This window comes from Ponticoccus sp. (in: a-proteobacteria) (genome assembly GCF_048381735.1).
In genome coordinates this window covers 53,657-107,178 of record NZ_JBLXGL010000007.1, presented here as the reverse complement: position 1 = coordinate 107,178, position 53,522 = coordinate 53,657, and the positions used below count along the sequence as shown (strand labels likewise).

Annotated in this window: 55 protein-coding genes and 1 pseudogene (1 of these 56 cut by a window edge); 22 read left to right on the top strand and 34 right to left on the bottom strand. The window is 68.4% G+C overall.

The window, feature by feature from the left end:
* Positions 1-79 precede the first annotated feature (79 nt).
* Together ACN5KJ_RS13520 and ACN5KJ_RS13515 are read right to left on the bottom strand one after the other, a co-directional pair.
* The gene (locus tag ACN5KJ_RS13520) at positions 80-1,207 is read right to left on the bottom strand and encodes a M48 family metallopeptidase (protein WP_347166574.1); all 1,128 of its coding nucleotides are present in this window, start codon (positions 1,205-1,207) and stop codon (positions 80-82) included.
* A gap of 13 nt (positions 1,208-1,220) precedes the next feature.
* On the bottom strand, positions 1,221-2,441 hold the full coding sequence (locus ACN5KJ_RS13515) for a YjgN family protein (RefSeq protein ID WP_418594586.1): 1,221 nt from the start codon (positions 2,439-2,441) through the stop codon (positions 1,221-1,223).
* Between the two features lie 331 nt (positions 2,442-2,772).
* Between ACN5KJ_RS13515 and ACN5KJ_RS13510 the strand changes: the two genes are divergently transcribed.
* Together ACN5KJ_RS13510 and ACN5KJ_RS13505 are read left to right on the top strand one after the other, a co-directional pair.
* The gene (locus ACN5KJ_RS13510; RefSeq protein ID WP_347166576.1) at positions 2,773-3,531 is read left to right on the top strand and encodes an electron transfer flavoprotein subunit beta/FixA family protein; all 759 of its coding nucleotides are present in this window, start codon (positions 2,773-2,775) and stop codon (positions 3,529-3,531) included.
* Positions 3,531-4,457 (top strand): electron transfer flavoprotein subunit alpha/FixB family protein, encoded by a 927-nt coding sequence (locus ACN5KJ_RS13505; protein WP_418594583.1) that lies wholly within the window; start codon positions 3,531-3,533, stop codon positions 4,455-4,457. The genes ACN5KJ_RS13510 and ACN5KJ_RS13505 overlap by 1 nt, the downstream gene beginning before the upstream one ends.
* 356 nt (positions 4,458-4,813) lie before the next feature.
* Here ACN5KJ_RS13505 and ACN5KJ_RS13500 read toward each other — a convergent pair whose 3' ends face one another.
* Both ACN5KJ_RS13500 and ACN5KJ_RS13495 read right to left on the bottom strand, forming a co-directional pair.
* Positions 4,814-5,656, bottom strand: a complete 843-nt coding sequence (locus ACN5KJ_RS13500) for a DMT family transporter (RefSeq protein ID WP_418594582.1) — start codon at positions 5,654-5,656, stop codon at positions 4,814-4,816.
* Between the two features lie 499 nt (positions 5,657-6,155).
* Positions 6,156-8,579: a DNA topoisomerase IV subunit A gene (locus ACN5KJ_RS13495; protein WP_418594580.1), complete on the bottom strand. Its 2,424-nt coding sequence runs from the start codon at positions 8,577-8,579 to the stop codon at positions 6,156-6,158.
* A gap of 176 nt (positions 8,580-8,755) precedes the next feature.
* Here ACN5KJ_RS13495 and ACN5KJ_RS13490 point away from each other — a divergent pair, with 176 nt between their 5' ends.
* The gene (locus ACN5KJ_RS13490) at positions 8,756-9,433 is read left to right on the top strand and encodes an SH3 domain-containing protein (protein ID WP_418594579.1); all 678 of its coding nucleotides are present in this window, start codon (positions 8,756-8,758) and stop codon (positions 9,431-9,433) included.
* An 18-nt stretch (positions 9,434-9,451) separates the two neighbouring features.
* Here ACN5KJ_RS13490 and ACN5KJ_RS13485 read toward each other — a convergent pair whose 3' ends face one another.
* The 9 genes from ACN5KJ_RS13485 to ACN5KJ_RS13445 all read right to left on the bottom strand — a co-directional run bounded on the left by ACN5KJ_RS13485 (position 9,452) and on the right by ACN5KJ_RS13445 (position 20,117).
* Positions 9,452-10,054 carry an exopolysaccharide biosynthesis protein gene (locus ACN5KJ_RS13485; protein ID WP_418594578.1) on the bottom strand — a complete coding sequence of 201 codons (603 nt, stop codon included), beginning with the start codon at positions 10,052-10,054 and terminating at the stop codon, positions 9,452-9,454.
* Positions 10,051-11,109, bottom strand: coding sequence for a c-type cytochrome (locus ACN5KJ_RS13480; protein WP_418594576.1), 1,059 nt, complete (start codon positions 11,107-11,109; stop codon positions 10,051-10,053). The genes ACN5KJ_RS13485 and ACN5KJ_RS13480 overlap by 4 nt, the downstream gene beginning before the upstream one ends.
* Positions 11,106-11,681: a cytochrome c oxidase assembly protein gene (locus ACN5KJ_RS13475; protein ID WP_418594574.1), complete on the bottom strand. Its 576-nt coding sequence runs from the start codon at positions 11,679-11,681 to the stop codon at positions 11,106-11,108. The genes ACN5KJ_RS13480 and ACN5KJ_RS13475 overlap by 4 nt, the downstream gene beginning before the upstream one ends.
* The gene (locus ACN5KJ_RS13470) at positions 11,678-12,154 is read right to left on the bottom strand and encodes a hypothetical protein (RefSeq protein WP_418594572.1); all 477 of its coding nucleotides are present in this window, start codon (positions 12,152-12,154) and stop codon (positions 11,678-11,680) included. Before ACN5KJ_RS13470 ends, ACN5KJ_RS13475 begins: the two co-directional genes overlap by 4 nt.
* On the bottom strand, positions 12,151-14,712 hold the full coding sequence (ctaD, locus tag ACN5KJ_RS13465; RefSeq protein WP_418594571.1) for a cytochrome c oxidase subunit I: 2,562 nt from the start codon (positions 14,710-14,712) through the stop codon (positions 12,151-12,153). The genes ACN5KJ_RS13470 and ctaD overlap by 4 nt, the downstream gene beginning before the upstream one ends.
* Positions 14,709-15,725 (bottom strand): c-type cytochrome, encoded by a 1,017-nt coding sequence (locus ACN5KJ_RS13460; protein WP_418594570.1) that lies wholly within the window; start codon positions 15,723-15,725, stop codon positions 14,709-14,711. Before ACN5KJ_RS13460 ends, ctaD begins: the two co-directional genes overlap by 4 nt.
* 334 nt (positions 15,726-16,059) lie before the next feature.
* A complete protein-coding gene (locus ACN5KJ_RS13455; protein WP_418594568.1) occupies positions 16,060-18,645 on the bottom strand; it encodes an HWE histidine kinase domain-containing protein in 2,586 nt (861 codons plus the stop codon).
* A complete protein-coding gene (locus ACN5KJ_RS13450) occupies positions 18,642-19,268 on the bottom strand; it encodes a hypothetical protein (protein ID WP_418594566.1) in 627 nt (208 codons plus the stop codon). The genes ACN5KJ_RS13455 and ACN5KJ_RS13450 overlap by 4 nt, the downstream gene beginning before the upstream one ends.
* Before the next feature lie 195 nt (positions 19,269-19,463).
* The gene (locus ACN5KJ_RS13445) at positions 19,464-20,117 is read right to left on the bottom strand and encodes a GntR family transcriptional regulator (RefSeq protein ID WP_418594565.1); all 654 of its coding nucleotides are present in this window, start codon (positions 20,115-20,117) and stop codon (positions 19,464-19,466) included.
* A 130-nt stretch (positions 20,118-20,247) separates the two neighbouring features.
* On the opposite strand from ACN5KJ_RS13445, the gene dctP reads away from it, so the two are divergent.
* The 6 genes and pseudogenes from dctP (at position 20,248) to ACN5KJ_RS13415 (ending at position 27,515) form a co-directional block, all read left to right on the top strand.
* Positions 20,248-21,228, top strand: a complete 981-nt coding sequence (dctP, locus tag ACN5KJ_RS13440) for a TRAP transporter substrate-binding protein DctP (RefSeq protein ID WP_418594563.1) — start codon at positions 20,248-20,250, stop codon at positions 21,226-21,228.
* A 59-nt stretch (positions 21,229-21,287) separates the two neighbouring features.
* Positions 21,288-21,830 (top strand): annotated as a pseudogene (locus ACN5KJ_RS13435) (TRAP transporter small permease); the annotation flags it as partial.
* Positions 21,831-21,946: 116 nt separating this feature from the next.
* Positions 21,947-23,263, top strand: coding sequence for a TRAP transporter large permease (locus ACN5KJ_RS13430; protein WP_418594562.1), 1,317 nt, complete (start codon positions 21,947-21,949; stop codon positions 23,261-23,263).
* On the top strand, positions 23,260-24,516 hold the full coding sequence (locus ACN5KJ_RS13425; protein WP_347166591.1) for a malonyl-CoA decarboxylase: 1,257 nt from the start codon (positions 23,260-23,262) through the stop codon (positions 24,514-24,516). The genes ACN5KJ_RS13430 and ACN5KJ_RS13425 overlap by 4 nt, the downstream gene beginning before the upstream one ends.
* Positions 24,513-26,024 carry a malonate--CoA ligase gene (locus tag ACN5KJ_RS13420; protein WP_418594560.1) on the top strand — a complete coding sequence of 504 codons (1,512 nt, stop codon included), beginning with the start codon at positions 24,513-24,515 and terminating at the stop codon, positions 26,022-26,024. Before ACN5KJ_RS13425 ends, ACN5KJ_RS13420 begins: the two co-directional genes overlap by 4 nt.
* A gap of 57 nt (positions 26,025-26,081) precedes the next feature.
* Complete coding sequence (locus ACN5KJ_RS13415; RefSeq protein ID WP_418594559.1) at positions 26,082-27,515, top strand: alkaline phosphatase D family protein; 1,434 nt, start codon at positions 26,082-26,084, stop codon at positions 27,513-27,515.
* Between the two features lie 296 nt (positions 27,516-27,811).
* Here the strand turns inward: ACN5KJ_RS13415 and ACN5KJ_RS13410 are convergent, their stop codons facing one another.
* The gene (locus tag ACN5KJ_RS13410) at positions 27,812-28,006 is read right to left on the bottom strand and encodes a heavy-metal-associated domain-containing protein (RefSeq protein ID WP_418594557.1); all 195 of its coding nucleotides are present in this window, start codon (positions 28,004-28,006) and stop codon (positions 27,812-27,814) included.
* Positions 28,007-28,151: 145 nt separating this feature from the next.
* Between ACN5KJ_RS13410 and ACN5KJ_RS13405 the strand changes: the two genes are divergently transcribed.
* Both ACN5KJ_RS13405 and cueR read left to right on the top strand, forming a co-directional pair.
* Complete coding sequence (locus ACN5KJ_RS13405; protein WP_418594555.1) at positions 28,152-30,659, top strand: heavy metal translocating P-type ATPase; 2,508 nt, start codon at positions 28,152-28,154, stop codon at positions 30,657-30,659.
* Positions 30,656-31,054: a Cu(I)-responsive transcriptional regulator gene (cueR, locus tag ACN5KJ_RS13400; RefSeq protein ID WP_347166594.1), complete on the top strand. Its 399-nt coding sequence runs from the start codon at positions 30,656-30,658 to the stop codon at positions 31,052-31,054. The genes ACN5KJ_RS13405 and cueR overlap by 4 nt, the downstream gene beginning before the upstream one ends.
* 243 nt (positions 31,055-31,297) lie before the next feature.
* Here cueR and ACN5KJ_RS13395 read toward each other — a convergent pair whose 3' ends face one another.
* Complete coding sequence (locus tag ACN5KJ_RS13395; RefSeq protein ID WP_347166595.1) at positions 31,298-31,975, bottom strand: GntR family transcriptional regulator; 678 nt, start codon at positions 31,973-31,975, stop codon at positions 31,298-31,300.
* A gap of 484 nt (positions 31,976-32,459) precedes the next feature.
* Here ACN5KJ_RS13395 and ACN5KJ_RS13390 point away from each other — a divergent pair, with 484 nt between their 5' ends.
* Positions 32,460-33,818, top strand: a complete 1,359-nt coding sequence (locus ACN5KJ_RS13390) for a sensor histidine kinase (RefSeq protein WP_347166596.1) — start codon at positions 32,460-32,462, stop codon at positions 33,816-33,818.
* An 18-nt stretch (positions 33,819-33,836) separates the two neighbouring features.
* On the opposite strand, the gene rpmE is transcribed toward ACN5KJ_RS13390, so the two are convergent.
* From rpmE to ACN5KJ_RS13370, 4 genes are all read right to left on the bottom strand, one after another.
* Positions 33,837-34,058, bottom strand: a complete 222-nt coding sequence (gene rpmE / locus ACN5KJ_RS13385) for a 50S ribosomal protein L31 (protein ID WP_206563160.1) — start codon at positions 34,056-34,058, stop codon at positions 33,837-33,839.
* 11 nt (positions 34,059-34,069) lie between these two features.
* Positions 34,070-34,459: a 50S ribosomal protein L19 gene (gene rplS, locus ACN5KJ_RS13380; protein ID WP_023851128.1), complete on the bottom strand. Its 390-nt coding sequence runs from the start codon at positions 34,457-34,459 to the stop codon at positions 34,070-34,072.
* Between the two features lie 419 nt (positions 34,460-34,878).
* Positions 34,879-36,279, bottom strand: a complete 1,401-nt coding sequence (locus tag ACN5KJ_RS13375) for an SH3 domain-containing protein (RefSeq protein ID WP_418594553.1) — start codon at positions 36,277-36,279, stop codon at positions 34,879-34,881.
* A 234-nt stretch (positions 36,280-36,513) separates the two neighbouring features.
* On the bottom strand, positions 36,514-36,870 hold the full coding sequence (locus tag ACN5KJ_RS13370; protein ID WP_418594551.1) for a hypothetical protein: 357 nt from the start codon (positions 36,868-36,870) through the stop codon (positions 36,514-36,516).
* Positions 36,871-36,955: 85 nt separating this feature from the next.
* Here ACN5KJ_RS13370 and ACN5KJ_RS13365 point away from each other — a divergent pair, with 85 nt between their 5' ends.
* A complete protein-coding gene (locus ACN5KJ_RS13365; RefSeq protein WP_347166600.1) occupies positions 36,956-37,684 on the top strand; it encodes a Crp/Fnr family transcriptional regulator in 729 nt (242 codons plus the stop codon).
* Between the two features lie 4 nt (positions 37,685-37,688).
* On the opposite strand, the gene ACN5KJ_RS13360 is transcribed toward ACN5KJ_RS13365, so the two are convergent.
* The 12 genes from ACN5KJ_RS13360 to ffh form a co-directional block, all read right to left on the bottom strand.
* Positions 37,689-38,135, bottom strand: a complete 447-nt coding sequence (locus ACN5KJ_RS13360; protein WP_418594550.1) for an N-acetyltransferase family protein — start codon at positions 38,133-38,135, stop codon at positions 37,689-37,691.
* Positions 38,132-38,878 (bottom strand): tRNA (guanosine(37)-N1)-methyltransferase TrmD, encoded by a 747-nt coding sequence (trmD, locus tag ACN5KJ_RS13355; RefSeq protein WP_418594661.1) that lies wholly within the window; start codon positions 38,876-38,878, stop codon positions 38,132-38,134. Before trmD ends, ACN5KJ_RS13360 begins: the two co-directional genes overlap by 4 nt.
* Before the next feature lie 211 nt (positions 38,879-39,089).
* On the bottom strand, positions 39,090-39,602 hold the full coding sequence (gene rimM, locus ACN5KJ_RS13350; protein WP_347166602.1) for a ribosome maturation factor RimM: 513 nt from the start codon (positions 39,600-39,602) through the stop codon (positions 39,090-39,092).
* A gap of 18 nt (positions 39,603-39,620) precedes the next feature.
* Complete coding sequence (locus tag ACN5KJ_RS13345) at positions 39,621-39,767, bottom strand: hypothetical protein (RefSeq protein WP_347166603.1); 147 nt, start codon at positions 39,765-39,767, stop codon at positions 39,621-39,623.
* A 74-nt stretch (positions 39,768-39,841) separates the two neighbouring features.
* Entirely contained in the window at positions 39,842-40,213 is a 372-nt protein-coding gene (gene rpsP / locus ACN5KJ_RS13340; RefSeq protein WP_023851136.1) for a 30S ribosomal protein S16, read from the bottom strand.
* Positions 40,214-40,261: 48 nt separating this feature from the next.
* Positions 40,262-40,558: a chorismate mutase gene (locus tag ACN5KJ_RS13335; protein WP_023851137.1), complete on the bottom strand. Its 297-nt coding sequence runs from the start codon at positions 40,556-40,558 to the stop codon at positions 40,262-40,264.
* A gap of 156 nt (positions 40,559-40,714) precedes the next feature.
* Positions 40,715-41,317, bottom strand: coding sequence for a GNAT family N-acetyltransferase (locus ACN5KJ_RS13330; protein WP_229245561.1), 603 nt, complete (start codon positions 41,315-41,317; stop codon positions 40,715-40,717).
* On the bottom strand, positions 41,317-41,889 hold the full coding sequence (locus tag ACN5KJ_RS13325) for a GNAT family N-acetyltransferase (protein WP_418594547.1): 573 nt from the start codon (positions 41,887-41,889) through the stop codon (positions 41,317-41,319). The genes ACN5KJ_RS13330 and ACN5KJ_RS13325 overlap by 1 nt, the downstream gene beginning before the upstream one ends.
* Entirely contained in the window at positions 41,886-42,395 is a 510-nt protein-coding gene (locus ACN5KJ_RS13320; RefSeq protein ID WP_418594545.1) for a GNAT family N-acetyltransferase, read from the bottom strand. The genes ACN5KJ_RS13325 and ACN5KJ_RS13320 overlap by 4 nt, the downstream gene beginning before the upstream one ends.
* Entirely contained in the window at positions 42,392-42,925 is a 534-nt protein-coding gene (locus ACN5KJ_RS13315; protein WP_418594544.1) for a GNAT family N-acetyltransferase, read from the bottom strand. Before ACN5KJ_RS13315 ends, ACN5KJ_RS13320 begins: the two co-directional genes overlap by 4 nt.
* 115 nt (positions 42,926-43,040) lie before the next feature.
* Positions 43,041-43,574, bottom strand: a complete 534-nt coding sequence (locus ACN5KJ_RS13310) for a GNAT family N-acetyltransferase (RefSeq protein ID WP_418594542.1) — start codon at positions 43,572-43,574, stop codon at positions 43,041-43,043.
* Positions 43,575-43,699: 125 nt separating this feature from the next.
* The gene (gene ffh / locus ACN5KJ_RS13305) at positions 43,700-45,205 is read right to left on the bottom strand and encodes a signal recognition particle protein (RefSeq protein ID WP_418594540.1); all 1,506 of its coding nucleotides are present in this window, start codon (positions 45,203-45,205) and stop codon (positions 43,700-43,702) included.
* A 451-nt stretch (positions 45,206-45,656) separates the two neighbouring features.
* Here ffh and ACN5KJ_RS13300 point away from each other — a divergent pair, with 451 nt between their 5' ends.
* Positions 45,657-46,100, top strand: coding sequence for a hypothetical protein (locus ACN5KJ_RS13300; RefSeq protein ID WP_347166606.1), 444 nt, complete (start codon positions 45,657-45,659; stop codon positions 46,098-46,100).
* 129 nt (positions 46,101-46,229) lie between these two features.
* Here the strand turns inward: ACN5KJ_RS13300 and ACN5KJ_RS13295 are convergent, their stop codons facing one another.
* On the bottom strand, positions 46,230-46,811 hold the full coding sequence (locus tag ACN5KJ_RS13295) for an FMN-dependent NADH-azoreductase (RefSeq protein ID WP_418594538.1): 582 nt from the start codon (positions 46,809-46,811) through the stop codon (positions 46,230-46,232).
* Positions 46,812-46,919: 108 nt separating this feature from the next.
* On the opposite strand from ACN5KJ_RS13295, the gene ACN5KJ_RS13290 reads away from it, so the two are divergent.
* Positions 46,920-47,801 carry a LysR family transcriptional regulator gene (locus ACN5KJ_RS13290; RefSeq protein ID WP_347166607.1) on the top strand — a complete coding sequence of 294 codons (882 nt, stop codon included), beginning with the start codon at positions 46,920-46,922 and terminating at the stop codon, positions 47,799-47,801.
* Complete coding sequence (locus ACN5KJ_RS13285) at positions 47,798-48,688, top strand: DMT family transporter (RefSeq protein ID WP_418594536.1); 891 nt, start codon at positions 47,798-47,800, stop codon at positions 48,686-48,688. The genes ACN5KJ_RS13290 and ACN5KJ_RS13285 overlap by 4 nt, the downstream gene beginning before the upstream one ends.
* 446 nt (positions 48,689-49,134) lie before the next feature.
* On the opposite strand, the gene ACN5KJ_RS13280 is transcribed toward ACN5KJ_RS13285, so the two are convergent.
* Positions 49,135-49,464 (bottom strand): metalloregulator ArsR/SmtB family transcription factor, encoded by a 330-nt coding sequence (locus ACN5KJ_RS13280; RefSeq protein WP_347166609.1) that lies wholly within the window; start codon positions 49,462-49,464, stop codon positions 49,135-49,137.
* 274 nt (positions 49,465-49,738) lie between these two features.
* On the opposite strand from ACN5KJ_RS13280, the gene ACN5KJ_RS13275 reads away from it, so the two are divergent.
* From ACN5KJ_RS13275 to ACN5KJ_RS13255, 5 genes are all read left to right on the top strand, one after another.
* On the top strand, positions 49,739-50,101 hold the full coding sequence (locus ACN5KJ_RS13275) for an AtpZ/AtpI family protein (protein ID WP_418594534.1): 363 nt from the start codon (positions 49,739-49,741) through the stop codon (positions 50,099-50,101).
* Positions 50,102-50,104: 3 nt separating this feature from the next.
* A complete protein-coding gene (locus ACN5KJ_RS13270) occupies positions 50,105-50,917 on the top strand; it encodes a F0F1 ATP synthase subunit A (protein ID WP_347166611.1) in 813 nt (270 codons plus the stop codon).
* A gap of 75 nt (positions 50,918-50,992) precedes the next feature.
* Positions 50,993-51,217: a F0F1 ATP synthase subunit C gene (locus tag ACN5KJ_RS13265; RefSeq protein ID WP_005981269.1), complete on the top strand. Its 225-nt coding sequence runs from the start codon at positions 50,993-50,995 to the stop codon at positions 51,215-51,217.
* A gap of 101 nt (positions 51,218-51,318) precedes the next feature.
* Complete coding sequence (locus tag ACN5KJ_RS13260; protein WP_206563181.1) at positions 51,319-51,882, top strand: F0F1 ATP synthase subunit B'; 564 nt, start codon at positions 51,319-51,321, stop codon at positions 51,880-51,882.
* Between the two features lie 6 nt (positions 51,883-51,888).
* Complete coding sequence (locus tag ACN5KJ_RS13255) at positions 51,889-52,449, top strand: F0F1 ATP synthase subunit B (protein ID WP_206563182.1); 561 nt, start codon at positions 51,889-51,891, stop codon at positions 52,447-52,449.
* A gap of 185 nt (positions 52,450-52,634) precedes the next feature.
* Here ACN5KJ_RS13255 and rpsU read toward each other — a convergent pair whose 3' ends face one another.
* On the bottom strand, positions 52,635-52,841 hold the full coding sequence (gene rpsU, locus ACN5KJ_RS13250) for a 30S ribosomal protein S21 (protein ID WP_005614280.1): 207 nt from the start codon (positions 52,839-52,841) through the stop codon (positions 52,635-52,637).
* Positions 52,842-52,953: 112 nt separating this feature from the next.
* Between rpsU and ACN5KJ_RS13245 the strand changes: the two genes are divergently transcribed.
* Positions 52,954-53,522, top strand: the 5' portion of a protein-coding gene (locus tag ACN5KJ_RS13245) for a COQ9 family protein (RefSeq protein WP_418594529.1). Its footprint extends 112 nt past the window's final position; the window shows 569 of its 681 coding nt (coding positions 1-569); the start codon lies at positions 52,954-52,956; the stop codon falls past the right edge of the window.

Sequence of the window (53,522 nt, the reverse complement as noted above, 5' to 3'; positions counted from 1 at the left end):
TATTTTTACCAAGAAGAAGCAGGGGGCGCGGTCGGGGGGACCGCGCCTGAAGGGTTTTTGACAGGGAAGGCGGGCGGGGTCAGTCGCAGATGGCCTTCAGCGCCTGCCACTCGGCCTTGTTGAGGATGGGCCTGGTGTCGTTCTGTGTTCCGGCGAAGGCGCGGGCGGCCTCGGCCCTGCCCCGGGTCATCGGGTGGGACGAGAGGTATTCCGGGACCGAGAGGCCCATTTCCTGCTGCATCTCGTCGATGATGCCGAAGAAGTCGGCAAGGCCCTCGGCGCTGGTATCCGCGCTGGCCAGCATCTGCAGGGCGAAGGCATCGGCGGCGGTCTCGGCCTCGCGGGTGTAGCTGGTCGAGAGCAGGTGTTCGCCGATCACCGCGACGGCGGCGCCGCCGGTGAAATCGCCGAGAAACATGGTCAGGAGGCCCGCCGAGCCCGCGGCGCGCAGGGCGTGGCGGGTGGCGTCGCGGGATTCGACATGGCCGATTTCATGCGCCAGCACACCCGCCACCTCGTCGGGGCTGTCGGCCCTGTCGAGCAGCCCGCGCAGGATGACGACCTGCCCGCCGGGGGCGGCGAAGGCATTGACCATCTCGTGGTCGAAGACCGAGAGGTTGACCTCGTATTGCATGTCCTGGCTGGCGGTCAGCCGCGCCAGCATCCGATCCAGCGCCGCCCGCCCCGCCGGATTGTTGCAGCGGAACCCGCTTGTGCCGCGCCCGCCGAGGAAGCGTTCCATCTGGCCGACGACGGTCTTGCCGAAGGCGACCTCGCGTTCCACCGGGATCACACCCGCCAGCGTATTCGCCATGGCGGGCAGGATCACGAAGAGCAGCAGCAGCGCGGCGGTGACGGCGCCCGCCGTATAGGTCAGCACCTTGCGGGCCGTGCCCGGGCGGACGTCGCGGCGGAAGAGGCCGGGCCGGGTGCGGTGCATCCAGTCGATCAGCGCCGGGTCGAGGATCACCAGCCGCGCCGGGTCGCGCGGGGCCTCGTCGTCGGTCGGGGCCATGCGGGTCAGGGTCAGCCGCGCCTTGTCCTGCGTGTCGGCCAGCGCGCGCAGGTCCATCAGCCGCCAGCGCAGCGGGTCCGGCAAGGTCTCGCCCTCGATCAGCAGCGCCTGACGGTCGTCCGAGAGGGCGACACGCACCGCGTGCCGCCCCGCCGTCAGCCCGTCGTAGAAATGGGCCGTGGTGCCTTGCATGCCTGTCCCCCGCTCAGATCGCGCCGCCGATATCCAGCGCATCGGCAAAGCCCTCGGCGTCGACGCCGGTCTCTGCCTCACGCTGGGCGATGCGGTTCAGCGCCTCGGGGTTCCGCACCCGGATCGTGTCGATGTAATGGGCGAGGATCGGCTGGGTGATCAGGATCATCGACAGCGCCTGCGTCACCACCAGCGCGACCACGTAGCCAAGGGCCCCCAGCAGGGCCAGCACGATCATCGTCGTCGGCCCCGCGTCCATCAGCAGCGGGATGAAGGCCGCCCCCAGCGCGCCGACCACCCCGAAGGCGACCGAGGCCAGCACCGAGAGCAGCAGGACGCCGAGGATGAAGATCTTGACCACGGCCCCGGCGCGCGGTTCCGAGACGAAGGCGATCTCGTCGCCCAGGGTCTTGTGGCTCATCAGGTAGCCGAAGCTGCGCACGCCGTAATAGACCGAACCGATGATCAGCCAGAGGTAGCCGATGAAGGTGCCGACGCCGCCGCCGATGATCACGATGACAGAGCGCGGCTCGTAGGATCCGGGCGAGGGGACGGCGCCCCATACCATCAGGCCCGCCGATACCAGCAGGATCGCGATGCCGATCAGCAGGTGCTTCATCGCCGGGTAAAGCGCGGTCCAGCGCCCGTTCTGGTGCACCCGGGCCGAGCCGTAGAAGCTGCGGTCGGCCATGTATTTTTCCAGCCGGAAGGTCATCAGCGGCGTCAGCAGGCCCAGCGAGATCACGCTGAGGACACCGTAGAGCAGCGCGCGGGCGACATAGCCCCATGCGCCCTTCTCCATCCCCAGCCGGATGCCGCGAAAGCGCGTGCGGGCCATCTTGTAGCGGCGCGCGCGGTAGACCGCGTACAGCAGGAAGGGCAGCACCGCGAAGAACGAGATATAGATGGCGGAGATCTGCCCGATCACCTGGGCGGGCTCTGCCGTCTCGGGATCGATCATGATGTTCAAGCCGAAATAGAACAGCACCATCTGCACGATGCCGAGGTAGACGGCGAGGAAGACGATGGCGACGAGGAAGCCAAGCAGCTTTTCCAGACCGGTGCCGGTGTATTCGAAGGTATCGCCCCCGGCATTGACCGATGACCAGATGTACTTGCGGATGCGGGTCTTGGCCCAGAAGCGGTAGAGGCCCAGCGTGACGACGGTCAGCAGGCCGGTCTTCAGCGTCAGCCCGAACAGCGGCCCCTTCTCGCCGGTATAGCGAAGCGCCATTGTTTCGGTTTCCTCGTGCATCGCGACTACCCCTTACGTGTACATGCGGTTTTTCGGGCAAAATGAAGACGGGGGGGCGGGGCGTAAAGTCGGGAATCCCTGCCGCGGGACGCAGGGCGCGCGGATGTGCCTGTTTTGCATGCTGCAATTTTGCGGGGCAGGGTCGCCCGGGCAGGGGGCTATGGGGGGGATTCGGGCGACCGGCGGCGGAAACGCGACGTTGGTTGGTGCTAACGTGACGATTTTACCCTGTTTGTCGCTGCGGCTGCACGCTACACCGTTTCGCGAGGAAACCGCGGGCCCGTCCCGCATCATGAGGAGAGAACCGCTGATGAAGGTACTGGTGCCTGTCAAGCGCGTGATCGACTACAACGTGAAGGTCCGCGTGAAGGCGGATGGGAGCGGCGTCGATCTGGCCAACGTGAAGATGTCGATGAACCCCTTCGACGAGATTGCCGTCGAAGAGGCGATCCGCCTGAAGGAAGCCGGCAAGGTCGAGGAAGTCATCGCGGTTTCCATCGGCGTCAAGCAGGCGCAGGAAACCCTGCGCACGGCGCTGGCCATGGGGGCCGACCGCGCGATCCTCGTGGTTGCCGCCGATGACGTCCACACCGATATCGAACCGCTGGCCGTGGCCAAGATCCTTGCCGCCATCGTCAAGGAAGAAGAGCCGGGCCTCGTGCTTTGCGGCAAGCAGGCGATCGACAACGACCTTGGCGCCACCGGGCAGATGCTGTCGGCCCTGCTGGGCTGGTCGCAGGCGATGTACGCCAACAAGGTCGACGTGGACGGCGACAGTGCCGTGGTCACGCGTGAGGTCGACGGCGGCCTTCAGACCGTGAAGGTCAAGATGCCGACCATCATCTCGACCGACCTGCGCCTGAACGAGCCGCGCTATGCCTCGCTGCCCAACATCATGAAGGCGAAGAAGAAGCCGCTGGATGAGAAGACCGCCGCCGACTACGGCGTCGACGTCTCGCCGCGTCTCGAGATCGTCGGCACCTCGGAACCGGCGGCGCGCTCGGCGGGCGAGATGGTCGGTTCGGTCGACGAGCTGGTGTCGAAGCTGAAAGAAAAGGGAGTCGTGTGATGGCCGTTCTGCTGATTGCCGAGATTACCGACGGCGCCCTGTCGATGGATGCCACCGCCAAGGCGGTGTCCGCCGCGAAGGCGCTGGGTGACGTGACGGTGCTGGCCGTGGGCGCAAGCGCCAAGGCCGCCGCCGACGAGGCCGCGACCATCGCGGGCGTGTCCAGGGTCCTGCTGGCCGAGGACGACCTCTACGGTCACCGTCTGGCAGAGCCGGTCGCCGCGCTGATCGCCTCGCTGGCCGGCGACTACAGCCACATCGTCGCGCCCGCCACGACGGACGCCAAGAACATCCTGCCGCGCGTTGCCGCCCTGCTGGACGTGATGGTGCTGACCGACGTGACAGAGGTCGTGGACGCAGACACCTTCGTGCGCCCGATCTACGCGGGCAACGCGATGCAGACGGTGAAGTCGAAGGACGCGACCAAGGTCATCACCTTCCGGACCTCGACCTTCGACGCTGCCGCGACGGGCGGTTCGGCTTCGGTCGAGACCATCGGCGCGGGTGAGAACCCGGGCCTGTCCGAATGGGTCGAGGACAAGGTTGCCGAAAGCGACCGCCCGGAACTGACCTCGGCGGGTATCGTCGTGTCGGGTGGCCGTGGCGTCGGCTCCGAAGAGGACTTCAAGATCATCGAGGCGCTGGCGGACAAGCTGGGCGCGGCTGTTGGCGCGTCGCGCGCTGCGGTCGACTCGGGCTTTGCGCCGAACGACTGGCAGGTCGGCCAGACCGGTAAGGTCGTGGCGCCCGAGCTCTACATCGCCGTGGGCATCTCTGGCGCCATCCAGCACCTTGCGGGGATGAAGGATTCCAAGGTGATCGTGGCGATCAACAAGGACGAAGAGGCGCCGATCTTCCAGGTCGCCGACTACGGCCTCGTGGGCGACCTCTTCCAGGTCGTGCCGGAACTGACCGAGAAGCTGTAAGGCTTCGCGGTTGAAAGTTTTGGGCGCCCTCGCGGGAAATCGCGGGGGCGCTTTTCTTTGCGGGGCGCTTTTTCAGGTGCTGTCAGACCAGGGTCGGGCCACTCTCACCATGAACCAGCGCTGAGTCACGGCGGCAGGCCCTCGCGCAATTGCTGGATTGATCAGCTGTGCGCCGCCCGGCGCGGAGTCAAGGCCGCAGGCCGCCGCGCATCGCCGGGCCGCCCCCTGGCCCGGCGATATGGGTGCCGACAGCGCGACCTGACTGGCGGCACACGGACTTGGCCGGGATAAAGTGCCTTCCCGAGATTGCGGATCGCCGAACCACGGCCCGACGCTGCGCGGCTTCGCGTCCGGGGCTATCGCTTCAGCAGCGACAGCGCCACGCCGCCCAGCACCACCACCGAGGCCACGACGAACTGCGCCGTCAGCGGCTCGGACAGCGCCAGCATGCCGCCCGCCATGGCGATCACCGGCACCGTCAGCTGCGCCACCGCCGCCGCCGTGCCCGTGACCTGCGGCAGGAGGTGGTACCACAGCGCATAGCCCAGCCCCGAGGTCAGCGCGCCGGAGGCCACCGCCAGCGCCAGCCCCGCCGCGGTCGAGGGCACCGCGTCCGGGGCCACCGGCAGGCCCTGCGCCAGCAAGAGGCCCAGGGGCGCGGCGATCAGGAAGTTGGCCGCCGTCGCCGCCAGCGGATCGGTCGCCTTGCGCCCGGCCAGCGAATAGAGGCCCCAGCCAAGGCCCGCGACCAGCATCGCCGCCCCGTGCAGCAGGCTGACCGACCCGGCCCCCGTCGGCCAGAGGAGCCAGACCAGCCCGGCAAAGGCCAATGCCGCGCCGATCCAGCGCAGCGCGGGCGGGCGCTCTCCGCCCGCGAGGCTGCCCGCGAACATGGTGACCTGTACCGTGCCGAAGAGGATCAGTGCCCCCAGCCCCGCGTCCAGCGCCACATAGGCCGCCGAGAAGCCGTAGATATAGAGCAGCAGCCCCAGCACGCCCGCCACGCGCCCCGGCCCGCCCAGCCGGACCGTGCCCCGCAGCATCAGGCACAGCGCCGCGAGGCAGAGCGCCCCGGACCACAGGCGCACCGTTCCGAAGGCGGTGGCGTCGATCAGGCCGGGGCCGACGGCGGCGCGGTTCAGCACCGAATTCGCCGCGAAGGCGGTCATGGTCAGGGCGATCAGCAGGGGCAGGCGCATGGCGGCAGGCTGGGGCTTTCGGGATTGGCGGGCTTCGGGTGGCAGGCTGTCTGCGATCAGGGTGACCGGGTCCGGCCCTGACCGCAAGGGGCGCCGCCGCCGGTGCCCCGCGCGTGGCGGCGACGGGGCGTGGTGCGGAGGCACCCGGCTGGCCTTTTTCGTGCGGAAGGGGGGGGCGCGTCCGGCAGGGGTTGGCCCGTCCGGAAGGGGTGGGGTCAGGAGGTCGTCGGGCCTGGCGGCGCGGGGGCTGGCCCGCGATCCCGGGCGCGTCCCGGGGCAGGGCGGGAAGGCCGGGCCCGCGCGGTGCGGCGCCGGAAAGCCGGCCCGCCTGATGGCGCGCAGGCCCCGGCGAAAGGCAAACCGCTTCACCCCGCAGGCGGGGGAGGAGGGGGCTCTGCCCCCGCTGCCTGCGCAGCCCCCCGGGATATTTTCGGACAGAAGAAGGGCGGATGGCCCCTGCCGGGCGCGGAGCGTGCCGCCCGAAGACGCGGCCGGGGGATCAGTTGAACTTGTTGTCCCGGGGGAAGCCGCGCGGTGCCATGCGCCCCGATCCGGCGCGCTTGCCGGTCCATTCCTCGAGGTTGCTCTCGGTCCGGGTGCGGCCGGCCGGATCGCTCCACGACAGGCCCTCGGAGAGGGTGAAGGTGCGGGCGTCGGACATCCCGCCGTCCTTGTACTTCTGCAGGCGTACCCCCTTGCCGCGGCCCATTTCGGGCAGTTCGTCCAGCGCGAAGACCAGCACCTTGCGGTTCTCGCCCACCACGGCGACGTGGTCGCCCGCGACGGCGCGGCAGACCAGCGCGCGGGCCGGGGCGCGGACATTCAGCACCTGCTTGCCCGCGCGGGTCTGGGCGATCACCTCGTCCTCGGGCACGACAAAGCCGTCGCCCGCCGTCGAGGCCACCAGCAGCTTGCCGCCGGGGCGGTGGATGAACAGGTCGACGATCTCGACCTCGTTGGGCAGGTCCACCATCAGGCGCAGCGGCTCACCCATGCCGCGCCCGCCGGGCAGGTTCGCCGCAGAGATCGTGTAGAAGCGCCCGTTGGAGCCGAAGACCAGCAGGCGGTCGGTGGTTTCGGCGTGGAAGATGAAGCGCGGGCCGTCGCCGTCCTTGAACTTCAGCTCGCGGTCCAGCGCGATATGGCCGGTCATGGCGCGGATCCAGCCCATCTGCGAACAGACCACGGTGATCGGCTCGCGCTCGATCATCGCCTCGAGCGGGACTTCCTCGGCCTCTGTCGCCTCGGCGAAGGTGGTCAGGCGGGCGCCGCGGGCGAAGTCCTTGCCAAAGCGCTTGCGGGTTTCGCGCAGTTCCTCGGCGATGCGCTGCCATTGCAGGCCTTCGCTGTCGAGCAGATCCTCGAGGCCCGCGCGCTCCGCCATCAGGGCGTCGCGCTCGCGCACCAGTTCCAGCTCTTCGAGGCGCCGCAGAGAGCGCAGGCGCATGTTCAGGATCGCCTCGGCCTGCACGTCGGACAGGCCGTCCTCGCGGCCCGCGTAGCGGCTGGGGATCTTGCGCTCGTCCTCTTCCTCGGCCAGCACGCCGCGCGCCACCGCCTCGGGGTCGGCGACCAGCGACAGGCCCGCCAGGTCGACACCGGCCAGCGGCGAGCGGTAGTCGCCTTCGTCCATGGCGCGGGGGATGGTGTCCTGGTGCGGCTTCGACCAGTCCTCGTACATCAGGGCGGCCTTGGGGTCTTCGTCATAGCGGATGATGTCGATCACCCGGTCGAGGTTCAGGAAGGCCACGATGAAGCCTTCGAGCACCTCCAGCCGGTTGTCGATCTTCGCCATCCGGTGCCGGGCGCGCCGGGTCAGCACGTCGCGGCGGAAGTCGAGGAAGGCGCGCAGCACCTCCTTGAGCGAGCAGACCCTGGGCGTCACGCCGTCGATCAGCACGTTCATGTTCAGCGAGAACCGCACTTCCAGGTCCGAGTTGCGGAACAGCAGGTTCATCAGCACGTCGGGGTCGACGTTCTTGGACTTGGGTTCCAGAACGATGCGGACGTCTTCGGCGCTTTCGTCGCGCACATCGGCCAGCACCGGGATCTTGCGGCTCTGGATCAGCTCGGCGATGCGCTCGATCAGCTTGGACTTCTGCACCTGGTAGGGGATCTCGGTGACGACGGCCTGCCATGTGCCGCGGCCCAGATCCTCGGAATGCCAGCGCGCGCGCAGCCGGATCGACCCGCGCCCGGTGGAATAGGCCTGCGCGATGTTTTCCGCCGGTTCGACGATCACGCCGCCGGTGGGGAAGTCGGGGCCGGGCACGTATTGCAGCAGCGTGTCGTCCACCGCGTTCGGCGATTTGATCAGATGCAGGCAGGCGTTGATCAGCTCGCCGATGTTATGCGGCGGGATATTGGTCGCCATGCCCACCGCGATGCCGCTGGAGCCGTTGGCCAGGAGGTTCGGGTAGGAGGCCGGCAGGACCGAGGGTTCGGTCAGGCGGCCGTCGTAGTTGGGGCGGAAGTCGACGGCGTTCTCGTCCAGCCCGTCCAGCAGCGCCTCGGACATCACCGTCATGCGCGCCTCGGTGTAGCGCGAGGCCGCCGGGTTGTCGCCGTCGATATTGCCGAAGTTGCCCTGACCGTCGACCAGCGGGTAGCGGATCGTGAAGTCCTGCGCGAGGCGCGCCATGGCGTCATAGATCGCCGCGTCGCCATGCGGGTGGAAGTCCCCCATGGTGTCGCCGCTGATCTTTGCGGATTTCAGGAAGCCGCCGGTGGAACTAAGCCGCAGGCGGCGCATTGCATAAAGGATGCGGCGATGCACCGGCTTCAGCCCGTCCCGTGCATCGGGCAGCGCCCGGTGCATGATCGTGGACAGCGCATAGGTCAGATAGCGCTCTCCGATCGCCCTGCGCAGGGGTTCTGCAAGGTCGCGGGGATTGGTTTCGGGATCGATGTCGTCGTCGCTCATGTCGGTCGTGATACAGTTGCGATGCAGCCGCAGCAAGCACGGCCACGGGATTGTTTCCCGCTTTTTCTCTTAAGGGGGAATGGGGAATCATGTATGAATCATGGAATGTCACAACTGCTGCGGGTGGCATTGGGCGGGCCTTGGGAATGGTCTGACCCGTAGACGGGGGATCGATCATGTTTCGGGTGATGCTCATCACATTCGGGGTGCTTGGCTGGGCCTGGTACGAGCTTTCGGGCGGGTCCGAGTTCGAGGCCGGGGATACTGGCGTCACGCTGATGGCCGCCGTTCCCGACACAGCACTCGGGGCCACCCCCGGGCCCGAAGTCACGCGGGCGGACAGATCCGCATCGGACCTCAGCTCCGTCGCGCCGGTGCGCGAGGCAGCGGCCCCGGTCCGGCAGCCCCTGCCCGAACCCGCCAAGGCGGTCATCGCCGCAGAGCCCGTGGTGCCCGCCGACCCGCAGAAATTCGCGGCCCTTCTGGACGCGGCCCTGCCGGACGAGCCCGAGGGCAACTTCGACGATGCGCCGGTGGCCGAGGTGATGCCGGTTGCGGGCACCGCCCGGCCTGCCGTTGCAGAGCCTGTGGTGGCAGAGACCGCCTTTGCAGAGCCCTCCGTTGCGGAGCCCGCGATTGCCGAACCGCAGAGGGCGGACCTGCGCGTGGTTGTCGGGTCGCGGGTCAACCTGCGCGAAGGCCCGGCCACCAGCTACGCTGTCGTGACCCAGCTGCTTCAGGGCGAATTCGTCGAGGTCCTCGATGAAACCGGCGATGGCTGGGTGCGCCTGCGCGCCGTCGACGGCAATAACGAGGGCTGGATGGCCGCCAGCCTCCTTGTTGCCTCGAACTGAGCCGCCCCGAACCGGCGGTCAGATCAGGTAGATCGCCAGACCGATCACGCCGAGGATGAAGGCGTAGCCGATCAGCGCGAACAGCCCGTCGCGCAAGAGCAGCGTCATCGCCATCAGCGAGACCGCCGCGCCAAGGATCGAGGACGAGAAGGGCACCAGCTCCAGCACCGGCATGGCCAGACCGCAGAGCAGGCACAGCAGGTGCGTGATGCGGTCGAAGGGAGGGCGGACGAGAACCCGCAGCCGTTCGCGCGACTGGCGATCCAGCCAGCGTGCCGGTTTGCGCAGGGTCTTGACCGCCGATTTCAGCTTGTCCGACGGGATCTTGCGGCGCTGCAACCATTGCGGCAGCCACAGCGACTCGCGCCCGAAGAGCATCTGCGCCGAGACCAGCGCGATGCAGAGGCCGCAGAGGCTGGAAAACAGCGGAATCCCCGACAGCGGCGTGACCACGGCCAGCGCCGGGGTCAGCAGGACCGGCGTGAAAGAGGCGTGCTCGACCTCGCTCAGCAGGTGGCCCAGAGAGGTCTCGTCCTCCTGCGCGGCGTCGTGCAGTTCCTCGATGACCTCCGTCATGGTCTGGGGGCTGTCGTCGTAGCGGGTGGTGTCGTCCAGCGTCATTCTTGCGTTCCGTCGTCGTCCGGCAGGGCCGCGAACCACGCGGCCAGCGCCTCTATCTGTGCATCTGTCAGGTCGCGCGCGGCTGCGGTCATCAGGTCAGAGCCCTGGACCACCTGGTCCCGCCACAGCACCAGCTGCGCGGCGATGAAGGCCTGGTTCTGACCGGCCAGCGCGGGGAAGGGTGGCTGGCCCGCGCGCGGTTCGCGGCTGCGGTGCGGGCCGTGGCAGGCCACGCAGGCGGGCACGTCGCGGGTGCCCTGCGTGGCCAGCGCCTGACCCTCGGCGCTGCCCCCGGCGGCGTCGCGGTCGGTCGGCTCTGTCGCGAGGAAGGCGGCAAGCGCGGGGTCCATGCTGGCCGGATACAGGCTGACCGCCTGCTCCATCACGCCGCTGGGGCGCCCGGTGCCGCGATAGGCCTGCAATTGCGCCAGCAGGTACTCTGGCGTCTGGATGTCGAGGCGGGGAACCATGCCGCCCACCGGGCCGTGGCAGGTCTGGCAATAGGCCTTAACCTGTTCCGGATCATCCGTTTCGCGGCCAAGCGGCAGGCCGGGCTGCGGCAGCTCCGGCGCGGTGCCCTCTTGGATCGCCGTCAGGTAGGCCGCCAGGCTCCAGGCCTCGTCGCCGCGACCCAGCGCGGGCCAGCCGGGCATCCCGGTCATCTTCGCGCCGTTCTCGACGATCCATTGCATGTGGTTGGGTTTCCAGTCCGCGACCGCCTCTTCGATATGGGGCGGCTGCGGCGACATGGCCAGCGCGGTGGCGGGGCGCGGCTCGCCCGGCGCGGCATGGCAGGCGGTGCAGGCGGTGGCGTAATGCCCGGCCCCCAGCGCGATCAGGTCGGGGTCCGACAGGTCGGGTGCCTCGTCCATCGAGGGTGCGCGCAGCTTGATCGCCTGCCGGAAGGCGGTGTGCAGCAGCGGACCGACCCCCGGCCAGTGCCCGGCCTGCGCCGAGATGTTGTAAAGGCCAAGGCCCACGGTTGCGGCGCCTCCGATGGCGCCGGCAACGGCAAGGGCGGCAGCGGTCAGAAGGGCGGTGCGGGTGTGGATCATGCGGGCGCCTCCCGGTTCAGGGCCTTCGCGCTCAGCCAGAGGCCCGCCGCAAGGTAGATCGGCGTGCCGATCCCCAGCATCAGCATCCCGCCCAGTTGCTGCGCGGTGACATCTGGCGCGGTGCCGCAGAGCGCGGCGTACAGATCGCGCGGGGCGAGGATCAGCAGCGCGCCAAGCAGTGTCATGTGCATCGAGGTCAGCAGCATGCCGCCCGCGCCCGCCAGCGGCTGCGCGGCGCGCAGGCACCCGGCCCAGACAAACAGGCCGACCGCCAGAAAGCTCGCCTGTTCGGCCATGAAGGCGGGCAGCGACAGCCGCCCCAGCGCATGCGCCATGGGCAGGTGCCAGGCCCAGACGACGATGAATTCGAGCACCGCCGCCAGCAGCGGCGCCATGGCCAGCGCATCGGCCCAGCGGTCCGGCAGGCCCGCGACGATCAGCGGCGCGGCCACGGCGACCAGCCCCATGTGGCGCAGCATGTGGACCGGGAAGGCGGGCCAGAGCGCCTCCAGCGGGGCCAGCCAAAGAACCGCCAGCAGGGCAAGACCCGCGCTCAGCGACAGCGCCTTCATTGGCAGCCCCCGATCAGCACCAGCGGCAGGGTCACGAAGACCACCCCGATAAACGAGATGATCGATAGCAGGAACGCCGCATGCCCGAGGAATTCATGGCGCGGTTCCGGCACGCCGACCTCTTTCGGCGTCTCGGCAAGGTTTTCCGGCCCCCATTGCCGGAAGCTGCGCCAGCCCAGCCAGACGATGGCCGCCAGCGCCGCCACCGACAGCGCCAGCAGCACCGCGCGCGACGGCCCGAAGGCCAGCACGCCCTTGGCGCAGGCCACGGAAACCACGGCGTAGCAGGCGACGAAATGCACCGCCCAGACGGTGGGCGCGAAGGTGATGCGGATCAGGCTCTCGCGCTCTTCCGCGAATTCCTTGCGGTCGGCATCGGGGCGCGGGGTCTTGTCGTTGTCCGCGTCGCCCTTCTGCGGGCCCGCGTCCCGTTCGCCTCCGTCCGGGCGGGTGTCCTGCCGGGGATCGGTCATGCCAGCGCCCTCGGGGCGAGGCCGATCACCGCGCAGGCCACCAGCGCCGAGATCACGAGGAAGTGCCAGAACAGCGTCACGTTGTGGATGTCGGCGTCGTAGCGGGGCGTCATCTTGCCCGCCAGACTGCCCGCCAGGCAGTAAAGCTGCATCACGATGCCCAGGGCGCCATGGACGGTGATCCAGACCACGATGGCGCAGACCGTGGCGGGGTAGACGTGGGTCGAGGGCTCCAGCGGCAGAACGGACCAGACCATCGCCGCCATGGCCGTGGCCGTCAGCACCGGCGCCGCCGCCAGCGCGATCCGCGCCGAGCTGACCGAGCCCTGCGCGTTCCAGCCGCGCGCCAGCCGGGTCAGCGCCCAGGATCCGGCGTAGCCCAGGGCCGCCACCGCTACCAGCCAGCCGGTCGCATGCGTGGCGCCTTCGGGCGGGAAGTCCGGCTGCGCGGTCCAGTAGAAGAAGAAGCCGAAGATGATCGAGGCAAAGGCCGTGGCGTCCCCCAGCATGGTGATCCACATGGCCCACCAGCCCACGCTGTCGGGACCCGAGGCATAGGTCGGCAGCGTCAGCCCCAGCCCCGCGTCCTTGGCCGGCACCGTGGGCGGGCGCGCGGTGTCGCGCCACAGCCAGTAGATGATCGCCATCCCGGCGAAGGCGCCGCAGATCGCGGCGGGCCAGTAGATCGAGAAGGTCGGCAGGATGAAGCAGGCGCCGGTGAAGGCGGCGGCGATATGGGTGATCCAGGTCGGCCCCGTCACCTTCTGGATCTGCATGGGCCGAGCGTCGATCACGCTTGTGATGATCGTCTCGCGCGTTTCTTCGCTGGCGTCGGGCAGGTAGTAGCGGCCCGCGTCCATGCGCTCCAGCATCTTGGGCTGGTCCCACAGCGGATAGCGCGAGGTGATATGCGGGATCGACCGCACGCCCCATGCCTCTTCGGGGATGTCATGCGCCCATTCCAGCGTGCCCGCGCCCCAGGGGTTGCGCTCGATCTGCGGCTGGTTCGTCTTGGGCCGGATCATGTCCCAGACGAAGACGGCGAAGCCTGCGGCGATGACGAAAGCGCCCACGGTCGAGATCATGTTGAGCGCGTCCCAGCCCAGCCCGGTGGGGTAGGTGTAGACGCGGCGCGGCATGCCCAGAAGGCCGGTCAGGTGCATCGGCAGGAAGCACAGGTTGAAGCCCGAGAAGATCAGCCAGAAGGCCCAGCGGCCCAGATGCTCGGACAGCATCTTCTTCCGGAAGAAGGGGAAGAAGTAGTAGACGCCCGCGATCACCGGGAAGATCAGCCCGCCGAACAGGGTGTAATGTAGGTGGGCGACGATGAAATAGGTGTCATGGACCTGAAAGTCGAAGGGCGCGATGGCCAGCATGACGCCGGTCAGCCCGCCGATGATGAAGACCGTCAGCGCCCCCGCGATCCACAGCATGGGCAGGCTGCGTTTCACCTTGCCCACCAGCAGCGTGGCGAGGAAGGCGAAGATCTGGATGCCGGTGGGAATCACCACCGCCTCTGACGCCGCCGAGAAGAAGCCCAGAGAGATCGACGGCAGCCCGGTGGTGAACATGTGGTGCACCCACAGCCCGAAGCTGATGAAGCCGGTGCCCACGGCGGACAGCACCACCCACGAGTAACCCACCATCGCGTGCCGCGCGACGGTCGGGATGACCATGGCGGCGATGGCGATGGAGGGCAGGAAGATGATGTAGACCTCGGGGTGGCCGAAGATCCAGAACAGGTGCTGCCAGAGCATCGGGTCGCCGCCGCGCTCGTGGTCGAAGAAGGGCCAGTCCATGGACCGTTCCAGCTCGAACAGGAAGTCGCCCGCGATCAGCGGCGGGAAGGCGAACAGGATCATGCCGCCCACGACGACCACGTACCACGCGTAGAGCGGCATCAGGTTGACGCGCATCCCCGGCGGGCGGCACTTCAGCGCGCCGACGATCAGTTCCACCGCCGCCGCGATGCTGGCGACCTCGATGAACGAAAGCCCCAGAAGCCAGATGTCGCTGCCCGGCCCCTCGGCCTTGGTGGCCAGGGGCGGATACATGAACCAGCCGGAATTGGGCGCGACGTCGAAGAAGATCGACCCGATGACGAAGATGCCGCCGATCAGGAAGCACCAGTAGCCGAAGGCCGAAAGGCGTGGGAAGGGCATGTCCCGGGCGCCCAGCAGGGCCGGCAGGATCAGGATCGAGAGCGCTTCGAACATCGGCACGGCGAAAAGGAACATCATCGCCGAGCCGTGCATGGTGAAGAGCTGGTTGAAGCGGTCGGCGCTGACCAGATCGTTTTCCGGCACCGCCAGTTGCAGGCGGATGATCAGCCCCATCACCCCCGCCATCAGCATGAAGACCAGCGCGGTCAGCGAGTACCAGACGCCGACCTCGGTGTTGTTCACCGCCGTCAGGTAGCGGATGCCGGTGGGCGTCTTCCACGCGCGGCGCAGGCGTTCCTTGCTGGCGCGGTCGAAGTCCGGGTCGACGGGCTGCGCCAGCATCTCTTCGGTGGGCGGGTAGGGGCCTTCGGGCGCGGGCTGGTCGTGGGGGCTCATTCCAGTCCTTTCAGGTAGAGCGCCAGCGCGCGGCGGTCGGCGTCGGGAAGTTGGTCGTAGGTCGGCATTTCGACACCGGGCTTGAGTTCGCCGGTGTGGGCCAGCCAGCGCTCCATATCGTCCAGCGTGTTGCCCAGACGCCCGGCGCCCAGCGTGTGACGGCTGCCGACGTGGGTCAGGTCGGGGCCGACGAGGCCGACGTGATCGGTGCCCCGGATGACGTGACAGGCGCCGCAGCCTTCGCGGGCGAAGACCTCGGCGCCCTGTTGGGCCTCGGGGGTCGCGGGGGCCTTGGCCTCGGCTTCTTCGGCCGCCAGCCAAGCCTCGAACTCGGCCTCGGGCAGGACAACCGCCTCGAAGGCCATCCAGGCATGGCTCATGCCGCAGAACTCGGCGCATTGGCCGCGGTAGACGCCCGGTTCCAGCGGCTTCAGGCTCATCCGGGTCTCGCGGCCCGGGAACATGTCCAGCTTGCCGCCCAAGGCCGGGATCCAGAGCGAGTGGATCACCTTGCCCGCCGTCAGTTCCAGTTCCGTCCGCTGGCCCGCCGGGAAGCGGATCTCGTTGGCGGAGATCACCGGCGTGTCGGAGCCTTCGCGGAAGTATTCGACCCGCCACCACCATTGCTCGCCGGTGACGCGAATGCGCAGCCCGTCGCCGGGCTGGCGCTGGTCCGGCAGGATCGACAGACCCCAGACCAGCAGCGCGCCGATGGTCAGCGTCGGCCAGACGATGCCGCCGCCGACAAGGATCAGGCGGGTGTAGCGCGCGGGCAGGGCGCCCACGTTGACGCGGGTCAGGTAGAAGAACAGCCCCAGCATGATGCAGAAGATCACCACCGCGCCGGTCAGCATGACCCAGAACAGCAGCGACAGGACGGCGGCGTCCTCTCCGGCGGGGGACAGCGCCGACTGGCGGCCCTCGCAGGCGGACAGCAGCAGGACAGCCGCAAGAAGGCCGATCCGGCCTCCCCCTTGGCATGCGCGACAACGTGAAGGAACCGCCGGGATCATGCTGGCGAAATGCACCGCAGGCCGGATGGTTCCCGCCGGTGGAGAAGAAAAACTGGCTGGTGCAACAAGGCCTTCGGCGATCCCGTGCCTGCCCCTTGGTCACCCACCGGGCGGGTCGCGGCACCCCAGAACCATCCCTGGGCGGGGGCGGTCCGACTGGGCTGGCTGTGGTTCTGCACTGGCTTTAACGCCGGGGCCGTGGCGGATCAGGGCCTTGCCACCGCCCCCGGAAAAATCCCGTAGAGCGCGCCCGATTGCCCGGGCGATACGTGCGCCCGGCTTGGTGCCCGGCGCGCCGCTGCCCTGGCCCGATCCGGGGGCGCGCCCCGCGTGCCTAGTCCGCCCCGGGAGCCTCCGCCGACAAGCCGCTCATCGCAGATTTCAGCGACTCCGCCGAGAAGGGCTTTTGCACGATGGCGCAGGGCGGATAGGCCTCCTGCAGGTCGCTGGTCATGCCGTAGCCCGTCGCCAGCACGAAGGGGATGCCGCGCTCTGCAAGGTGCTCGGCCACGGGGAGGCTCTGTTCGTCCTGCAGGTTCACGTCCAGCAGCGCGATGGTCGGGCTGTGCGCCTCCAGCCAGGACAGGGCGTCGGCGACGGAGCTGCAGATCTTGACCTCGGCGGCGCCCATGTCCTCGAGGATCGCGGCGGCGTCCATCGCGATGATCAGCGCATCTTCCAGCACCAGAACCGGGCCGCTCAGGCGGAAATCGCCGGTCCGGGCGGTGACGATGGTCTGCGTGCGGGGCGCTTCCTCGGTCTGCTCGGGCACGATCTGGGCGATGCAGTTCGGCGGTAGCCGGAAATGCGCCTCGACGCCGGTCACCTTGTAGGAAATCTCGGCGTCGCCGCGCAGTTCGTGCGGGATCGAGGTTTCGATGATCGTGGTGCCAAAGCCGCGCCGGGTCGGCGGCTGCACCGGCGGGCCGCCGCGTTCGACCCAGTCGATCAGCATGCCGCCGCTGCGGTCGACCTGAAGGGTCACGGTGATCGACCCGGACTGGTCGCAGAGCGCGCCGTATTTGACGGAATTCGTGGCCATCTCGTGCAGGACAAGCGCCAGCGTCGTATAGGCGTTGGGCTGGATCATCGCATCCGGGCCGGTCACGCGGACGCGCCGGGACCCGGCCTCGGCATAGGCTTCGAACTCGCAGGCGATCAGCGCCTTCAGCGAGGTCGGCTCCCAGCGTTCGGCGGTCAGCTGGTCGTGCGCGCGGGCCAGCGCGTGGATGCGCCCGTCGAGGTTCCTGGTGAACTCTTCCAGCGTCGCCGCCGAACTGCGCGATTGCGAGACGAGGCCGCGCATCAGGTTCAGGATGTTGCGCACCCGGTGGTTCAGTTCCGAGATCAGCAGGCTTTGCTGTTCCTGCGCGCGCTTGCGCTGCAGGTTCGCCGCGTCGGTGACCTTCAGGAAGATTTCCAGCAGCGTCGTGCGCAACAGGTCGGCGGCATGGGTCTCTGCCGGGGTCCAGGGCGTCGACTTGCCGCGCACGGTTTCCTGCCAGGCCGCAAAGCTCTTGCGCGGGGTCAGGCGCACGCCGTTCGGGCCGACCTGCGCGGGCTTGGCCGGATCGCCGGCCCATGTCTTCGCGGTATCGACCTGCTTTCTGACCAGCACGAGGTAATCGCGCGGGCGGCGGGAAATCGGAATCGCCAGCAGCCCGGCGGTGCGCTCTTCGTAGTCGCGGGCGGGCTCGTGGATCTTGCCAAGGCAGTCGGTCGCAAAGACCTCTGACCCGATGGAGCGGTCGAGCATCCGCGTGATGGCAAGAAAATCCTCTTCGGTGGGCGTGATGCCGGTGGCGTGGAAGGACTCGTCGTGCATCAGTACCAGACCGTCGTGCGGGATGACGCTGGCGATTTCCTTGGACACCGACAGAAGCGAGGCGGTGATCGAGTCGCCGCTGGCCATATGGCCCATCAGCAGCGTCTGAAGCCGCGCGGTGTCGCGCTCTATCTCCTTCAGCTGCCGGTCGGCGTGGCGGCTGAGCTCGTAAGAGAACATATGCGCGAACATCTCGATCGAGGTCCGGCGTTCGTAGTCGATGTAGCACGGGCTGTTGTGGTGGCAGGCAAACAGGCCCCAGAGTTCCCCGTCCTTCATGATCGAGACCGACATCGAGGCCTGGACACCCATGTTCCTGAGGTACTCGATATGGATCGGAGAGACCGCGCGCGTGACCGCCAGCGACAGGTCCAGCGGCGCGCCGTCGATGCGGACACCGGGCAGCAGCCGCGCGCCGGGGTCGTCGACATCGGCGATCAGCCGCAAGAGCGAGCGCTTGTACAGCGCGCGGGCCTGCGCCGGGATGTCCGAGGCCGGAAAATGCAGCCCGTCGTAGCGGCTTTGCCCGTCAAGCCGGGTCTCCGCGATCACAAGGCCGGACTGGTCGGGCTGAAACTGGTAGACCATGACGCTGTCGAAGCCGCACAGCGATTGCAGCCCCTTGGCGGCGTCCCGGGCCAGCGTGCGCAGGTCGCGGTCGCGGCGCAGCGCCGAGATCTGCGGGTAGACCTCGGCCATCAGGTCGGAATTCCGGGTCTCGCGCTTGGGCTCGAACTCGATCAGCAGATGTGCGCCGCTTTCGTGGACGGATACGTCGAAGTTGCGGCCCGAGGCGCGCAGCACCACCCCGAACAGCCGCAGCGCGCCGTCGTGGGTTTCCAGCGCGCGCAGGTTGCGGCGGATCCGTTCGAAGCCGTCCGACACGATGATCTCGTGCAGCGGGCGGCCCAGCACGGCCTCGTGTTCTATCCCAAGGATCTCGGACAGGTTTTCAGAGGCATGTTGCACGATCCAGTCGGCGGAAACGGCGATCAGCGCGCCGTAGCTTTGTACCCGGCCCAGCTGGTGGATCGGCTCGCGGTCGCAATTCGTCAGGTCGGCGGGGCCGACCGGCGTGGGGGTGGCGTCGTTCATGGCTGACCCTCGGTGCTGCCCTGGCCCTCAGAGGCCGCGTAAGCCGCAGCGGCGAAGATATCGAAGCCCCTCCGCACGTCAATTTCTATCCGCGCCGCAGGGGCGCTGTTCAGCGTGACACCGTCCAGAGCGGCGCAAACCCGCTGCCATTCTGCCGTGGCGGGCGGTGCCCGGAAATACATCGGCAGGGTCACATCGGGCATCTCGTCAAGCAGGCGCCTGCGCAGGACCTCTGTCCCCAGCCGCGAACCCAGGACCAGGTAATCGACGGCCAGAGGGTCAAGCGGCGGCGGATCCTGCGGCGCATCGGTCCGGGGGCCGAGATCGCGGTCAAGCCGGTCCAGAAGGTCCAGCGTGATCTGGTGCGAGATCTGCGCGGGGGAGGGAGCGGCGGCCAGCATCGCAAAGGCCTGCCGCTGCGCGCAGAGGAAGCCCCGCAACCCCTGCCCGAGATCCGCGGTCAGCGGCGCGAAGGCGGCCTCTGCCGCCTCGTGCTGTGGCGCTGTGGCCCGGCGCAGGTGGTGGCGGAACCCGCTGCGCAGGGCTGCCCCGGCTGTATCGGGCGTGACGGGTACGTTGGTCGCAGGGGAGGGATGGGGGAGCGGTGGGCTAAACGGCTTCAATAGGGACCTGATCCAGGGGGCAAGGCCCCTCTTGCCCGAGGAGGGATGAGACGGCGCGGCTGTTCGGACGTCGCCGCGCGCCAGTGTTCGGTAGCAAAGGCTAGGCCGGAATGTGCGGCTGACAATGGAGGGTTGTCAAAGATTTCGCCGCGGAAACCGAAAACGGTTTCCCGGTCCCGCCGGTGCGCGACCGGATTATTCCGCCGCCTTGAGCATGCCCACCAGCCGGTGGAACTTTTCACCCTGCACGGCGACATGGGCGCGCATGACATCCGCCGCGCGGGCACCATCCTGTGCCGCCAGCGTCTTTACCACCTCTTCGTGCTCCGACATGGATTGCTGCAACCGGCCCCGGGCGCGCAGCTGCATCCGGCGGAAGGGTTGCAGGCGGCGTTGCAGCCGCTTGGCCTCCTGCTCCAGAAAGGCATTGCCTGACTGCGCGTAGATCAGCGCGTGAAACCGTTCGTTGGCGCTGTAGTAGGCGCCGTGGTCCTGCGCGGCGACGGCAAGGGCGCATTCCGCGTTGATCGCGTCCAGTTTTGCCAGCGCCTGATCGGATATCCGGGCGGTGGCGAGCCGGGCGCAGACCGCTTCCAGTTCCGCCATGACCTCGAACATTTCCAGCAGTTCGACCGGCCCGGGCTGGCGGACAAAGACGCCACGGCGCGGGATCTGCTCTGTCAGGCCCGTCAGCGCAAGCCGCTGCAAGGCCTCGCGGACCGGTGTGCGCGAGACCTCGAATCGCTCGGCCAGCTGGACCTCGTCCAGCCGCGCGCCGTCCGGGAAGGTGCCGTCGAAGATCAGCCCCTCTATGGTGTCGGCGATGATGTCGGATCTCTTGCGCTCCATGGGGATCAGGATGCACGAAACGCCTGTGAACGCAACAGCGGCATTCTTGTATACAAAAACATTGACAGCGTGTGCATGGGCTGCCACCGTTTGCGCAGTCCGGGGAATCCGGCACCAAGGGAGGAACATCATGAAACTGTCTTTGACCGCCTCTGTGGCGGCTCTTGCGCTATGTGCGGCGGCCACCCAGGCCGAGGAACTGCGCCTGTCGCACCAGTGGTCCACCAGCGACGTCCGCCACGAGGTCGCCCAGATGGTCGCCGACGAGGTGGCCGCCGCCGGTGTCGACCTCGAGATCAAGATTTTCCCGTCCGGCTCGCTGTTCAAGGCGCGCGAGCAATACACGCCGCTGTCGCGCGGACAGCTGGACATGACCGTGCTGCCGCTGTCCTACGCGGGCGGCCAGCGGCCCGCCTACAACCTGACCCTGATGCCCGGACTGGTGAAGAACCACGATCACGCCGCGCGCATGAACGAAAGCCCGTTCATGGAAGCGCTCGAAGGCATCATGGCCGAGGACGACGTCAAGGTGCTGGTGCACGGCTACCTCGCCGGCGGCTTTGCCGGGACCGAGGAATGCATCACGGCGCCCGACAACATGGAAGGCAAGCAGACCCGCGCCGCGGGCAAGGCCTTCGAACAGATGCTGGCGGGTGCCGGGGCCTCCATCGCCTCGATGGCCTCGTCGGAAATCTACAATGCCATGCAGACCGGCGTTCTGGACGCGGCCAATACCTCGTCTTCGTCCTTCGTCAGCTACCGCATCTACGAGCAGGTGGCCTGCTACACGCCTGCGGGCGATTACGCGCTGTGGTTCATGTACCAGCCCCTGCTGATGAACAAGACCACCTTCGACAACCTCAACGAAGAGCAGCAGGCGGCGCTGATGGCGGCCTCTGAAAAGGCGCAGGCCTATTACCTCGAAGAGGCCAAGAAGGAAGACGCGGCCTCGGCGCAGATTTTCAGCGATGCCGGTGTCGAGATCGCGCAAATGAGCGCCGAGGACTTCGACAAGTGGCGCGCGCTGGCGCAGGAAACGTCCTACAAGGCCTTCGTCGAGGAAACCCCCGACGGCCAGACGCTGCTGGACCTCGCCCTGTCGGTCGAGTGATCCATCCGGGGCGGCACGCTGGGGCCGCCCCACCCAATCCATGAATTCAGGAGGTGGCCATGTCAGGCCAGGTATCGGCCGCGGCGGCTCCGACCGGCGGCAATCCGTTTCTGCGCGCGGTGGCGGCGATCAGTACCGTCGCGGGCTGGGCCTCGGCGGCGATGGTCGTCGCGGCGGTGGGCATCACCTGCCAGATGATCTGGGTGCGCTTCGTGCTGAACGGCTCGACCGTCTGGCAGACCGAGATGGTCGTCTATCTCGTCATCGCCGCGACGCTGGTGGGGCTGCCCTACGTCCAGCGCCTGCGCGGCCACGTCAACGTCGACCTCGTGCCGCTGGCCCTGCCGCCGCGCGCGCGCAAGGGCATGGCGGTGCTGACCCTGTCGCTGTCCATCGCGGTGGTCGGGGTGATGCTGTTCTACGGCTTCGAGTTCTGGCACTTCGCGTGGGACCGGGGCTGGAAATCCGACACCGTCTGGGGGGTGCGCCTGTGGATTCCCTACATGGCGCTGCCCGTGGGCTTTGGCCTCTTCCTGCTGCAACTGGTGGCCGACCTCGTCGCGCTGCTGCTGAACGTCGACAAACCCTTTGGCCTGCACGACGACGTCACCCTGACCGAGCGCGCCGACCTTGACCCGGTGACAGAGGACGCGATGGACGATCCCGCCGACCGGGCGCGCGCCGCGCAGGACTTCTCCGATACGAAAGGACCCCGCTGATGGACCCGCTTGTTCTGGGACTGCTGGTCGCGCTGGCCACCATTCTCGTCCTGTTTTCCGGCGTGTCGGTGGCGGTTGGCCTGCTGATCGTGTCGGCTGGCTTCCTGATCGTCTTCGACGGCGTCCGGTCGCTGGAACTGATGCCAGAGATCTTCTTCGGCAAGCTCGACAGCTTTGCGCTGCTGTCGATCCCGATGTTCATCATCATGGGCGCTTCGATTGCCTCGACCCGCGCGGGCGCGGATCTGTACGAGGCGCTGGAACGCTGGCTGACCCGGGTGCCGGGCGGGCTGGTGATTTCCAACCTCGGCGCCTGCGCGCTGTTCGCGGCGATGTCGGGCTCCAGCCCGGCGACCTGTGCGGCCATCGGCAAGATGGGCATCCCCGAGATGCGCAAGCGCGGCTATCCCGACGGCGTCGCGGCGGGGTCCATCGCGGCGGGCGGCACGCTGGGCATCCTGATCCCGCCCTCTGTCACCATGATCGTCTATGGCATCGCGACCGAGACCTCGATCGGGCGGCTGTTCCTTGCGGGCGTGGTGCCGGGCTTCATGCTGATGATGCTCTTCATGGCGTGGTCGCTCTATTCCACCGCACGCTCGGGCGAGCGCGACAAGCTGACCGCGCGCAGCTATTCTTGGGGAGAGCGGTTCGAGATCCTGCCCCGCGTCGTGCCCTTCCTGGTGATCATCCTCGGCGTCCTTTACGCCATGTACGGCGGCATCGCGACGCCCTCTGAAACCGCCGCCGTGGGGGCGCTGCTCTGCCTGCTGATCGCCATGGTGATCTACCAGCTCTGGTCGCCCCGGTCGCTGTGGGTGGTCCTGCGCGACTCGACCCGGGAAAGCGTGATGATCCTCTTCATCATCGCCGCCGCCGGGGTCTTCAGCTACATGCTGTCGTCGCTCTTCATCACCCAGAGCATCGCCGCATGGATCGGAGAGCTTGAGGTCAACCGCTGGGTGCTGATGGCGGCAGTGAACGTCTTCCTGCTGATCGCCGGGTTCTTCCTGCCGCCGGTGGCGGTGATCCTGATGGCGGCGCCGATCCTGCTGCCGATCATCCAGACCGCCGGGTTCGACCCGATCTGGTTCGCGGTGATCCTGACCATCAACATGGAGATCGGCCTGATCTCTCCGCCGGTGGGCCTGAACCTCTACGTGATCAACGGCATCGCGCCGGACATCTCGTTGAAGACCATCCTCAAAGGCTCTTTGCCCTTCGTCGCCTGCATGGTCTTGGCCATTCTGCTTCTGTGCTTCTTCCCGGGGCTGGCGACATGGCTGCCCGACCTCGTGATGGGACCGGGCGTATGAGCATCCTCGCCGACCTTCTGAACACGGTCTTCGAGCGGCGCTATCGCTTCGGCCTTGCCCGGCAGGACGACCGGCCCTTCGAGGATCTGACCGCCGACCTGATCGGCGCCACCGGAGAGGTCACCGGCCAAGCCGTCGCGCGCCAGTTGCTGGACCGCTACGAAGGTTGGTCCGACGCGGACAGGCTGGCCTTCTTCCGCCACCTCGCGACGGCGATGGACGTGCAGCCAGAGGCGGTTCGGGCCGCCCTGGCCGCCTATGAAGAGGCACCCGGAAAGGCCAGTTACCGCGCCTTTGCCGCCGCCGCCGAGCCGCCCCGGCAGGAGCTGATCCGCCGCCTGAACATGGTGCCGGGGGCGACTCATCTGCTGGTTCGGATGCGCGCCGACCTGCTGCGGCTGGGGCGGGGCGAAGAGGCGCTGATGGCGCTGGACCTCGACTTTCGCCACCTCTTCGCCTCGTGGTTCAACCGGGGCTTTCTGGTGCTGCGCCCGATCAGTTGGGAAAGCCCTGCGGCGATCCTTGAAAAGATCATCGCCTACGAGGCGGTGCATGCCATCGACAGCTGGGACGACCTGCGCCGCCGCCTGCAACCGGCGGACCGGCGCTGTTTCGCCTTCTTCCACCCGGCCATGCCGGACGAGCCGCTGATCTTCGTCGAGGTGGCGCTGACGCAGGGGGTGGCGAGTTCGGTGCAGGCGCTTCTGGCCGAGGACCGCACGGTGCGCCCCGCCGATCAGGCGGATACGGCGAATTTCTACTCGATCTCGAACTGTCAGGCCGGGCTGGCGGGCATCTCTTTCGGCAATTCGCTGATCAAGCAGGTGGCCGCCGATCTCTCGCAGGCGCTGCCCGGTCTCAAGACCTTCGTCACGCTGTCGCCCATGCCGGGCTTCGCGCGCTGGCTGGCGGACCGGGAACTGAGCGCGGACGGCATGACCGAGACCCAGCTGCGCCAGCTTGGCGCCCATTACCTGACGCGGGCCAAGCGCCCGGACGGGCAACCGCTGGACCCGGTGGCGCGTTTCCACCTTGGCAACGGCGCGCTGGTCCATGCGCTGAACGCCGGCGCCGATATCTCGCCCAAGGGGCTGGGCCAGTCCCACGGACTGATGGTGAATTACCTTTACGATCTGGCGCGGGTGTCGCAGAACCACGAACGCTTTGCCGCTGCCCAGGAGGTGGCGATGTCGGGCGAGGTGCGCGGACTGACCTCTGCCGCCGAAAGCGCCCTGAAGGAGACAACGGAATGAACCCCCTTTACGACAGCCTCTTCGGCGCCCACGCGGGCCGCGATGCCCCCTTCCTGCATCTGCCCGAGGGCGGCACGCTGAGCTACGCGGGCTTTCTGGCCAAGGCCGCGCAGATCGCGCATGTGCTGGATGCGCAGGGGCTGGAACCCGGCGACCGCCTTGCCGCGCAGGTCGAGAAATCGCCCGAGGCGCTGGCGCTCTACGCCGCCTGCGCGCAGGCGGGCGTGGTCTTCCTGCCGCTCAACACCGCCTATACCCGCGACGAGCTGGCCTATTTCGTCGAGAACTCGGGCGCCAAGCTGCTGGTCGGCGATGCCGCGAAAGAGGGCGATCTTGCGCCCATGGCCGAAGGCTTCGGCGCGCGCTTCCTGACGCTGAACGGCGATGGTTCGGGCACGCTGTCCGAGGCCGCCGCAGGCCAGCCCGAGAGCTACCAGACCGTCGCGCGCGACGGCGAGGACCTTGCCGCCTTCCTTTACACTTCGGGCACCACGGGCCGCTCGAAGGGCGCGATGCTGACGCAGGAGAACCTGCTGTCCAATGCCCGCACGCTGGTCGAGTACTGGCACTTCGGCGAGACCGACGTGCTGCTGCACGCGCTGCCGATCTTCCACACGCATGGGCTGTTCGTGGCGACCAATGTGACGCTGCTGGCGGGTGGCTCGATGATCTTCCTGCCGAAGTTCGAACAGGACGCGATGATCGCCCGCCTGCCCGGGGCGACCTGCATGATGGGTGTGCCGACCTTCTACACCCGCCTCCTGGACGACGACCGCTTCGACAAGGCGCTGACCGGGCACATGCGGCTCTTCATCTCGGGCTCCGCCCCGCTTCTGGCGGAAACGCATGAACGCTTCGAGGCGCGCACCGGGCACCGCATCCTCGAACGCTACGGCATGACCGAGACCAATATGAACACCTCGAACCCCTACGACGGCGACCGCCGCGCCGGGACCGTGGGCGTGCCCCTGCCGGGGGTCGAGCTGAAAGTCACCGACCCCGAGACCGGCGCCGAACTACCGCGCGGCGAGGTCGGCCAGATCGAGGTGCGCGGCCCCAACGTCTTCAAGGGCTACTGGCAGATGCCGGAAAAGACCGCCGCCGAACTGCGCGCCGACGGCTTCTTCATCACCGGCGATCTGGGGACCCAGGGAGCGGACGGTTATGTCACCATCGTCGGCCGCAACAAGGACCTGATCATCTCGGGCGGCTACAACATCTACCCCAAGGAGATCGAACTGGTGCTGGACGAGCAGCCCGGCGTGCTGGAAAGCGCCGTGATCGGCGTGCCGCACCCGGATTTCGGGGAAACCGTCGTCGCCGTCATCGTCCCCGCCAGGGGGCAAGCACCCGACGAGGCCGCGCTGGCCGAGGCCTGCAAGGAAAGCCTTGCGCGCTTCAAGCACCCGCGCGCCTTCGTCATGGCCGAGGCCCTGCCGCGCAACACCATGGGCAAGGTGCAGAAGAACCTTCTGCGCGATACCCATGCGGGGATGTTCGCCGGTTGAGGTGAAATTTCCCGGCAGGGGGGTGCGCGGTCGCGCCGCAGACCCTACCTGCTGGGCATGACAGAGCAGATCCCCCGGACCATCGGCCCCGTACTCGTACTCGACGACCTCTCGGACGGGCGCATGGCACTGGCCGCGCTTTTCATCGTCCCGGGCGAGGCTGCGCCGGGACCGATCCGCGCGGAAGGCATGGACCATCGCCCCGCGGCGCTGGCCCGCTACGACAGCGCCACCGTCTGGCGCACGCGCTTCACGCTGCCCGTCGGTCGCGCGTCCTCCTACGACTGGAACGGTCAGAGCTTCGCGGTGGCCAGCGACCTGACCGGCGACCTGCGGCTGGGCTACGTGTCCTGCAACGGCGAGGAAATCGGCGACATGGACCGCGCCGAGTCAGAGCGCAACGTCATGTGGGCGCGCCTGCGGGCACAGCACGAAGCGGCGCCCCTTGGCCTGCTTCTGCACGGCGGCGACCAGATCTATGCCGACGAGGTGACGCAGGGCCACCCGCTGACCGAGGACTGGCCCGAGGATTTCGAACGCCACCCGACACCGGCGCAGGTGGCCGACCTGCGCCACCACCTGCGCGAACGCTTCCTGATGCGCTACGCCGCGCTCTACCGCGCGCCGCAGTTCGCCTGGCTGGCGGCGCGTGTGCCGTCCCTGATGCAATGGGACGACCACGACATCTGCGACGGCTGGGGCTCGCTGCGGCGTTCGCGCACCGAAAGCACCGTGGGCGAGACGCTGTTCTCCGAGGCCCGCGCGGCCTTCCTGATCTTCCAGCAGGCAACGGTGGACGGCGACCTGCCCGCGCGCTTCGCCGACCCGAAGGGCCAGCACCTCGACTGGACGGTGCGGGGGCAGGGGCTGCGGATCATCGCCCCCGACCTGCGGGGCGAACGCACCCGCCGCCGCGTCATGGGCCCCGGCGGCTGGGCCGCGATGGAGGCAGAGACAGCACGCCCCGACCCCGGCCACAGCTTCCTGATGTCCAGCGTGCCTCTGCTGGGGCCGCGCCTGTCGATCCTCGAAACGATCATGGTGCTGATCCCCTCGATGCAGAAATACGAGGACGACCTGCGCGACCAGTGGCAAAGCCGGGCCCACCGCGAGGAATGGCGGCGGATGCTGCGCATGGTCCGCGAGATGGCGCTGCGCGAGGGTCACGGGATCACCGCGCTCTCGGGTGAGATCCACCTCGCCACCCGCGCCGAGATGACGCTTGGCCCCGGCATCGCGCTGGATCAGCTGGTCGCCTCGGGCGTGGCGCACCGGGCGCCGCCGAAGGGCTGGGCGCGCTTCCTCGGGGCGCTGGCGCGGCTGGGCGAAAGCCCGCTGCGCGGCCACCCGATCCGGGTGAGGCCCCTGCCGGGACAGCGGGCGCTCTACACCGCCGAACGCAACTGGCTGCTGCTGGAGCGCAGCGGCGGCGCATGGTCGGCGCGCTGGGATCTCGAACACAGCGGGTTGACGCCGCCGCTGCCGCTCTGACATCGCGGCGGGGCGGCGCCCTCTGGCGCCTCGCCGCGATGTCAGCGGCCCGCCGCCACCTCTGCCCCGGGACGGTTCTGCGCCCGCCGCGCCCCGGGTCGCCATATCGTCTCATCAGGGCAACCCACGCTGCCACCTGGGCACAGCCGCTGCTTCTCTTTGGCAAAAATACCCAAGAGCGCCGCAGCCACGGGCACAGCGCCCGCGATTGCGCGGCCACCCTCTGCAGAATCATCCCCGATCCGGCGCCAGCCCGCTCAGCCCGCGCCGGGTGCCCCCGGCGCGGACCGCGCGCGTCAGGCCGCCTGGGCGGCGTATCCCGCGCCCTTCAGCGCCGCCTGAATGGCCCCGTCGTCGAGCCTGCTGTCCACGGTGACCGTGCGCTCTGTCAGGTCGCAGGCGACAGAGGCGCTGGGGTCGGCGGCTGTCACGGCCTTCTCGATCGCGGCGGTGCAATGGCCGCAACTCATTTCGGGAACGTTGAATTTCATGGTCGGGCTCCTGTTCTTGATCCTCTCCAGATGGGGCTTCCAGCAGATGGAAGGTCAAGCCCCGCAAAAAAATCGACACCATGCCCCTTGACCCTCCAGTGACTGGAAGCCCCATATCCCTGCCATCACGCAACCGGAGGCCCTCATGTCCGCATCACCCATCACCCTGAGTATCGAGGGCATGTCCTGCGCCTCCTGCGTCGGCCGCGTCGACCGCGGCCTTGCGGCGCTGACCGGCGTCTCTGACGTCTCGGTCAACCTGGCCGCGGAAACCGCGCGTTTCACGGTGGACGACCCGGCGCGGGTGACAGAGGCGGTCGGCGCGCTGAAGGCGCTGGGCTACCCGGCGCGGCAGAGCTCTGTCACGCTGGCGGTGGCGCAGATGACCTGCGCCTCCTGCGTCGGTCGGGTGGACCGGGCGCTGGCCGCCGTGCCGGGCGTGCTGGAGGTCTCGGTCAACCTCGCGGCAGAGATCGCGACGGTGACCTATGCCGAGGCCGCCGTCACCCCGGCAGAGATCGCCGCCGCCGCCACGCAGGCGGGCTACCCGGCCCGCGTGGCGCAGGCGCAGGAAGTGACCGATCAGGGGGAACGCAAGGCGGAAGAGGCCCGCGCCCTGACCCGCCAGACCCTGCTTGCCGCCGTCCTGACCCTGCCGGTCTTCGTGGTCGAGATGGGCGGGCACCTGTTTCCGGCGCTGCACCACTGGGTCCACGCCACCATCGGGCGCGAGACAAGCTGGCTGGCGCAGTTCCTGCTGACCACGCTGGTGCTGGCGGGGCCGGGGCGCATGTTCTACGCGCGCGGCATCCCGGCACTGCTGAAGGGGGCGCCGGACATGAACTCGCTGGTCGCGGTCGGCACGCTGGCGGCCTGGGGCTATTCCACCGTGGCGACCTTCCTGCCCGGCCTGCTGCCGGACGCCCTGCGCGCCGTCTACTTCGAGGCGGCGGCGGTGATCGTCGTGCTGATCCTCCTGGGCCGCACGCTCGAGGCCCGCGCCCGGGGCCGCACCGGCGCGGCGATCCGGTCGCTGGTGGGGCTTCAGGCCCGCACCGCCCGCGCCCTGCGCAATGGCCAGCCCGAGGATGTGGACACTGACAGCCTGCAACCCGGCGACCTGCTGCTTGTCCGCCCCGGAGAGCGCATCGCCGCCGATGGCGAGGTCGCCGAGGGCCACAGCGCCGTCGACGAAAGCATGCTGACCGGAGAGCCGATCCCCGCCGACAAGCAGGCCGGCGACCCGGTGACCGGCGGCACGGTGAACGGCACCGGCAGCCTTCAGGTCCGGGTGACGCGCACCGGCGCCGACACCACGCTGGCGCAGATCATCCGCATGGTGCAGGAGGCGCAGGGCGCCAAGCTGCCGATCCAGGGCCTTGTGGACCGCATCACGCTCTGGTTCGTGCCGGTGGTGATGGCGGTGGCGCTGCTGACCGTGCTGGTCTGGATGGTCTTCGGCCCCGATCCGGCGCTGACCATGGCCCTGGTCGCCGGGGTCTCGGTGCTGATCATCGCCTGCCCCTGTGCCATGGGCCTTGCCACGCCGACCTCGATCATGGTGGGCACGGGCCGTGCCGCCGAACTGGGCGTGCTGTTCCGCAAGGGCGACGCCCTGCAGGCGCTGGACGGGGTGCGCGTGGTGGCGCTGGACAAGACCGGCACCGTGACCGAAGGCCGCCCGGAGCTGACCGAGATCGAGACCACCGAGGGCTTTGGCCGGGTGCGTGTCCTGACCCTCGCCGCCGCGGTCGAGGCGCATTCCGAACACCCGGTTGCGCAGGCCATCCTGCGGGTGCAGCGCTCTGACGTGCCGCTGCCGGCCATGACCGACTTCGCCTCGGAAACCGGCTATGGCGTCCGGGGCCGCGTGGAGGGCGCAGAGGTCAAGGTCGGCGCCGCCCGCTACATGGCGCGCGAGGGCATCGACATCGGCGCCCTGACGGACCGGGCCGAGGCGCTGGAACAGCGGGGCCGCACGGTGCTCTATGTCGCCATCGACGGGCAGGCCGCCGCGCTGATCGGCGTGTCGGACCCGGTGAAGCCCGCCAGCCGCGCCGCCATCGCCGCGCTGAAGGCGCGCGGGCTGGACGTTGCGCTGATCACCGGCGACCGGCGCGCCACGGCGCTGGCCATCGCCGCCGAGACCGGCATCGACCACGTCGTCGCCGACGTCCTGCCCGACGGCAAGGTCGCCGCGCTGGAGGAACTGCGCAAGCGCGGACCCGTGGCCTTTGTCGGTGACGGCATCAACGACGCGCCCGCGCTGGCCAGCGCCGAGGTGGGCATCGCCATCGGCACGGGCACCGATGTCGCCATCTCCTCTGCCGACGTGGTGCTGATGTCGGGCGACCTGCGGGGCGTGGTGAACGCGGTCGAGGTCTCGGCCCGGACCATGCGCAATATCCGGCAGAACCTGTTCTGGGCCTTCGCCTACAATGCCGCGCTGATCCCGGTGGCGGCGGGGGTGCTGTATCCCGCCTTCGGCCTGATGCTGTCGCCGATGCTGGCGGCGGGGGCCATGGCGCTGTCCTCGGTCTTCGTGCTGACGAACGCCCTGCGCCTGCGCCGCATTGCCCCGGCGCTGGATGAACGGGCCGCCCCCGGCGGCACGGCGCCACAACCCGTGACGGCACCGGAGGTGACCTCATGAACATCGGAGACGTTGCCGAGAAGTCCGGCCTGCCGCCCAAGACCATCCGTTACTACGAGGACATCGGCCTGATCCGCCCGGCGCGCAGCGCCAACGGCTACCGCAGCTTCCGCGAAAGCGACCTGCACAAGCTGGCCTTTCTGGGGCGGGCGCGGGCGCTGGGTTTCACGATCGAGGACTGCCGCACGCTGCTGGCGCTATACGAGGACGACCAGCGCGAAAGCGCGCAGGTCAAGGCGCTGGCGCAAGAGCATCTTGTCCGCATCGAGGAGAAGATCGCCCGGTTGCAGTCGATGAAGAAGACGCTGACGCGGCTGGTCCATGCCTGCGCGGGCGACAACCGGCCCGACTGCCCAATCCTCGAGGATCTCTCGCCGTCGGACGACCGGGCCTGACGCACAGGATCCCGGATCCCGCCTGCCCGGGCCCGCCGTGACATCGGCAAGGCCGGGGCAGGCGGGCCGGGTCGAGATCCGGGGCCGGGGCGTTCTGGCGGGCTGTCGAAAAGCCATGGATCAAGGCGTTCCGATGCGAGGGGCGTCACGCGTCCGTCCCAGGCGTACAACCGATGAACAAGGCGCCTCGGGGCCGCCGCGCGACGCGGCAGGCGCGCCCGGCGGACCTTTTCCCGCAGCCGTCTAGTCGTCTTCCAGCGGGCGTACGCGATCCGCCAGCGCCCGGATGCGCACCCGTTGCGCGGCCTCGATATGGGCGCGCATGGTGGCCTCGGCGGCGGCCCCGTCGCGGGCCTTCAGGGCCTCCAGCACGCGGCGGTGTTCGGCATCGGCATTCTCCGCCCGCTCGCTTTCGGTCAGCGTGGTGGGGCCGAGGATCATCATGGCCTTGTGCAGCGAGGTCATGGACTTGGCCAGAAAGCGGTTCTTGGCCGTATCCAGCAGGGTGGCGTGGAAAAGGCGGTTGAGCCGCGCCGCCTCTGTTCCGCTGGTTGCGGCGGTCAGGCGGTCGTTCAGTGCCTCAAGCTCTTCGATCTCGACCTCCGAGGCCGCCCGGGCCGCCAGCCGCGCCGCCGTGCCTTCCAGCACCGCGCGCATCTCGTACAGCTCCATGACCTCGGGGTAGTCCAGCCGCCGCAGGCTGGCGCCGGTGCGCGGGATATGCGTCACCAGCCCATCGGTTTCGAGCTGGCGGATGGCCTCGCGCACCGGGGTGCGGCTGACGCCAAGCCGGGTCGCAAGGTCGATCTCGCGCAGGCGGTCGCCCGGCAGCAGCGTTCCGGCCCGGATCTCTTCCAGAAGCTGCTGGTAGACCGAATTGCCCGACGGGCCGGGGGGCGGGGCATCGGTGCGGGTGGTCATCTTGGGCTCCCATTCTTGCATACACTTGGATACATGCGGCGGGGCCGGGCGGTCAAGCCGCTTGGCCCGCAGCTTGCCAAGCCAGCGCCGCCAAGACAAGCCATGTCGCCACGGTGCTGCACGGAAAGGTCTGTGCCGTGGCGGCCCCGCCGGTGGCGCGCGGCAATCTGCCTGTGCGGCTGCTTTCGCCGGTGTCCACGCCACCGGGCCTGCGTTTGGCCTCTCACCCCTCTCCGACCGCCGGGGGCAGGCCCATGGTCCCCGGAAGCGGCTGGCCCGAGATTGGCCTGAGACTGGGCCGGGATTGCCCGATGTTCCGGCACCGGTCAGTGACAGCGGACCCGAACCGGGCCTGTCAGACGCGGAATCTGTCCGGATTTGGCATGTTTACTCGTATTGCATCCGGGCGATATGTTTGTTTCAGCCGCATCGGAGGTATCCGGCCCCGGCGCGGTGGCACGCGACCACAGGGGATGGCCCGGGGGTGAAGAGGCAGCGCAATCCGCAGGACGACCTGACATTCCTGTACCAGCGGGAGTACGGAGAACCGGCCGAGCTGGCCCTTCGCCTGTCGGGCACCCTGCTTGGGTCGATCCTGCTGTACATCTACACCGGCTGGCTGGCCGCCCTGCTCTGGAGCGGTCTCTACCTTGCCGTTCACGCCGCGCTTTACGGCTTTCTCCGGCTTCGGAAACGGGTCGCGCGGCCCCGCGACCCGGTGATCGCCGGGCTGCTTGTGGTTGCCGGCCTCTGCGCCTTTCTCTGGATGCCCGTGCATCTTGCCGCGCAGGAGGATGCTGCGCTGTCCTACGCGGGCCTCGGGCTGATGGCCACGACGATGGTCTTCCTGTCCCGGCGCGCCGACCGCGATCTGTGGATGATTGCCCTGCAGATCATCGTCATCGGCGGCCTTTGGGCGAAGGTGTCCTGGCATGTCGCGGCGCGGGCGCATGCCTGGCCCGAGAAGGGCGGCATCGCCCTGATGACCTTCGTCGTTTTCTTCTACACCGCGCAGGCCATGCTGTTGTCGCGCAAGACCCGGCTTGCGGGCGAAGAAACCGCGGCCCGCGCCGCGCAGGAACAGAAGGCCTCCGCCATCGGTCGGCTTGCGGGCGGCGTGGCGCATGACTTCAACAACGTGCTGACGGTGATCAAGGGCAACCTTGAACTGGCGGACCTGCTGGAAGACCCGAAGGACCGCGCCGCCGCGCTGGACGAGGCCCGGGCCGCCGCCGAGCGTGCCGAGGCCGTGGTTCAGCAACTGCTGGTCTATGCGCGCCGGGCGCCGGTGCGGCGCGAGCGGCTGGACGCGCCGCGCAGCCTCGACCGTATCCTGAGGCAGGCGGCGCCGCTCTTGCCTGCGGGCGTCCTGCTGATGCCGCAGGGCCAGCCCGACCCGCATTGCGTTCAGGTCGACGAGGGGCTGCTGACCGCGGCGCTGATCAACCTGATCCGCAACGCCGCCGATGCCTCTGTGCCGGGCGACGTCATCCGTGTTTCGACGCGGGCGGTGCAGCTCGACGATCCGCGCCGCATGGCGGATTGCAGCCTTCTGCCGCCCGGCGCCTATGCCAGCATCCGGGTCGAGGATACCGGCCACGGCATTCCGGCAGAGCGGATCGGACGGGTGCTGGACCCGTTCTACACGACAAGGCCGGTCGGCAAGGGCATCGGGCTGGGCCTGTCCATGGTGCTGGGCTTTGCGCGCGAGGCGGGCGGCGGGCTGGCGCTGGACAGCGATGCGCGCGGCACGCGGGCCACCCTGTACCTGCCGCTGGCAGAGGCGGCGGGGCCGCAGGTGCCGCAAACGAAAAACGCCGCCCCCGAGAGGACGGCGTTGTAATCGGCAGTTCGGGACGGCTCAGAAGCCGAGGCCCTCGTACTTCTTCTTGAAGCGCGAGACGCGGCCGCCCTGGTCGAGCATGCGGCCGGTGCCGCCGGTCCAGGCCGGGTGCACGGTCGGGTCGATGTCCAGCTGCAGCGAGTCGCCTTCCTTGCCCCAGGTGGTGCGGGTCTGGAATTCGGTGCCGTCGGTCATCTTGACGGTGACGACGTGGTAGTCGGGGTGAATGCCCTTTTTCATATCGCCGCTCCTTACGCGTTCGCGTTCTGGCCCTTGAGGGGCTTGTAGTTTGCATCTTCCGCGATCCGGGCCGATTTGCCGCGACGCGAGCGCAGGTAGTACATCTTGGCGCGACGGACGCGGCCACGACGGACGACCTCGATGGATTCGATGTTGGTCGAGTACAGCGGGAAAACCCGCTCGACGCCTTCACCGAAGGAAATCTTGCGGACGGTGAACGAGGCCGCGATGCCCTTGCCGTTCTTGCGGCTGATGCAGACGCCTTCGTAGTTCTGCACGCGGGTGCGGGTGCCTTCGGTCACCTTGTAACCGACGCGAATGGTGTCGCCGGCCTTGAAATCGGGAATGGTTTTCCCGAGCGAGGCGATCTGTTCCGCCTCGAGTTGTGCGATGAGGTCCATCCGACCTTCTCCTATGTTCGTCGCGGTTTGCCCGCGGAGATGTCTGGCCCGGAACCGGCGCGGGCGCCGGAGCGGGACAGCTTTTTCTTTCTTGCGTCCGGTCCGGGGCGGGCAGGGCCTGCCACCGGTCCATATCACGAAAGGCACCGAGTCGCCCCGGTGCCCATCGCTGGCCTGCCTATACGCCCGCGCCGTCCTTCGATCAAGTCCCTTGCACGCGGCGCGGGGCCTCTGCGCGGAGGCTTCCGAAACAGGCGGGCGCCTGCCGCATCGGGGGCGTTGCGCGCGGGTGCGCCGCCTGCGCCCATGGCGCCGATCCAGTCGCGCGCGGTGCCGATGGCGTCAGGACAGGGTGCCGGGGCAGTCGCTGCCGCACCGGTGGCGCCGGGGTGCGTTGGCGCCTTCCCCAAGGCGCGGTGTCAGGGGCCGTCGCGGAAGGGTCGCAGGTACACGGTCTGGGTGGCATCCAGAAAGCGCGCGCTGACCCAGCCCGAGGTGCCGCCCGCCCGCACCTTCATCCAGACCCCCTGAGGGCCATCGACAAGCGTGCACTCCTCGATGGTCACCGTGTCGCCTGCCGCGACAGAGCCGATGCGGGCGCCGCCCATCCCGGGCGCGTCCCGCATGTTCACGCCGCTGGCGACCGGGCGCTCCATCGTCTTGGGGTAGGGTTCGTGCATCACGCCCGACAGGTCCGAGCCCCAGAAGGCGGCGTCGCGCGTCAGCCTGCCCGAAGAACAGCCCATGGCATCGGCAAGCAACGCCACAGAGGCATCGGGCAGGCGGCGGTCGCCGGAGACGGCGCACCAGGCGCTGTCCCGGGCGGTACAGGGGGGCGGGCCGGGCAGGATGTCCAGGCCGACGCTGCCATCGTCGCGCAGTTCCACCAGGCAATGCGCGGCCCCGTTGTGGCTGGCGGCGATGCGGCGCGCGCCAAGCTGTGCGGCGAAATCCTCTATGGGTAGTGTGGGCGTTGAATAGCCGCCCAGATCAAGCTGCCCCCATTCGTAATCCACGAAGGATTTGTGGATCGTCGGTTCCGCCGCGAAGGCGGTGTAGCACATGGCCTCCAGCGCGGTGGTGCTCAGCCCGGCGGTGTCCACCGCCCGCGCCATATACGGCGGGCCGACCGGGGTCAGGCGCATGGCATGGGTGCGGATGCCGCCGCGCAGGGTAAAGAAGCTGGCGGAGGTGCGATGCTCCAGCGCCTCGGCCAGCAGGATCGGCGGGGCGACCCCGCCCATGATCAGCGAGGCATAGGCCTGCGTGATGTCATAGGTCAGGTTCATCATCTGCCGCGCCTCGACCGCCTGGGTGGCCTTTTCCTCGGGCAGGATGCCCATGTGAAAGCCCAGCTCGGCCCCGTGTTCGATATAGCGGTAATCCATGTCCTCCGAGATGTCGCGGGTCGAGGTCGACAGCGCCACGGCCAGCGCGCAGGCCGACAGGCAGGGCCCGTCCTTCAGGACGAAGACCCCGTAGATATCCGGATCCTGGTTCTCCATGATCGAACTGATGTACCCGCCCAGTGCGATGCCTTCCAGGAAGTTGCCGCCCGGGCTTTCCAGCACGATGTACTTGCCCCAGGTCGTCTCCAGCGCCGCTTTCACGCGCTCTGTGTCGCCCGGCACGATGGGGCCGGAGAGGTGAAAGACAGTGTATTGCGAAACCTGTCCCGGCTCGGGCGTCCAGTTCGAGCTGTAAAGCGAGCGCAGGGCTTCGAGACGGGGGGCGAGGTCGGGCCGCTGGGTGATCTCCAGCGCCTGCGAGAAGGCGGGGAACAGGCAAAGGGTCAGCACGAGGCCGAGGCGGGACAGCATGGCAGGCCTTTCAATAAGCTGCGGAAATGCCGTCAGGCTAGCCCGCGCCTGCCCCTGCGTCCAGCGCCGCGGGGCCTGTTGTCCGGTCTTCAAGGAGGGGCAGGTCATTGCATAGGCAGGCCCCCTCCACGGTCCGGGGCCGCGCGCGGCCTTGTTGTAGGCGACCCGCTTCCAGACCGGCTAGGCCACGGGAAAGCGCCGCCGGATCGCCAGGGCAGGCGCGGCGCCTGCCGCCTATCGGAAGCGCATGTTGAACACTGATTCGAGCATGTCCGAGGTGAAGGGGATGGACAGATGCGTCATATGCGGGATCGGGGGCAGGCCGCGGGGCGGCTCGTCGGCGCCCACGAGGATCGAGATGACCCCGGCCCGCGACATTTCCGAGATGAAGCCATAGGTCTCCGTCGCCTGCAGATCGTCGGGCTTGCGGATGAACATATGGGTCAGGGCCTCGCCGCTGGCCAGACGCGCACGGGCATGCGCCACCGAGGGCACTTCCTCGACGGTGGCGTTGGCCATGCGATGGGATGCCGCCTCTGCCAGATCCAGCGAGATCAGCGGGTCCGGCTCGACGATCAGGAGTCTGAGCATTTTTGAAAAGGCCTTCCGTTGCCCTTTCGCTTTTAATGGGGCAACCTCCAGACCGCATTTAACTATGACATAGCGGAACGCATCCATGCGGATCTCCTGCCAAGACTGCCCCCTGCGCAAACTGGACAGCTTTCAGGCCTTCAGCGCGTCGGACATCAAGATAACCGACGCGCTGAAACACGGCGAGCTACGCGTCGACGCGGGCATGCCGATCCTCGAGGAGGGCACCTCCTCGCCGCAGCTTTACACCGTGCTGCAGGGGCAGGGGGTGCGCTACAAGACGCTGGAAAGCGGCAGGCGGCAGGTCCTGAGCTTCGTCTTCCCCGGTGACTTCCTCGGGCTTCAGGCGGCGGTCATGGAGGAAATGGACCACTCGGTGGAATCGACGACCGAGATGGTGCTCTGCGTCTTCGACCGCAAGGATCTGCGGCGGCTGTACCGCGACGCGCCAGAGCGCGCCTTCGACGTGACATGGGTCGCGGCGGAGGAGGAAACGATGCTTTCGGAAGCCCTGACCGCCGTCGGCCAGCGCACCGCCAAGGAGCGGGTGGCCTGGGGGCTGATGCGGCTGATGCAGCGGTCGAAGGCCTCGGGCCTTGCCAAGCGTGACCGCGCGCCGATGCCGTTCCGGCAGACCGATTTCGCCGATGCGATGGGGCTGTCGCTGGTCCACACCAACAAGACGCTGTCGATGATCCGCCGTGCGAAGCTGGCCACATGGGCGGATGGCTGGCTGGACATCCACGACCCCGAAGGGCTGGCCGAGATGGCGGGCACGCCGCTTAACGGCACCCACTGCCGCCCGCTGATCTGACCGCTTACAGCGGCAGCTTGTACCCGATATGCGTCGGCTGGTAGCCGAGGCTTTCGTAGAAGCGATGGGCCTCCGGGCGGGTCTTGTCGGTGGTCAGCTGCACCAGCGTGCAGCCGCGCGCCCGGGCGGTCTCGGCGGCCCATTCCAGCATCCGGCGGCCAAGGCCGCTGCCCCGGGCCGCTGCTGCGACGCGCACCGATTCCACCTGCCCGCGCCAGGCGCCCAGACGCGAGATCCCCGGCAGAAAGGTCAGGTGCAGGCAGCCCAGCAGGGCGCCGTCTTGCTCGGCGACGGCAAGGAACTGGTTCTCGTCGCGCTCGATGGCCTCGAAGGCGGACAGATAGGCGGCGTTCAGCGGCAGCGAGGCATCCTCGCGCCCGGCCCCCAGAGTGTCGTCGGCCAGCAGCGCGACGATGGCGGGCAGGTCGGCGCGGGTGGCGCGGCGCATCATTCCGGGCGCCCCTTGTAGGCGGCCCAGAGATCGGGGCGGCGCTGCCGCGTCAGGTCTTCGGCCTGCGCCCGGCGCCATTTCGCGATCTCGCCATGATGGCCGGACATCAGCACCTCGGGGATCGCCAGCCCCTGCCATTCGGCGGGGCGGGTGTATTGCGGATGTTCGAGCAGGCCTTCGGAAAAGCTTTCCTCTTCGGTCGAGGCGGCATTGCCCAGCACCCCCGGCAGCAGCCGGACGGTGGCGTCCAGCATGGCCTGCGCGGCGATCTCTCCGCCGGTCAGCACGTAGTCGCCAAGGCTGACTTCGGTGATGCGGTAGTGATCCAGAACGCGCTGGTCCAGCCCTTCGAAGCGGCCGCAGATCAGGGTCACGCCGGGCCGGGTGGCCAGATCGCGCGCCATGGCCTGATCGAAGCGGCGCCCGCGCGGCGACAGGTAGAGGATCGGCGCGCCGGCGGGCATGCCCGCGCGGGCGGCCTCGATGGCGGCGCCCATGACGTCGGGCCGCAGCACCATGCCCGCGCCGCCCCCGGCGGGGGTGTCGTCGACATTGCGGTGCTTGCCCTCGCCGAAGTCGCGCAGCGGCACGGGCTGCAATTGCCAGCGGCCTTCCTTCAGCGCCTTGCCGGTCAGGGAATGGCCGAGAATGCCCGGGAAGGCCTCGGGGAAAAGCGTGATCACCTGCGCCTGCCAGGCCCGGGCCAGGGTCTCGTCCGGGCCCATCAGGTTGCGCGGCTTCATCGTGGCGTGGATCGACTTGCGGCCATGAGACCGCGGCGCGGGCTTGTCCTGTTCGGTCACGGGGGCCTCCGGTGGTTTTTTGCGGGTCTAATGGCTTTCGCGGCAGAGAGGAACCGTGAAAGCCGGTCGGGGGGCCGCTGCGCTTGGCTTCTGCCGGGACGGGGCAGGCCCCCCCCGGCTGCGGCTGTTCCCCAGGCGCCCGGGGCAGGCGTCAGTCCAGCAGGCCCTCGGGCGGGTCGGCGACGATGCGCCCGGCGGTCAGGTCGACGGTGGGCACGGCGGCCTGGGTGAAGGGCAGCAGAACCGTGCGGCTTTGTCCCGGCACCTGTATTTCCAGCAGGTCCGCCGCGCCGTGGTTGTGCACCGCCTTCACGCGGCCCAGTTCGGCGCCGCCGGTGTCCAGCACGGTCAGGCCGATCAGGTCGGCGTGGTAGAATTCGTCATCGGGAAGCGAGGGCAGCCGGTCGCGCGGCGCATAGAGCCGCGTGCCCTTCAGCGCGTCCGCATCCTCTTTCGTCAGGACGCCGGACAGGCGCGCCGCGAAGCCGCCCTTGATCTCGCGTTGCAGGTCTATGTCGTACTGCCGCGCGCCGTCCTCTGTGGACAGCGGGGCGTAGTCGGCGATGGCGCCGGGATCGGCGGTGAAGCTCTTCAGCCGCACCTCGCCATGTACACCGAAGGCGCCCGATACGGCGCCGACGCAGACCATCTCGCTGTCACTCATGCAAGGCCATCCCCGGTGTCATTGCGCAGGCCGGGTACAAAGCCCGGCGGAATTCCATGTTCCACCCAGTTCCTGACACAGATCGCGCTTGTTGGCACGTTCGAAGAGCACACCCGCCACGAAGGCCAGACCCAGAAGGATCAGCAGGCGGAAGGGGCGAAACATCGGCGATCCGGAACAGGGGAAAGCGTGCCCGGCGGGCGGGTGGGCCACCCGCCGGGACACAAAGGGCGCGGGTCTTATTCCGCGTCGCCCTCGTCACCACCAGCCGCGGCAGCGGCCTTGGCGGCTTTCTCTTCGGCGCGTTCCTTGGCTTTCTTGCCCGGCTCGGCCTTCTTCATGTTGGCGCGCTCTTTCTTCTCGACGACGCCAGCGGCTTCAAGGAAGCGCGACACGCGGTCGGTGGTCTGCGCGCCCTGGCCCAGCCAGTACTGGACGCGGTCCATGTCCATCTTCACGCGGTCTTCGCTGTCTTTCGGCAGCAGCGGGTTGTAGGTGCCCAGCTTCTCGATGAAGCGGCCGTCGCGCGGCATGCGCGAGTCGGCGGCGACGATGCGGTAGAAGGGGCGCTTCTTGGAACCGCCGCGGGCGAGACGAATTTTGATAGCCATGTGGGTTTCTCCTTGGGATGGCGTTTCAGAGACGGGGTTTGGCCCGCCTCAGGATTGGTGTTGCTTGTGATGCTGGATGACTTCCTGAATCACGAAGTTCAGGAACTTTTTGGCGAATTCCGGGTCCAGATCAGCCTGGGTCGCCAAATCCTGCAGCCGCGCGATCTGCTTTTCCTCGCGCGCGGGGTCGGATGGGGGAAGGTCGTGCTGCGCCTTGAGGACGCCCACGGCCTGTGTGTGCTTGAACCGTTCCGCCAGCGTGAAGACGAGGATCGCGTCCAGCCGGTCGATGGATTCGCGGTGGCCTTTCAGCAACTGGGCGGCGCGTGCGACGGGGTCGGTCATCGGGGTCTCCTGGGGCGGGGTGGTTCAGTGCGAGAGGGCATGGCGTGATGCTGCGGTAGATGCGAGGGGCCAGCCCCTCGCGCTCCCCGAGGTATTTCCGGACCAAAGAAGCAAGGGGGGGCGCCTGCGACGGCCCGGGACATCAAAAGGCACAGGTCAGTCAAGGGCGAACCCCTTCGGCCGGAAGAGCGGATCCCGGTAATGGGCGATTTCCATGGCGACGCCGTGGCCGATCTGGCCGCTGAGCGCCTCGGGCGTCGGGTGGCGGTAGACCGCGTCCGAGCCGTCGATGGAGGGCGCGGCGTGGTCCTTGGTGCAGCCCAGACGCTCTGCCAGGCGGATCGAGTCGAGGTTCTTGGGGTCGATGTAGCTGACCGCCGTTTCCCAGCCCATGTCGTGGTAGAAGTGTCGGCGCACGCGGTCCGTGGCCTCCAGAGCGAAGCCCTTGCCGCCCCGGTCCGGCCAGATGATCCAGGCGATTTCCCTCTCCGGCCATTTGGCCGGGAACCAGCCGCCGGCCATGCCGACGGTTTCGCCGCTGTCCCTGAGGTGGATCATCCACATGCCGAAGCCGCGGATTTCCCAATGGCCGATCTCGGCGGCATAGAGCATCCAGGTCTCGTAGGCATTGAGCGGCCCGCCCATGAACCGCGAGCGGTACGAGGCGAAGGTGGCCTTGAAATCCGGGTAGTCCTGCGGCTGCGGGGCCTTCAGGACCAGCCGTTCGGTGGCCAGTTCGGGGATCGCGGCGAAGCCCATCACGCGGCGCCTTTCCGGTGGCGGAAGACGCAGAGCGTCCGGTCCCCGATCGCGGCCTCGGCGTCCCGGTCGCGCTGCGCGCCCATGCGCTGCATCAGCGCCAGGCAGCGGCTGTTGTCGGCGGCGACATAGGAGACGACGCTGTCCCATCCCAGCGTGTCGAAGGCATGGGCGCGGGCGGCGGTCAGCGCCTCTTCGGCGATGCCCTGTCCCTCGGCGCCCTCGGTCAGGAAGATGCCCAGTTCGGCCTCGGGGTCGGCGTATTCATAGCCCAGCACCACGAAACCGGCAGAGGGCGCGGTCTGCGCGTCGATGGTCCAGAGGCCGTGGCCGTGCAGCAGCCAGCAGGCGGTGTAATTGGTGAATTCGGCCCAGGCCTCGGCGCGGGTCATCGGGCCGCCCATGTAGCCGGCGCGGTCCGAGCAGAGGATCGCCGCAAAGGAGTCGAAGTCGTAGATCCGCGGGCCGCGCAGTTGCAGCCGCCGGGTGTCGAGCACCGGCAGCCTGCCGCCCAGCCGGGCGGCGGTGCGGGCGGCGGGCCCGGGGCGGTGTATTTCGCAGGGCGCGATCATGCGGCGGCCTCGGCCGGGTGGCGCCAGACCTGCGCGGGGCCGCCCAGAAGGGTGGTGTCGCGCTCGTGCGTCGCGCCGAGGCGCTCTGCCACGCGGCGCGAGGGCGCGTTGTCCGGGTGGACAAAGGAGACCAGCGGCCCGAGGCCGCGTTCCGTGGCGGCCCAGCGGCGGGCGGCGAGGGCGGCCTCTGTGGCGTAGCCCTGGCCCTCGTGGCCCTCGAAGAGGTGCCAGCCCAGTTCCGGCTCTTCCCACATGACGTGGTCGATGACGCCGACCCGGCCCACCGGCGTGCCGTCGCGCAGCACGGTGAACATGCCGTAGCCCTTCAGCGCCCAGTGCCCGGCGGTGCCGAGGAAGCCGCGCCAGATCGGCATCTGCTCGGTTTGCTGGCCGCCGGTGAAGAAGGCGCGGGGCGAGCGGGCATAGGCCTCGACGGCGTCGAAATCCGCCAGCACCGGCGTGCGCAGGGTCAGGCGCTCGGTCGAGATGGAGAGCGCGGGCATCATGACAGCGCCTCCGGCCCGGGGTGCCGCCAGAGCTCGTCCTCGCCCATGTTGGGGTTGTGGTAGGTGCGTTCGTAAACCGCGCCGAGGCGCGTGGCGAGCGCCTTGGACCGGGTGTTCGAGGGCACGATGTTCGAGGTCAGCGTGGTCATGGCCAGCCCGTCGAGGGCATAGGCCCACTGCCGCGCGCGGGTGGCGGCCTCGAAGGCGATGCCGCGCCCCTCGAAGCCGTCGAAGACCACCCAGCCGAGTTCCGGCTCGGGCCAGCCCTCGGGGTTCCAGATGCCGCTGATCCCGGCGGCCTTGCCGGAGGCGCGGTCCTCGATGACGAAATAGCCGTAGCCGCGGATGTGCCAATGCCCGACCATCAGCGCGAACCAGCGCCAGGCGTCGCCGCGATTGTCGTAGCCGCCGAAGCCGCCGGCGCGGGCGCTGTCCATCAGGAAGGCGATCACCGGCTCGGCGTCGGCCTGTTCGGGGCCGCGCAGGATGAGGCGCTCGGCCTCGAGGCGGGGGGCGTTCGTCAGGGTCATGGCCGGTCTCCTCGGGCGCGGGGAAGGCCGTTGCAACGGCCTTCCGACGCCGCAGGACTGCGGCGTGAAAGCGCCTTGCAGGGCGCTTGGCTGCGTGCAGAGGCCAGCGGCGCGTTCATGCGTAGGCCTCCGCGCTGCCGTCTGCGTCGGGGCGGTGGCGGTAGACGATGGTCTCTGCCGGGGTCTCGCCCTCGGGGAGCGGGGCGTCGGGGTCGGGCGTGGCGCCCAGCCGTTCGGCCAGCGCGATGGACCGGCTGTTGCCGGGGGTGATGTAGGACACCAGCGTTTCACGCCCCTGCGCCCAGGCCCAGTGCAGCGCCGCGGTCGCGGCCTCCTGCGCGTAGCCCTGGCCCTCGGCGGAGGCGACCAGCGTCCAGCCCAGTTCGCATTCGGGGTAGTGCGGCGGCTGCAGCAGGGATACCTGCCCGACAAAGGTGCCGTCGCGGGTTTCCACAGCCCAGGCGCCATGGCCGAGCAGATCCCACATGCCCACCTCCGAGGCCAGCCAGCGCCAGGCCGAGACACGGTCGAGCGGCCCGCCCATCCAGGCCGAGCGGTCGTCCGCGAAGACGTCGCAGAGGGCGTCGAGGTCTGCCATCACATGGGCGCGCAGGCGCAGACGGGGCGTGGAGAGGGTCGGGGCTGACATCGGTCGGGTCGGTGCGTGGCTGCTGTCGGATGCCTCCGGCGGGAGGTATTTCCGCCAAGAAGAAGCGGGGCCTTGCCTGTCCTTTCGGGCTTGGGGTTACGGGGTGCCGATCGGGGTTCGGCGGATCATTTCTTCTTGCCGAAGCCCGAGAGGCCGGGGGGCAGGCCGCCCCCGCCGCCGAGGCCGGGCAGGCCGCCGGGCATGCTCTTGCCCATCTGGCGGGCGGCGGCCTCGAGCGCCTTGGGGTCCATCTGGCCGGCCATGTCGGACGGAGCGCCATCCTTGCCGAACATGCCCTTCATGGCCTGTTTCAGCATGCCGCCCTTGCCCATCTTGCCCATCTTCTTCATCACGTCGGACATCTGGCGCTGCATCTTCAGCAGCTTGTTGAGGTCGCTGACCTCCATGCCGGAGCCTGCCGCGATGCGTTTCTTGCGGCTGGCCTGAAGGATCTGCGGGTTGGCGCGTTCCTTCTTGGTCATCGAGTTGATCAGCGCGATCTGCTGGCTGAGGACCTTGTCGTCCATGCCCGCGTCGCCCATCTGCCTGGACATCTTCTGCGCGCCGGGGAGCATGGACATCATGCCCTCCATGCCGCCCATCTTGATCATCTGCTCAAGCTGCATCTTCAGGTCGTTCATGTTGAACTGACCCTTCTGGAAGCGCTTCATCATGCGCTCGGCCTGCTCGGCCTCGAGCGTGGCCTGCGCTTTCTCCACGAGGGAGACGATGTCGCCCATGCCGAGGATGCGGCCCGCGACCCGTTCCGGCTCGAAGGTTTCCAGCGCGTCCATCTTCTCGCCCAGACCGACGAAGCGGATCGGCTTGCCGGTGACCGCGCGCATCGAGAGCGCGGCGCCGCCACGACCGTCGCCGTCCATCCGGGTCAGCACGACGCCCGAGATGCCGATGCGGTCGTCGAAGTTCTGCGCCGTGTGCAGCGCGTCCTGACCGGTCAGGCCGTCGACCACCAGAAGCGTCTCGCGTGGGTTGGCGACGTCGCGCACCGCCTCGACCTGTGCCATCAGCTCTTCGTCGATGCTGAGGCGCCCGGCGGTGTCCAGCATGTAGACGTCGTAGCCGCCGAGGCCGGCCTGCGTCTTGGCGCGTTTGGCGATGGCGACCGGGTCCTCGCCCTTGACGATGGGCAGGGTGTCGACGCCGATCTGGGTGCCGAGGATGGCAAGCTGTTCCATGGCCGCCGGGCGGTTGACGTCGAGCGAGGCCATCAGGACCTTCTTGCCGTCACGCTCTTTCAGCCGTTTCGCCAGCTTGGCGGTGGTCGTCGTCTTGCCGCCGCCCTGCAGGCCGACCATCAGGATCGGCGCGGGCGGGTTGTCGATGCGCAGGCGGCCCGGGTCTTCCTCGCCGCGCAGCACCTCGATCAGCTCGTCGTGGACGATCTTCACGACCTGCTGGCCGGGGGTGACGGATTTCGTCACCGCGGCGCCGGTGGCCTTCTTCTCGACCGCCTTCACGAACTGGCGGGTGACCGGCAGCGAGACGTCGGCCTCCAGAAGGGCGACGCGGACTTCGCGCAAGGCGGTGCGGACGTCATCCTCGGACAGGGCGCCCTGCTTGGTCAGCCGGTTGAAGACGCCGCCCAGGCGTTCGGAGAGATTTTCGAACATGAGGGAGACCCCTCCTTCTGTCTGTCTCGGGTACCTCTCCAAGGTAGGCGGAGCGGACCGGCTTCTCAATCGCGGCGGGTCAAAGCACGAGAGCCCCCGTGGGCGCAACGCGCTGACGGAGGGCGATCCCGGGCCATGCCCATGGGACCGGAAGACTCAGGGGGCTTCCGGGATTGGGCGGGGTTTGCAGGAAACGGGCCATAAAGTCAAGGGTGCGCCGGGGTCATCGGGTGTGGCGCAGGGGGCAGGGGGCCTGCGGTTGCGGCGGCGTGGGCGGTGGGCGCCGCCCGGCGCTGTGTGACCGCAAGGCGTGGCGCCGACCGGGGCCTGGGGGCAGAGGGGCGGCCAGAGGGGCGGGCCGTTCTGCGCCGATACGGGATCGCATTGCCGGGCAGGGCGCGGTGTGGCAGGTTCTGGAAACCGTTCCCCCGCTGTTCAAGAGCGCCCGTTCATGCCCGCAAGCTACAGGATCGTCCCGCAGCTGAACCTGTACCTGGTCGCGTTCCGGGGGGACATCACCGTCGATCAGAACATGGAGGTCTACCGGGCCTATCGCGCCGATCCCCTGTACGACGGCGGGCAGCATCTGCTGCTGGACGCGGAAGACTGCCGGTTCCCGGAGAACTTCTTTGCCGAGGTGCAGCGCATCGCGATGCGGATGACGCCGTACAGCGAGGCGCGCGACCCCCGGGCTCGGACGGCGATCTACGCGCCGCAGAAGGTGGCCTTCGGGATTTGCAGGCTGTACCGGGACGCGGTGAAGGACAAGATCCCCTACCACCTTGGCGTCTACCGCGACCCTGTCGAGGCGCTGGAGGCGCTGGGGCTGGATGTGCGCGACCCCGAGGTCCGGGGTCTGCTTGGGGCGCGCCGCACGGGTTTCGGCGCCCGGTGACGGAGCCCGCAGCCCGCGCGGGCAGGGGGCTGGATGGCAAGGGGTCTGCGCCCCGAACGCGGGCCGCAGTTTTCCACCCTCCGCCGGTCGGCCGCGCCGCGGGTCCGGCCCGCGGCGCGGGTGCAGGTGTCAGGCGGCGAGGCCTTCGATATCGGTGTCGGCGCGGGCCGAAGAGGCCGTGGCGTCCACCATCTGCCGGTCCGAGCGCACCACCTGGATATCGGTGATGCCCATGAAGCCCAGCATGTGGCGCATGTAGGGCGTGGCGAAGTCGATGGGGCTGTCGACCTCGGTGCCGCCGGAGGCGACGGCAAGGATGGCGCGCTTGCCTTTCAGCAGGCCTTCGGGGCCGGCCTCGGTATAGCGGAAGGTGACACCGGCGCGGGCCACCTGATCGACCCAGGCCTTCAGGCCCGTGGGAACGCCGAAGTTGTAGACCGGCACGCCGATCAGCAGGGTGTCGGCGGCCTTCAGCTCTGCGATCAGGTCGTCAGACAGGGCCAGCGCGGCGCGGTGCGCGTCTGTGCGGTCCGCTTCGGGGGTGAAATTCGCGGCGATCCAGTTGGCGTCGATCAGCGGCAGGCCGCCGGACAGATCGCGCGTGACGGTCCGTGCCGGGGCCAGCTTGGCGGCGATGCGGTCGGTCAGGGCGCGGCTGGTCGAGCCTTCGGTGCGGGCAGAGGCGTCGATACGCAGGAGGGTGTCGGTCATGGTGTCCTCGTTGGGGCTTGTGCAATTGCGGCATAGATTGCCCCTTGCGTGCACGAACGCAATCGGCGCAAATGCAAGGTGAGTGTTTATCCTTGCACAGGTGGCCAGATGGAAAACTGGGACGAGGTGCGCACCGCGTACCAGGTGGCGCGACTGGGAACGGTCAGCGGAGCGGCAGAGGTGCTGGGCGTTCACCACGCCACGGTGATCCGTCACATCGACGCGCTGGAGGGGCGGCTGGGCGTGAAGCTGTTCCAGCGCCATGCCCGTGGCTATACCGCGACCGAGGCGGGCACCGACCTCCTGCGCGTCGCGCAGACCACCGACGACCAGCTTCAGCAGCTGGAGGGGCGGATACGCGGACGCGGCTCGGATGTGTCGGGCGAGTTGGTGGTGACCTCGCTGGTCTCCTTCGCGCCCTTGCTGGTGCCCGCGCTGACCTCTTTCCGCGCGGCTTACCCCGAGGTGACCGTGCGTTTCCTGACCGGCGAGCGCCTGTTCCGGCTGGAATACGGCGAGGCCCATGTGGCGCTGCGCGCGGGCAAGGCGCCGGAAGAGCCGGACAATGTGGTGCAGCGGTTCAAGGCGCAGCAGGTCGGGCTTTATGCCACCAAGGGCTATATCGCGCGGATGGGCCGCCCCGAAAGCGAGGAAGACCTCGCCCGCCATGAATTCGTGGCCCATGACAATGCCGACAGCCGCGCGCCCTTCCTGCTTTGGCTGGCCGAGAAAGTGCCGCGCGATCGCGTGGTCTTTCGCAGCAGCGATCCGCGGGTGATGGACATGGCGGTTCTGGCCGGGGCCGGAATGGGCTTTCTGAACATGCGCGACGCGGCGCAGCACCCGGACCTCGAACTGATCCACGGACCCAACGAGGCCTGGGAGTCGAACCTCTGGCTGGTCACCCATGTCGATCTGCACCGGACGGCCAAGGTTCAGGCCTTCCTGAAGCACCTCAAGGCCTTCGCGGAAGAGACCTGCCGGGAATGACAGAGGCGCAAAAGGGCCATGCGGCGATGCTGGGCTACGCGGCGGTTGTGGCCGGGTCCTTCTCGCTGGGCAGCATGGTCGGCCCCCACATAGAGCCATCGGTCCTGAACGCGGTGCGCTTCGTACTGGCGGCGGCGCTGCTCTGGGGCATGGCGCTGGCAACCGGGGGTGTCTCGCGCAGGGTCGCTGCGGCGCCTTGGCGCTACTTTGTCCTGGCGGGGCTTTTCGCGCTCTACTTCGTGACCATGTTCGAGGGGCTGAAGACCGCCGAGCCGGTCAGCATGGCGGCGGTCTTTACCCTGAACCCGGCGCTGACGGCGGTCTTCGGCTACCTGCTGTTGCGGCAGGTCACGACGGCGCGCATGGCGCTGGCCATCGTCGTGGGCGGGCTGGGGGCGCTGTGGGTGATCTTCCGGGCCGACCTTGGTGCGCTTCTGGCCTTCGAGGTCGGGCGCGGCGAGGCGATCTATTTCTGGGGCTGCATCGCACATGCGCTTTATGCGCCGCTGCTGCGCAAGCTCAGCCGTGGAGAGCCCGCGCTGGCCTTCAACGCGGGGATCGTGACGGCGGGGGCGGTGATCCTGTGTCTTTGGGCCGGGCCGCGCGTGCTGGCGACCGACTGGGCGGCGATGCCGCCGGTGGTCTGGGTCACGCTTCTTTACGTCACGCTTCTCGCTACGGCGCTGAGTTTCACGATCCTGCGCTACGCCGCGCTGCGGCTGCCCTCGGCCAAGGTGATGGCCTATACCTACATCGTGCCGTCCTGGGTGATCCTGTGGGAGCTGGCGCTTGGGCGCGGCGTGCCTTCGGCGCTGGTGCTGCCGGGCGTGGCGCTGACCGCGCTTTCGCTGCTGCTGCTTCTGAAGGACGAAGAGGCCCCGGCCTGACGGGCGGGAACGAAGCGGCCCGGTCCGGCGTTGGCCCCGCAGAAATGGAACGGGAGACAGCACCATGGTGCGCAATATCATCTACATCATCGGTCTGGTCGTGGTTGTCGTGGCGGTGATCCGCCTTGCGGGCCTCGCCTGATCCGACGGCCCGCGGTTGGTGGTGTCGAGCCCCCCAAGGCGGGGTCGCGCGCCGCCAACGGGCCATGCGGTCCTGTGCCTGCAAAAGCCCCCGATGCCTGCGTCGTAACCTGAAGGCGGCAGCGTCAAGGCTGCGGCGTCGGGACGGGCGGTACGGGTCCTGGCGCCCTGCACCCTGCGGGCCTGAGCGGGCCTGACGGGGCGGCACCGCGATCGGCGCCGACAGGGCCGGGCCGCCCGTTCTACCGATTAGCCGCATGGTTGCACCTTTTCCGATGCCGGGGACCGGCAGGGGCAAGGGGGCATCAATCCGGCTGGCGCAGTTCCTTTTCCAGAAAACGCTCGAACCCGTCGAGGTCGAGCTGGTCGAACTGTCCGAAGCCCTGCATCCAGACCGAGGCATCGCGCAGCGCGTCGGGTTCCAGCTTGCACCACTTCACGCGCCCGCGCTTTTCCTGACTGATCAGACCGGCGTTGGTCAGCACGCCCAGGTGCTTCGAGATCGCGGCGAGCGAGACGTCGAAGGGCTCGGCCACATCCGTTACCGCCATGTCGTCCTCCAGCAGCATCGTCAGGATGCGGCGGCGCGTGGGGTCCGCAAGGGCGGCAAAGACGATATCGAGGCGGGTGCTCATGACCCTGCGATAGCGGCAAACGACGGGTCTGCCTAGAGCATGCCTGGGCTGGCCCGGTGGCGGGGGTGCCGCACGCTCAACTCTGCGGTTGAATATGCCGGACGGCGCGTAGGGCGGGCGGCTGCGCCTCTCCGGCCGGTCGTGGCTCTTGAGTGTGGCCTGGGAAGTCGTTCAGTATCAACATCTTGCGGAAAAGGTCGCAGCGGCGAACACGGCGTTGACTCGGGGCGCCCCTCCGCTTAGCACCATGGCGAACCTGAAGGGACCCTCCCGCGTGGCCGACCCCGATCCGAAACGGCAGTTAGAAGATCTGGATGCCCGGCTTTCGGCGCTGAAAGCGGCGCAGAAAAGCGAGAAGTCCCACCAGGAAGAGCACTACAGCCAGGCGCAGGTTGCCTGGCGAATGGTGACAGAGATGGTGGCCGGTCTGGGGATCGGCTTTGGCATCGGATACGGGCTGGACTACGCCTTCGGCACCACCCCGTTTCTCATGGTGCTGTTTACATTGCTGGGCGTCGCGGCGGGCATCAACGTGATGCTGCGGACCGCGAAAGAGGTCCAGGCGACACAGATGGGCGCGCAGGCGGCCCGGGACAAGACAGGCGGCCCCGACGGGGGCGAGCACGAGGGGAAGTGACAGATGGCGACAGAGACGGACACCCACGCGGCGGACGTGGCCGCAAATGTGGCCCACGCAGCGGACGCTGCGGCGGCTGACGGCGGCTCCAGCCTCGTGTTCCACCCGATGGACCAGTTCATCGTCAAGCCGCTCTTCGGCTATGGCGAAGTGGGAATGTTCACCATCACCAACGTGACGCTCTGGCTGTTCCTCGCGATCGTCGCGATCTTCGGCCTGATGGTGCTGGGCACCTCGCGCCGCGCCGTCGTGCCCTCGCGCAGCCAGTCCATCGCCGAGCTGGCCTATGGCTTCGTCCACAAGATGGTCGAGGACGTGACCGGCAAGGACGGCCTGAAGTACTTCCCGTACATCATGACGCTGTTCATGTTCATCGTCTTCGCCAACTTCCTTGGCCTGCTGCCGATGTCCTTCACCACCACCTCGCATTTCGCCGTGACCGTGGTGCTGGCGCTGGCGGTCTTCCTGACCGTGACGGTGCTGGGCTTCGTCAAGAACGGCGCGGGCTTCCTGTCGCTGTTCTGGGTCGCCTCGGCGCCGCTGGCGCTGCGACCGATCCTCGCCATCATCGAGATCATCTCGTACTTCGTGCGTCCGGTCAGCCACTCGATCCGTCTTGCCGGCAACCTGATGGCCGGTCACGCGGTGATCAAGGTCTTCGCGGGCTTCGCGGCCATCGTCGCGGTCTCGCCCATCGCCATCGTCGCCATCGTCGCGATGTACGGGCTGGAGATCCTTGTGGCCTTCATTCAGGCCTACGTCTTCACGATCCTGACCTGCGTCTACCTGAAAGACGCGCTGCATCCGCATCACTAAGGGCGATGGGCCGCGGGCCCGTCCACCCCACTGAACAACCCGATCCATCCACTTCCAATCGTAAGGAGAATTCACATGGAAGGCGATCTCGCACACATCGGCGCAGGCCTCGCAGCAATCGGTTCCGGCGCAGCCGCAATCGGTGTGGGCAACGTGGCTGGCAACTTCCTTGCCGGCGCTCTGCGCAACCCCTCGGCGGCTGCCTCGCAGACCGCGACCCTCTTCATCGGCATCGCATTCGCGGAAGCGCTGGGCATCTTCGCCTTCCTCGTTTCGCTGCTGCTGATGTTCGCCGTCTAAGCCAGTCTTTTCCGACTGATCCTTACGCGCGGGCGGTTCGGGGCCAAATGCCCTGAATCGCCCGGACGACGATCCCGAAATCCCTTCCGACGGAGGACAACATGGCGACTGAAACCCCCGGGGCCGATCACGCCGCACAGGCCGTCAGCGCCTGCGTCGATTCATACGGGTCTGCCATCGGCATGCCGCAGCTTTGCGGCGAATGGATCGGCAACCAGGTGTTCTGGCTGATCATCACGCTGGTGGTGATCTACTTCATTCTGGCACGCATCGCGCTGCCCCGCATCGCCTCTGTCCTGGCCGAGCGTCAGGGGACGATCTCGAACGACATCGCCGCCGCCGAAGCGCTGAAGCGCAAGGCAGAAGAGGCGGAAAAGGCCTATGACAAGGCCCTCGCCGACGCCCGCACCGAAGCGCAGGTGATCGCGCAGAAGACCCGCGACGACATCAAGGCGGACCTCGCCAAGGCCATCGAGAAGGCCGACGCAGAGATCGCCGCGAAATCCGCCGAATCCGAGCAGGCGATCGCCGAGATCCGCGCAAGCGCGCTGGAGAACGTGCAGGTCGTCGCCAAGGACACCGCCGCCGCCATCGTGCAGGCGCTGGGTCACAAGCCGGATCAGGCCCGCATCGACGCCGCCGTCGACGCCCGCATGAAAGGCTGAACCGCGATGAAAAAGCTTGCCATTCTCGCCCCCGCCACCCTGATCGCCGCACCGGCACAGGCTGCGTCCGGCCCCTTCTTCTCGCTGGCCAACACCGACTTCGTGGTGCTGATCGCCTTCATCCTGTTCCTCGCCGTGCTGGTCTACTTCAAGGTGCCCGGCATGCTGGGCAAGCTGCTGGACAAGCGCGCCACGGACATCCAGTCGGAACTGGACGAGGCCCGCACCCTGCGTGAAGAGGCGCAGGCGCTTCTGGCCTCCTATGAGCGCAAGAGCCGCGAAACCCAGGAGCAGGCCGACCGCATCGTCGCCCATGCCAAGGCAGAGGCCGAGCAGGCCGCCGTTCAGGCCCGCGAGGACCTGAAGCTCTCCATCGAGCGCCGCCTGCAGGCCGCCGAGTCGCAGATCGCCTCTGCCGAAGCCTCGGCCATCAAGGATGTGCGCGACCGCGCCGCCGCCGTGGCCGTGGCCGCTGCCCGCGAGGTGGTTGCCGAGCAGATGAGCGCCGAGGACCGCAACCGGCTCATCGACGATTCGATCGCGACGGTGGGTGCCAAGCTGCACTGATCCGCCGTCCGGCATCCCGACACAAAAAGACCCGGCCTTCCCGCGAAGGCCGGGTCTTTTGCTGTGTGGGGGCGGGGGGCAACACGGGGCGCCCCTGAACCGGCCCCCTGAAAATGACAAACCCCCGAAAGGCCTAGGCCCCGGGGGTCGTCGTGTGACTTCAGTGCTGAAGACGGCGCTTTAGCTCAGAGGAGCCCTTCGCGCTGGGCCTTTTTACGAGCCAGCTTGCGGGCGCGGCGAATCGCCTCGGCCTTTTCACGGGCCTTCTTCTCGGAGGGTTTCTCGAAATGCTGCTTGAGCTTCATTTCGCGGAAAACGCCTTCGCGCTGCAGCTTTTTCTTCAGGGCACGGAGCGCCTGATCGACATTGTTGTCGCGAACACTGACCTGCATGTGGTTGTCACCACCTTTCTAGATTGAAGTTGCAAGGAATTGCAGGAGGTGGCCGTATAGCAAGCAATGCCCTATTTGTCCAGTACGAGCGCTGCGACCCAAGGAGACCGCCATGCCAGACACGACCGACCGCCTGCTGGACGCCATCCTGCCCCATGTGCCCTTCGACGGCTGGACCGAAACCGCCTTCCGCGCCGCGCTGGCCGAGGCCGGTGTCGACCCGGTGGTGGGGCGGGGCCTCGTGCCGCGCGGCGCCCTGGACCTCGCCGCAGCCTATCACCGCCGGGGCGACGCGGCCATGGTACAGGCGCTGTCCGGCGCCGATCTCGAGGGCATGCGCTTCCGCGACAAGGTGGCCCATGCGGTGCGCCTGCGGCTGGAACAGGCCGGCGACAGGGAGGTGGTGCGCCGCGGCACGACCCTGTTCTCTCTGCCCCACCACGCGCCGGAAGGCGCCCGGCTGCTCTGGGGCACGGCGGATGCCATCTGGACGGCTCTGGGCGATACTGCCGACGACGTGAACTGGTACACCAAGCGGGCGACTCTGTCGGGCGTCTACGGCGCCACGGTGCTGTACTGGCTGGGGGACGACTCGCCCGATCATGCCGATACCTGGGCCTTCCTCGACCGCCGCATAGCGGACGTCATGCAGATCGAGAAGGCCAAGGCCCAGCTGCGCGA

What these genes read in the sequence shown, in the direction of transcription:
- ACN5KJ_RS13520 (WP_347166574.1), bottom strand. Translation starts at nt 1,207, where the DNA reads ATGCAAGGCACCACGGCCCATTTCTACGACGGGCTGACGGCGGGGCGG.
- ACN5KJ_RS13515 (WP_418594586.1), bottom strand. Translation starts at nt 2,441, where the DNA reads ATGGCGCTTCGCTATACCGGCGAGAAGGGGCCGCTGTTCGGGCTGACG.
- ACN5KJ_RS13510 (WP_347166576.1), top strand. Translation starts at nt 2,773, where the DNA reads ATGAAGGTACTGGTGCCTGTCAAGCGCGTGATCGACTACAACGTGAAG.
- ACN5KJ_RS13505 (WP_418594583.1), top strand. Translation starts at nt 3,531, where the DNA reads ATGGCCGTTCTGCTGATTGCCGAGATTACCGACGGCGCCCTGTCGATG.
- ACN5KJ_RS13500 (WP_418594582.1), bottom strand. Translation starts at nt 5,656, where the DNA reads ATGCGCCTGCCCCTGCTGATCGCCCTGACCATGACCGCCTTCGCGGCG.
- ACN5KJ_RS13495 (WP_418594580.1), bottom strand. Translation starts at nt 8,579, where the DNA reads ATGAGCGACGACGACATCGATCCCGAAACCAATCCCCGCGACCTTGCA.
- ACN5KJ_RS13490 (WP_418594579.1), top strand. Translation starts at nt 8,756, where the DNA reads ATGTTTCGGGTGATGCTCATCACATTCGGGGTGCTTGGCTGGGCCTGG.
- ACN5KJ_RS13485 (WP_418594578.1), bottom strand. Translation starts at nt 10,054, where the DNA reads ATGACGCTGGACGACACCACCCGCTACGACGACAGCCCCCAGACCATG.
- ACN5KJ_RS13480 (WP_418594576.1), bottom strand. Translation starts at nt 11,109, where the DNA reads ATGATCCACACCCGCACCGCCCTTCTGACCGCTGCCGCCCTTGCCGTT.
- ACN5KJ_RS13475 (WP_418594574.1), bottom strand. Translation starts at nt 11,681, where the DNA reads ATGAAGGCGCTGTCGCTGAGCGCGGGTCTTGCCCTGCTGGCGGTTCTT.
- ACN5KJ_RS13470 (WP_418594572.1), bottom strand. Translation starts at nt 12,154, where the DNA reads ATGACCGATCCCCGGCAGGACACCCGCCCGGACGGAGGCGAACGGGAC.
- ctaD (WP_418594571.1), bottom strand. Translation starts at nt 14,712, where the DNA reads ATGAGCCCCCACGACCAGCCCGCGCCCGAAGGCCCCTACCCGCCCACC.
- ACN5KJ_RS13460 (WP_418594570.1), bottom strand. Translation starts at nt 15,725, where the DNA reads ATGATCCCGGCGGTTCCTTCACGTTGTCGCGCATGCCAAGGGGGAGGC.
- ACN5KJ_RS13455 (WP_418594568.1), bottom strand. Translation starts at nt 18,645, where the DNA reads ATGAACGACGCCACCCCCACGCCGGTCGGCCCCGCCGACCTGACGAAT.
- ACN5KJ_RS13445 (WP_418594565.1), bottom strand. Translation starts at nt 20,117, where the DNA reads ATGGAGCGCAAGAGATCCGACATCATCGCCGACACCATAGAGGGGCTG.
- dctP (WP_418594563.1), top strand. Translation starts at nt 20,248, where the DNA reads ATGAAACTGTCTTTGACCGCCTCTGTGGCGGCTCTTGCGCTATGTGCG.
- ACN5KJ_RS13430 (WP_418594562.1), top strand. Translation starts at nt 21,947, where the DNA reads ATGGACCCGCTTGTTCTGGGACTGCTGGTCGCGCTGGCCACCATTCTC.
- ACN5KJ_RS13425 (WP_347166591.1), top strand. Translation starts at nt 23,260, where the DNA reads ATGAGCATCCTCGCCGACCTTCTGAACACGGTCTTCGAGCGGCGCTAT.
- ACN5KJ_RS13420 (WP_418594560.1), top strand. Translation starts at nt 24,513, where the DNA reads ATGAACCCCCTTTACGACAGCCTCTTCGGCGCCCACGCGGGCCGCGAT.
- ACN5KJ_RS13415 (WP_418594559.1), top strand. Translation starts at nt 26,082, where the DNA reads ATGACAGAGCAGATCCCCCGGACCATCGGCCCCGTACTCGTACTCGAC.
- ACN5KJ_RS13410 (WP_418594557.1), bottom strand. Translation starts at nt 28,006, where the DNA reads ATGAAATTCAACGTTCCCGAAATGAGTTGCGGCCATTGCACCGCCGCG.
- ACN5KJ_RS13405 (WP_418594555.1), top strand. Translation starts at nt 28,152, where the DNA reads ATGTCCGCATCACCCATCACCCTGAGTATCGAGGGCATGTCCTGCGCC.
- cueR (WP_347166594.1), top strand. Translation starts at nt 30,656, where the DNA reads ATGAACATCGGAGACGTTGCCGAGAAGTCCGGCCTGCCGCCCAAGACC.
- ACN5KJ_RS13395 (WP_347166595.1), bottom strand. Translation starts at nt 31,975, where the DNA reads ATGACCACCCGCACCGATGCCCCGCCCCCCGGCCCGTCGGGCAATTCG.
- rpmE (WP_206563160.1), bottom strand. Translation starts at nt 34,058, where the DNA reads ATGAAAAAGGGCATTCACCCCGACTACCACGTCGTCACCGTCAAGATG.
- rplS (WP_023851128.1), bottom strand. Translation starts at nt 34,459, where the DNA reads ATGGACCTCATCGCACAACTCGAGGCGGAACAGATCGCCTCGCTCGGG.
- ACN5KJ_RS13375 (WP_418594553.1), bottom strand. Translation starts at nt 36,279, where the DNA reads ATGCTGTCCCGCCTCGGCCTCGTGCTGACCCTTTGCCTGTTCCCCGCC.
- ACN5KJ_RS13370 (WP_418594551.1), bottom strand. Translation starts at nt 36,870, where the DNA reads ATGCTCAGACTCCTGATCGTCGAGCCGGACCCGCTGATCTCGCTGGAT.
- ACN5KJ_RS13365 (WP_347166600.1), top strand. Translation starts at nt 36,956, where the DNA reads ATGCGGATCTCCTGCCAAGACTGCCCCCTGCGCAAACTGGACAGCTTT.
- ACN5KJ_RS13360 (WP_418594550.1), bottom strand. Translation starts at nt 38,135, where the DNA reads ATGATGCGCCGCGCCACCCGCGCCGACCTGCCCGCCATCGTCGCGCTG.
- trmD (WP_418594661.1), bottom strand. Translation starts at nt 38,878, where the DNA reads ATGAAGCCGCGCAACCTGATGGGCCCGGACGAGACCCTGGCCCGGGCC.
- rimM (WP_347166602.1), bottom strand. Translation starts at nt 39,602, where the DNA reads ATGAGTGACAGCGAGATGGTCTGCGTCGGCGCCGTATCGGGCGCCTTC.
- ACN5KJ_RS13345 (WP_347166603.1), bottom strand. Translation starts at nt 39,767, where the DNA reads ATGTTTCGCCCCTTCCGCCTGCTGATCCTTCTGGGTCTGGCCTTCGTG.
- rpsP (WP_023851136.1), bottom strand. Translation starts at nt 40,213, where the DNA reads ATGGCTATCAAAATTCGTCTCGCCCGCGGCGGTTCCAAGAAGCGCCCC.
- ACN5KJ_RS13335 (WP_023851137.1), bottom strand. Translation starts at nt 40,558, where the DNA reads ATGACCGACCCCGTCGCACGCGCCGCCCAGTTGCTGAAAGGCCACCGC.
- ACN5KJ_RS13330 (WP_229245561.1), bottom strand. Translation starts at nt 41,317, where the DNA reads ATGGGCTTCGCCGCGATCCCCGAACTGGCCACCGAACGGCTGGTCCTG.
- ACN5KJ_RS13325 (WP_418594547.1), bottom strand. Translation starts at nt 41,889, where the DNA reads ATGATCGCGCCCTGCGAAATACACCGCCCCGGGCCCGCCGCCCGCACC.
- ACN5KJ_RS13320 (WP_418594545.1), bottom strand. Translation starts at nt 42,395, where the DNA reads ATGATGCCCGCGCTCTCCATCTCGACCGAGCGCCTGACCCTGCGCACG.
- ACN5KJ_RS13315 (WP_418594544.1), bottom strand. Translation starts at nt 42,925, where the DNA reads ATGACCCTGACGAACGCCCCCCGCCTCGAGGCCGAGCGCCTCATCCTG.
- ACN5KJ_RS13310 (WP_418594542.1), bottom strand. Translation starts at nt 43,574, where the DNA reads ATGTCAGCCCCGACCCTCTCCACGCCCCGTCTGCGCCTGCGCGCCCAT.
- ffh (WP_418594540.1), bottom strand. Translation starts at nt 45,205, where the DNA reads ATGTTCGAAAATCTCTCCGAACGCCTGGGCGGCGTCTTCAACCGGCTG.
- ACN5KJ_RS13300 (WP_347166606.1), top strand. Translation starts at nt 45,657, where the DNA reads ATGCCCGCAAGCTACAGGATCGTCCCGCAGCTGAACCTGTACCTGGTC.
- ACN5KJ_RS13295 (WP_418594538.1), bottom strand. Translation starts at nt 46,811, where the DNA reads ATGACCGACACCCTCCTGCGTATCGACGCCTCTGCCCGCACCGAAGGC.
- ACN5KJ_RS13290 (WP_347166607.1), top strand. Translation starts at nt 46,920, where the DNA reads ATGGAAAACTGGGACGAGGTGCGCACCGCGTACCAGGTGGCGCGACTG.
- ACN5KJ_RS13285 (WP_418594536.1), top strand. Translation starts at nt 47,798, where the DNA reads ATGACAGAGGCGCAAAAGGGCCATGCGGCGATGCTGGGCTACGCGGCG.
- ACN5KJ_RS13280 (WP_347166609.1), bottom strand. Translation starts at nt 49,464, where the DNA reads ATGAGCACCCGCCTCGATATCGTCTTTGCCGCCCTTGCGGACCCCACG.
- ACN5KJ_RS13270 (WP_347166611.1), top strand. Translation starts at nt 50,105, where the DNA reads ATGGCGACAGAGACGGACACCCACGCGGCGGACGTGGCCGCAAATGTG.
- ACN5KJ_RS13265 (WP_005981269.1), top strand. Translation starts at nt 50,993, where the DNA reads ATGGAAGGCGATCTCGCACACATCGGCGCAGGCCTCGCAGCAATCGGT.
- ACN5KJ_RS13260 (WP_206563181.1), top strand. Translation starts at nt 51,319, where the DNA reads ATGGCGACTGAAACCCCCGGGGCCGATCACGCCGCACAGGCCGTCAGC.
- ACN5KJ_RS13255 (WP_206563182.1), top strand. Translation starts at nt 51,889, where the DNA reads ATGAAAAAGCTTGCCATTCTCGCCCCCGCCACCCTGATCGCCGCACCG.
- rpsU (WP_005614280.1), bottom strand. Translation starts at nt 52,841, where the DNA reads ATGCAGGTCAGTGTTCGCGACAACAATGTCGATCAGGCGCTCCGTGCC.